The organism is Azonexus sp. (assembly GCF_030824335.1).
Taxonomy (GTDB): Bacteria; Pseudomonadota; Gammaproteobacteria; order Burkholderiales; family Rhodocyclaceae; genus Azonexus.
The window spans coordinates 1-57,396 of sequence record NZ_JAVBXX010000011.1 but is presented as its reverse complement, the minus strand read 5'-3'; the positions used below and the strand labels follow the sequence as shown (position 1 = coordinate 57,396).

47 protein-coding genes (1 of these 47 only partly in view) are annotated in these 57,396 nt (G+C 60.5%); 12 read left to right on the top strand and 35 right to left on the bottom strand.

The window, feature by feature from the left end:
• Positions 1–512: the 3' portion of a biliverdin-producing heme oxygenase gene (locus RCI20_RS07770; protein WP_306604113.1), read on the top strand. It extends 79 nt beyond the left edge of the window; 512 of the gene's 591 nt are visible here — the last part of the coding sequence; its start codon lies off the left edge, out of view; it ends in the stop codon at positions 510–512.
• A 4-nt stretch (positions 513–516) separates the two neighbouring features.
• Here the strand turns inward: RCI20_RS07770 and RCI20_RS07765 are convergent, their stop codons facing one another.
• From RCI20_RS07765 to RCI20_RS07755, 3 genes are read right to left on the bottom strand one after another with little or no spacing between them, the layout of a single operon-like run.
• The gene (locus tag RCI20_RS07765; protein WP_306604112.1) at positions 517–1,959 is read right to left on the bottom strand and encodes an efflux transporter outer membrane subunit; all 1,443 of its coding nucleotides are present in this window, start codon (positions 1,957–1,959) and stop codon (positions 517–519) included.
• Positions 1,956–5,075, bottom strand: a complete 3,120-nt coding sequence (locus RCI20_RS07760) for an efflux RND transporter permease subunit (RefSeq protein ID WP_306604110.1) — start codon at positions 5,073–5,075, stop codon at positions 1,956–1,958. Before RCI20_RS07760 ends, RCI20_RS07765 begins: the two co-directional genes overlap by 4 nt.
• A gap of 9 nt (positions 5,076–5,084) precedes the next feature.
• A complete protein-coding gene (locus RCI20_RS07755; RefSeq protein WP_306604108.1) occupies positions 5,085–6,227 on the bottom strand; it encodes an efflux RND transporter periplasmic adaptor subunit in 1,143 nt (380 codons plus the stop codon).
• Positions 6,228–6,357: 130 nt separating this feature from the next.
• Between RCI20_RS07755 and RCI20_RS07750 the strand changes: the two genes are divergently transcribed.
• On the top strand, positions 6,358–6,972 hold the full coding sequence (locus tag RCI20_RS07750; protein WP_306604107.1) for a TetR family transcriptional regulator: 615 nt from the start codon (positions 6,358–6,360) through the stop codon (positions 6,970–6,972).
• A 25-nt stretch (positions 6,973–6,997) separates the two neighbouring features.
• Here RCI20_RS07750 and rarD read toward each other — a convergent pair whose 3' ends face one another.
• A complete protein-coding gene (rarD, locus tag RCI20_RS07745) occupies positions 6,998–7,876 on the bottom strand; it encodes an EamA family transporter RarD (protein ID WP_306604105.1) in 879 nt (292 codons plus the stop codon).
• Positions 7,877–7,878: 2 nt separating this feature from the next.
• Positions 7,879–8,571, bottom strand: a complete 693-nt coding sequence (locus RCI20_RS07740; protein WP_306604103.1) for a DUF599 domain-containing protein — start codon at positions 8,569–8,571, stop codon at positions 7,879–7,881.
• Between the two features lie 140 nt (positions 8,572–8,711).
• Between RCI20_RS07740 and RCI20_RS07735 the strand changes: the two genes are divergently transcribed.
• Both RCI20_RS07735 and RCI20_RS07730 read left to right on the top strand, forming a co-directional pair.
• The gene (locus RCI20_RS07735; RefSeq protein ID WP_306604101.1) at positions 8,712–11,165 is read left to right on the top strand and encodes an EAL domain-containing protein; all 2,454 of its coding nucleotides are present in this window, start codon (positions 8,712–8,714) and stop codon (positions 11,163–11,165) included.
• 298 nt (positions 11,166–11,463) lie between these two features.
• Positions 11,464–12,765, top strand: coding sequence for a PAS domain-containing protein (locus RCI20_RS07730; RefSeq protein WP_306604099.1), 1,302 nt, complete (start codon positions 11,464–11,466; stop codon positions 12,763–12,765).
• Here RCI20_RS07730 and pbpC read toward each other — a convergent pair whose 3' ends face one another.
• The gene (gene pbpC / locus RCI20_RS07725) at positions 12,766–14,937 is read right to left on the bottom strand and encodes a penicillin-binding protein 1C (protein WP_373691501.1); all 2,172 of its coding nucleotides are present in this window, start codon (positions 14,935–14,937) and stop codon (positions 12,766–12,768) included.
• 17 nt (positions 14,938–14,954) lie between these two features.
• Positions 14,955–15,524, bottom strand: coding sequence for a DUF1415 domain-containing protein (locus RCI20_RS07720; protein WP_306604097.1), 570 nt, complete (start codon positions 15,522–15,524; stop codon positions 14,955–14,957).
• A gap of 171 nt (positions 15,525–15,695) precedes the next feature.
• Here RCI20_RS07720 and RCI20_RS07715 point away from each other — a divergent pair, with 171 nt between their 5' ends.
• The 3 genes from RCI20_RS07715 to RCI20_RS07705 all read left to right on the top strand — a co-directional run bounded on the left by RCI20_RS07715 (position 15,696) and on the right by RCI20_RS07705 (position 17,126).
• Positions 15,696–16,019 carry a thiosulfate sulfurtransferase GlpE gene (locus RCI20_RS07715; protein WP_306604095.1) on the top strand — a complete coding sequence of 108 codons (324 nt, stop codon included), beginning with the start codon at positions 15,696–15,698 and terminating at the stop codon, positions 16,017–16,019.
• The gene (locus tag RCI20_RS07710; protein ID WP_306604094.1) at positions 16,016–16,648 is read left to right on the top strand and encodes a glutathione S-transferase family protein; all 633 of its coding nucleotides are present in this window, start codon (positions 16,016–16,018) and stop codon (positions 16,646–16,648) included. Before RCI20_RS07715 ends, RCI20_RS07710 begins: the two co-directional genes overlap by 4 nt.
• 94 nt (positions 16,649–16,742) lie before the next feature.
• On the top strand, positions 16,743–17,126 hold the full coding sequence (locus tag RCI20_RS07705) for a DUF302 domain-containing protein (protein WP_306604093.1): 384 nt from the start codon (positions 16,743–16,745) through the stop codon (positions 17,124–17,126).
• Between the two features lie 72 nt (positions 17,127–17,198).
• Here RCI20_RS07705 and RCI20_RS07700 read toward each other — a convergent pair whose 3' ends face one another.
• The 8 genes from RCI20_RS07700 to RCI20_RS07665 form a co-directional block, all read right to left on the bottom strand.
• Positions 17,199–18,833, bottom strand: coding sequence for a methyl-accepting chemotaxis protein (locus RCI20_RS07700; RefSeq protein WP_306604092.1), 1,635 nt, complete (start codon positions 18,831–18,833; stop codon positions 17,199–17,201).
• A 159-nt stretch (positions 18,834–18,992) separates the two neighbouring features.
• Positions 18,993–19,643: a response regulator transcription factor gene (locus RCI20_RS07695; RefSeq protein ID WP_306604091.1), complete on the bottom strand. Its 651-nt coding sequence runs from the start codon at positions 19,641–19,643 to the stop codon at positions 18,993–18,995.
• The gene (locus tag RCI20_RS07690; RefSeq protein ID WP_306604090.1) at positions 19,640–21,226 is read right to left on the bottom strand and encodes a PAS domain S-box protein; all 1,587 of its coding nucleotides are present in this window, start codon (positions 21,224–21,226) and stop codon (positions 19,640–19,642) included. The genes RCI20_RS07695 and RCI20_RS07690 overlap by 4 nt, the downstream gene beginning before the upstream one ends.
• 130 nt (positions 21,227–21,356) lie before the next feature.
• Positions 21,357–27,059 (bottom strand): alpha-2-macroglobulin, encoded by a 5,703-nt coding sequence (locus tag RCI20_RS07685; protein WP_306604088.1) that lies wholly within the window; start codon positions 27,057–27,059, stop codon positions 21,357–21,359.
• A gap of 64 nt (positions 27,060–27,123) precedes the next feature.
• Positions 27,124–28,005 carry an HDOD domain-containing protein gene (locus tag RCI20_RS07680; RefSeq protein ID WP_306604086.1) on the bottom strand — a complete coding sequence of 294 codons (882 nt, stop codon included), beginning with the start codon at positions 28,003–28,005 and terminating at the stop codon, positions 27,124–27,126.
• Between the two features lie 25 nt (positions 28,006–28,030).
• A complete protein-coding gene (locus RCI20_RS07675) occupies positions 28,031–28,840 on the bottom strand; it encodes a response regulator (protein ID WP_306604085.1) in 810 nt (269 codons plus the stop codon).
• Positions 28,841–29,072: 232 nt separating this feature from the next.
• Complete coding sequence (locus tag RCI20_RS07670; protein WP_306604083.1) at positions 29,073–29,402, bottom strand: metalloregulator ArsR/SmtB family transcription factor; 330 nt, start codon at positions 29,400–29,402, stop codon at positions 29,073–29,075.
• Positions 29,403–29,567: 165 nt separating this feature from the next.
• On the bottom strand, positions 29,568–30,110 hold the full coding sequence (locus RCI20_RS07665; RefSeq protein WP_306604081.1) for a cysteine hydrolase family protein: 543 nt from the start codon (positions 30,108–30,110) through the stop codon (positions 29,568–29,570).
• Positions 30,111–30,231: 121 nt separating this feature from the next.
• Here RCI20_RS07665 and RCI20_RS07660 point away from each other — a divergent pair, with 121 nt between their 5' ends.
• Both RCI20_RS07660 and RCI20_RS07655 read left to right on the top strand, forming a co-directional pair.
• Positions 30,232–31,191 (top strand): GlxA family transcriptional regulator, encoded by a 960-nt coding sequence (locus RCI20_RS07660; RefSeq protein WP_306604079.1) that lies wholly within the window; start codon positions 30,232–30,234, stop codon positions 31,189–31,191.
• A 211-nt stretch (positions 31,192–31,402) separates the two neighbouring features.
• Complete coding sequence (locus RCI20_RS07655; protein ID WP_306604077.1) at positions 31,403–32,518, top strand: GGDEF domain-containing protein; 1,116 nt, start codon at positions 31,403–31,405, stop codon at positions 32,516–32,518.
• A 78-nt stretch (positions 32,519–32,596) separates the two neighbouring features.
• Here the strand turns inward: RCI20_RS07655 and RCI20_RS07650 are convergent, their stop codons facing one another.
• From RCI20_RS07650 to trmA, 11 genes are all read right to left on the bottom strand, one after another.
• Positions 32,597–33,877, bottom strand: a complete 1,281-nt coding sequence (locus RCI20_RS07650) for a sulfate adenylyltransferase subunit 1 (protein ID WP_306604075.1) — start codon at positions 33,875–33,877, stop codon at positions 32,597–32,599.
• Positions 33,878–34,027: 150 nt separating this feature from the next.
• Positions 34,028–34,966, bottom strand: a complete 939-nt coding sequence (gene cysD / locus RCI20_RS07645; protein WP_306604074.1) for a sulfate adenylyltransferase subunit CysD — start codon at positions 34,964–34,966, stop codon at positions 34,028–34,030.
• A 233-nt stretch (positions 34,967–35,199) separates the two neighbouring features.
• The gene (locus RCI20_RS07640; RefSeq protein ID WP_306604073.1) at positions 35,200–36,855 is read right to left on the bottom strand and encodes a methyl-accepting chemotaxis protein; all 1,656 of its coding nucleotides are present in this window, start codon (positions 36,853–36,855) and stop codon (positions 35,200–35,202) included.
• A 106-nt stretch (positions 36,856–36,961) separates the two neighbouring features.
• Positions 36,962–37,843 carry a universal stress protein gene (locus tag RCI20_RS07635; RefSeq protein WP_306604071.1) on the bottom strand — a complete coding sequence of 294 codons (882 nt, stop codon included), beginning with the start codon at positions 37,841–37,843 and terminating at the stop codon, positions 36,962–36,964.
• A complete protein-coding gene (mnhG, locus tag RCI20_RS07630; RefSeq protein WP_306604069.1) occupies positions 37,840–38,178 on the bottom strand; it encodes a monovalent cation/H(+) antiporter subunit G in 339 nt (112 codons plus the stop codon). Before mnhG ends, RCI20_RS07635 begins: the two co-directional genes overlap by 4 nt.
• Complete coding sequence (locus RCI20_RS07625; RefSeq protein WP_306604067.1) at positions 38,175–38,456, bottom strand: K+/H+ antiporter subunit F; 282 nt, start codon at positions 38,454–38,456, stop codon at positions 38,175–38,177. The genes mnhG and RCI20_RS07625 overlap by 4 nt, the downstream gene beginning before the upstream one ends.
• Complete coding sequence (locus tag RCI20_RS07620; protein ID WP_306604065.1) at positions 38,453–38,938, bottom strand: Na+/H+ antiporter subunit E; 486 nt, start codon at positions 38,936–38,938, stop codon at positions 38,453–38,455. Before RCI20_RS07620 ends, RCI20_RS07625 begins: the two co-directional genes overlap by 4 nt.
• Entirely contained in the window at positions 38,935–40,551 is a 1,617-nt protein-coding gene (locus RCI20_RS07615; protein WP_306604063.1) for a monovalent cation/H+ antiporter subunit D, read from the bottom strand. The genes RCI20_RS07620 and RCI20_RS07615 overlap by 4 nt, the downstream gene beginning before the upstream one ends.
• A complete protein-coding gene (locus RCI20_RS07610; protein ID WP_306604061.1) occupies positions 40,548–40,895 on the bottom strand; it encodes a Na+/H+ antiporter subunit C in 348 nt (115 codons plus the stop codon). The genes RCI20_RS07615 and RCI20_RS07610 overlap by 4 nt, the downstream gene beginning before the upstream one ends.
• On the bottom strand, positions 40,895–43,798 hold the full coding sequence (locus RCI20_RS07605) for a monovalent cation/H+ antiporter subunit A (RefSeq protein ID WP_306604059.1): 2,904 nt from the start codon (positions 43,796–43,798) through the stop codon (positions 40,895–40,897). Before RCI20_RS07605 ends, RCI20_RS07610 begins: the two co-directional genes overlap by 1 nt.
• A gap of 241 nt (positions 43,799–44,039) precedes the next feature.
• Positions 44,040–45,128, bottom strand: coding sequence for a tRNA (uridine(54)-C5)-methyltransferase TrmA (gene trmA / locus RCI20_RS07600; RefSeq protein ID WP_306604057.1), 1,089 nt, complete (start codon positions 45,126–45,128; stop codon positions 44,040–44,042).
• A gap of 179 nt (positions 45,129–45,307) precedes the next feature.
• On the opposite strand from trmA, the gene RCI20_RS07595 reads away from it, so the two are divergent.
• Together RCI20_RS07595 and RCI20_RS07590 are read left to right on the top strand one after the other, a co-directional pair.
• A complete protein-coding gene (locus tag RCI20_RS07595) occupies positions 45,308–47,236 on the top strand; it encodes a sensor histidine kinase (protein WP_306604055.1) in 1,929 nt (642 codons plus the stop codon).
• A complete protein-coding gene (locus tag RCI20_RS07590) occupies positions 47,229–48,026 on the top strand; it encodes a response regulator transcription factor (protein WP_306604053.1) in 798 nt (265 codons plus the stop codon). Before RCI20_RS07595 ends, RCI20_RS07590 begins: the two co-directional genes overlap by 8 nt.
• Positions 48,027–48,048: 22 nt before the next feature.
• Here the strand turns inward: RCI20_RS07590 and RCI20_RS07585 are convergent, their stop codons facing one another.
• The 4 genes from RCI20_RS07585 to RCI20_RS07570 all read right to left on the bottom strand — a co-directional run bounded on the left by RCI20_RS07585 (position 48,049) and on the right by RCI20_RS07570 (position 53,676).
• Positions 48,049–49,863: a DUF1302 domain-containing protein gene (locus RCI20_RS07585; protein ID WP_306604051.1), complete on the bottom strand. Its 1,815-nt coding sequence runs from the start codon at positions 49,861–49,863 to the stop codon at positions 48,049–48,051.
• Positions 49,864–49,872: 9 nt separating this feature from the next.
• On the bottom strand, positions 49,873–50,100 hold the full coding sequence (locus RCI20_RS07580) for a VF530 family protein (RefSeq protein WP_306604049.1): 228 nt from the start codon (positions 50,098–50,100) through the stop codon (positions 49,873–49,875).
• 75 nt (positions 50,101–50,175) lie between these two features.
• A complete protein-coding gene (gene ycaO / locus RCI20_RS07575) occupies positions 50,176–51,918 on the bottom strand; it encodes a 30S ribosomal protein S12 methylthiotransferase accessory factor YcaO (RefSeq protein ID WP_306604046.1) in 1,743 nt (580 codons plus the stop codon).
• A gap of 129 nt (positions 51,919–52,047) precedes the next feature.
• Entirely contained in the window at positions 52,048–53,676 is a 1,629-nt protein-coding gene (locus RCI20_RS07570) for a methyl-accepting chemotaxis protein (protein WP_306604045.1), read from the bottom strand.
• A 160-nt stretch (positions 53,677–53,836) separates the two neighbouring features.
• On the opposite strand from RCI20_RS07570, the gene RCI20_RS07565 reads away from it, so the two are divergent.
• Positions 53,837–54,550 (top strand): transposase, encoded by a 714-nt coding sequence (locus RCI20_RS07565; protein WP_306604044.1) that lies wholly within the window; start codon positions 53,837–53,839, stop codon positions 54,548–54,550.
• Between the two features lie 156 nt (positions 54,551–54,706).
• On the opposite strand, the gene RCI20_RS07560 is transcribed toward RCI20_RS07565, so the two are convergent.
• From RCI20_RS07560 to RCI20_RS07540, 5 genes are all read right to left on the bottom strand, one after another.
• Positions 54,707–55,252: a DUF3916 domain-containing protein gene (locus RCI20_RS07560; RefSeq protein WP_306604042.1), complete on the bottom strand. Its 546-nt coding sequence runs from the start codon at positions 55,250–55,252 to the stop codon at positions 54,707–54,709.
• 111 nt (positions 55,253–55,363) lie between these two features.
• Positions 55,364–55,750, bottom strand: a complete 387-nt coding sequence (locus RCI20_RS07555; protein WP_306604040.1) for a hypothetical protein — start codon at positions 55,748–55,750, stop codon at positions 55,364–55,366.
• Between the two features lie 101 nt (positions 55,751–55,851).
• Positions 55,852–56,292: a hypothetical protein gene (locus tag RCI20_RS07550; RefSeq protein ID WP_306604038.1), complete on the bottom strand. Its 441-nt coding sequence runs from the start codon at positions 56,290–56,292 to the stop codon at positions 55,852–55,854.
• A gap of 112 nt (positions 56,293–56,404) precedes the next feature.
• Positions 56,405–56,899: an FxLYD domain-containing protein gene (locus RCI20_RS07545; RefSeq protein WP_306604036.1), complete on the bottom strand. Its 495-nt coding sequence runs from the start codon at positions 56,897–56,899 to the stop codon at positions 56,405–56,407.
• A gap of 34 nt (positions 56,900–56,933) precedes the next feature.
• Positions 56,934–57,396, bottom strand: a 463-nt coding sequence (locus RCI20_RS07540) for a hypothetical protein (protein ID WP_306604034.1), incomplete at its 5' end; no start/stop codon positions are given.

Here is a 57,396-nt window from a genome sequence, read left to right as displayed (position 1 = left end):
CTTTTTCCCGCTTGATGCAGGATGATATTGGGCCAGATGACATCGCCCGGGCCTTGATTCTCTTCCATGTCTTTTACGATGGACTGGAGCAGGTGCTCTTGCCTCGTCTGGAGAATTCATCACATGCCAGTCTTTATCGGCCGCGACGTGCTCTGCTGGCCGGTGATCTGGCCAGGCTTGGTCATTTGCCACCGGCAGCAATGAGCGTTGATCTGCCGGGGACGGAGGCCGGCCTGCTGGGTGTCATCTATGCGGTCGAAGGATCGGCGCTAGGCGGACAGGTACTTGCTCGCCATCTGATGGCGCGACTGGGCGGCGAATTTGCCGCCAAGCTCACTTATTTCACCGATCTTGCTGCGGGGTGTGGCGCGCATTGGCAGGGGGTGCTGAGTGCCTTACGCCAAGTGCTGGTCGATGAAGACAGTCTCGATGAAGTCAGTGCCGGCGCCAGCTTGGTATTCTCATCATTGATCCATCTGGCCGATCGGGAGCGGCCAGACGGACTCGGCTGAGGTTTCAGGAAGCAGATTGCCAGCCGCCGCCCAATGCCTTGAACAGCTCGACCGCTGCCGTCAGGCGAGCCTGACGGGTGGCGATCATGGCGAGCAGGGCATCGTTGCTGACACGCTGCGCATCGAGGACCTCCAGAAAGCCCGAGTAGCCCGCGTCGTAGCGCAGGCGTGCCAGCTTGAGCGCGTTCCGGGCGTTATCGACCCGTTGTTGCTGGGCGTTTTCGGCAACGCCGTTTTCGCGCAAATTGACCAGTGCATCACGGACTTCCTTGTAGGCCACTTCCAGCGATTTTTGCCAGGCGATCAACGATTGCTCATTCACTGCCTTGGCTTGGTCGACGCGTGCCGAGGTCCGGCCGAAGTCGAGCAGCGGCATGAACAGGCCGAGACCGCCGCTCCAGGTGCTGGCGCCGCTGCTGAACAGGTCGGACAAGGTCTTGCTCTCGCTGCCGATGCCGCCGGTTAGCGAGAACTTCGGGTAGTACGCGGCCTTGGCCACGCCGATGTTGGCGTTGGCGGCAATCAGTCGTTGCTCGGCTTCGCGCACGTCCGGGCGGCCTTCGATCAGGTCGGCCGGCAGGCCCGCCGGTGGCACCGGCGGCAAGGGTAGCTGGCGAAGATCGCCGGCGGCGATCTGCAAGTCCGGTTTGCCGGTGAGCAGCGCCAACTGGTGTGCGGCCAGCGCCCGGGCGCGCCGCAGGTCGGCGCGTTGTGCCTGCAGCGCGGCTAGCGCGCCGTCGGCCTGATATTGGTCGAGTGGCGAGACCAGGCCGGCATCGACTCGGGTTTTCACCAGTCGCGCGCTTTCCTCGCGGCTTTTCAGGGATTCTTCGGTAACCGCCAGTTGTGCGTCGAGGGCGCGCAGGCTCAGGTAGTTCCCGGCGACCAGACCGGCTACCGACAGTTGGATGGCATCGCGCGAATACTGGTTGGCCAGCAGGTTGGCGCGCGCTGCTTCGTTGCTGCGCCGGACGCGGCCCCAGACGTCGAGTTCGTACGACAGGCTCAGACCAGCACTGCGGGCGCGCAGGATTTCCGGCGAATTGACCGTCCAGGTGGCGGTCTTCTCGCTCAGGTGCGTATTGTTGCCGCTGGCCTGGGCATCCACATTGGGAAAGAACGAGGCGCCTGCCTCGCGGGCGGCGGCATCGGCTTGTTCGACGCGGGCCACGGCGGTGCGCAGGTCGGCATTGCCGGTCAGCGCCTGCTCGATCAGGCTGCTTAGTGTTTCATCCTGGAAAAGTGACCACCAGCGGGCGTTGACCGAAGGATTCTCGATTTTGACTTCGGCGGTCGGTGTTTCCTGGAAGGCGTCGGGCAACCAGTTGGCCGGGCGCAGGTAATCCGTGCCAACGGCACAGCCGGATAACAGAATGGCGAAGGCCAGGGGCGTCAGCCGGAAAACCCGACGGGCAACAGGGGAGAAATTCTGGGGGGCGGCGTTCATGCCTTGTCCTCCTCGACGTCGATGTGCGCCGGATTAATTTGTTTGCCGCGCTCCAGCCATTTGAAGAAGAGCGGGATGAAAATGGTGGCGATGAACGTGGCCGCGATCATGCCGCCAAACACGCCGGTACCCATCGACTGGCGGGCGGCGGCGCCAGCGCCGGTCGCCTTGACCAGCGGGAAGACGCCGAGCACGAAAGCCAGCGAGGTCATGATGATCGGGCGCAGGCGCAGGCGTGCCGCTTCGATTGCCGCATCTGCCGCACTCATGCCTTCCGCGTACTTCTGGGCGGCGAATTCGACGATCAGGATGGCGTTTTTCGACGCTAGGCCAATCAGCACAACGAGGCCGATCTGGAAGTAGATGTCGTTCGGCATGCCGCGCAACCATATAGCGGTCAACGCGCCCATCAGGGCAAAAGGCACGGCCATCACGACGGCGACCGGCAGCGACCACTTTTCATACTGGGCGGCGAGGATCAGGAACACCATGATGATGGCGAAGCCGAATGCCTGCAGCGACGAACCGGAACTGCGCTTTTCCTGGTAAGCCTGGCCGGTCCAGTCGATGGCGTAACCATTCGGCAAGGTGGCTGCAGCAACTTCTTCGACGATGCGGATGGCGTCACCGGAACTGATGCCCGGTTTCGAGTCGCCCATGATCTTGGCGGCAATGAAACCATTGAAGCGTTCGACCTGTTCCGGTCCGACCACGTTTTTGATCGTGCTGATCGCCGACAGCGGAATCATCGCCTGGGTTGTGGCACTGCGCACATAGACCTTGCTGATGTCATCCGGTTTCATCCGGTAATTGGCTTCTGCCTGCAACTGAACACGATAAACACGGCCAGCCTTGTTGAAGTCATTGACGTAGAGTGCGCCCATTGTGCTTTGCAGCGTCGAATAGACATCGGTAAGGGGGATGCCCAGCGCCAGCGCCTTGGCTTCATCAACTTCAATGAACAACTGCGGCACAGTCGGACGGAAGAAGGTGGAGACGCGGGTGAATTCCGGATGCTTCTGCAGCGCAGCCATGAACTCTTTGACGACCTCGTTCAGCTTCTTGGCATCGCCATCGATCCGGTTCTGCACGAACACTTCAAAACCACCGGCCGAGCCGAGGCCCATGATGGGCGGCGGGTTGAATACGAGTGCCATGCCGTCCGGCTGCATCATGCCCATACCCATGAATTTTCCGGCCAGATCCTGCGCCTTGGCATCGCGTTCGCTCCAGTCCTTGAGCGGAATGAAGATGGTACCGGCGTTCGGTTTGTTGCCGCCGCCGATCAGATCGAAACCGGAGACGACGAAAACGTGTCGCACGGCGGGGTCGGCGCCGACCATCTGGCGCATGTTGGCGCCGGTTTCCTGGGTCCGCTTCAGCGTGGCACCATCCGGCAGCATCAGGGAGGAGATCAGGTAGCCTTGGTCTTCCGAGGGAACGAAACTGCCGGGGATGAAACGGAAGAATGCTGCGGTCGACCCGATCACCAGCACTAAAACCAGGCCACCGATAATGCCGTGTTTCATTGTGAAACCGACAGTGCGCGTGTAGCTGCTGGTCAGGCGGTCGAACATCCGGTTGAACGGTGCGAACAGCTTGTTTTCCGTGTGCTGGGCCTTGAGCAGCAGGGCGCACAGGGCCGGTGTCAGGGTTAGTGCGACCACACCGGAGAGCACGACAGCGACGGCAACGGTGACGGCAAACTGTTTGTAAAGCTGACCGGCAATGCCGCCGAGGAAAGCGACCGGGATAAAGACGGCACAGAGCACCAGCACGATGGCAACGAGCGCGCTGGAGACTTCATGCATGGCTTTTATTGCAGCCTCCTTGGGCGGCAGTTTTTCTTCCGCCATCAGGCGTTCGACGTTTTCCAGCACGACGATGGCGTCATCGACCACGATACCGATGGCCAGGACCATGGCAAACAGGGTCAGCGTATTGATCGAGAAACCAAACAGCCATAGACCGGCAAATGTACCAATCAGGGAAATCGGCACGGCGACCATCGGAATCAGCGTGGCGCGCCAGCTTTGCAGGAAGATGTAGACGACGGCGAGTACCAGGATCATGGCTTCGACCAGCGTCTTCAGCACTTCATCGATGGAAGCGGAAACGAAGCGCGTGGTATCGAAGGGGATGACGTAATCCATGCCTTCCGGAAACTTCTGTTTCAGTTCGTTCATCTTGCCGCGTACGCGCTCGGCCACTTCCAGCGCATTGGCGCCAGTCTGCAGGAACACGCCCATGCCGATGGTCGGCTGACCATCCAGCGTCACGCTCTGATCGTAACTGTAGGCGCCGAGTTCGATACGGGCGATATCCTTCAGGCGCAAGATGCCTTTCGGGCCGTTTGCCCGGATCACGATGTTGCCGAACTCCTCCGGCGTCAGCAGGCGACCTCTGGCCGTGACCGTGTAAGTCAGCACCTGGTCGGCCGGTGCCGGTTCCTGGCCGACCTTGCCGGCGGCGTTCTGGGCATTTTGTGCCTTGATCGCATTGGCCACATCACTGGTCGTCAGTCCCAGTTGCGCCATCCGGTCCGGCTTCAACCAGATGCGCATGGAGTAGTCCTGGGCGCCGAAAATGGTTACGTCACCCACACCCTTCACCCGTTTCAGTTCATCGACGATGTTCTGGCTGGCGTAGTTGGACAGGAACAAGGTGTTGTACTTGCCCTGATCGGAAGCCAGTGCGATGACCTTGAGAATGTCGTTCGAACGTTTCTGCACGATCACGCCATTGCGCCGGACTTCTTCCGGCAGACGAGGCTCGGCAGCCTTGACGCGGTTGTTCACGTTGACCGCTGCCATGTCGACATTGGTGCCGACTTCGAAGGTTGCCGTAATGGTCACCGAACCGTTGGCCGAGGCGGAAGAGTTGAAATAGGACAGCCCTTCAACGCCGTTCAGTTGTTCCTCGATAGGCGCTGCGACAGTCTTGGCCAGCGTTTCGGCCGAAGCACCCGGATAGGTGGCGGAAATCAGGACGGTAGGCGGGGCGATTTGCGGGTACTGCGCGATGGGCAATACCTGAGCGGCGACCAGGCCGGCGATAACGATGATGATCGAAATCACCGAGGCAAAGATCGGCCGGTTGATGAAAAATTTCGACATGAAAGCTCCTTAGTCCTTCTTCGCCGGGGCGGCGTCGCCCTTGCCGGGGGCAGCGCCCGGCGCAGGTGGCTGCTGGCCGGGGGCATGCGGAGCAATGGGGGCGCCGGGGCGCAGCTTCATCAGATTGTCGATGATCACCTTGTCGCCAGCCTGCAGTCCGCCCAGAATGACCCAGTCCTTGCCATGCCATTCGCCGGTCTTGACCGGTCGCGGGGCAACCTTGTTTTCGGCGCCGGCCAGCATCAGCAGGGGGCCTTGCTCGCTCTGGACGACCGCCGATTGCGGGACCAGGAAAACGCCATCGCGTTCGCCGGTCAACAGCCGGATGCGGACGAACTGGCCGGGCAGCAATTGCTGCTCGGGATTGGCGAACTCGGCACGCAATGCCTGGGTGCCCAGCGTGGTGTCTATGTTGGTGGCAACGAAATTCAGCTTGCCCGTTTGTCCGTAGACTTCGCCGTTGGGCAAAACCAGTTCGACGCCGGTGATCTTTTTCGCATTCAGCTTGCCGCCGGGCAGTTTCGCCAGATCGCTCTCGCCCAGCGAGAAACTGACCCACATCGGATTGGTCTGGTAGATCGAGGTCAGCAGGCTGTCGGCCCCGGTGTTGACCAGATTGCCTTCGGAGCGTGCGGCGCGACCGGTCGTTCCGGAAACCGGTGCGGTGACCGTGGTCCACGACAGGTTCAGTTCGGCCTGGCGCAAGGCGGCTTGGGCCATCGCGTCGGCCGACACAGCGTCGTCGTAATCCTTCTGGCTGATCGCCTTGGCTTCGGCCAGGCCTTTCAGGCGGTTCATTTCACGCGCTGTCTGGTTGGCGCGGGCGCGCGCTTCGGCATGGGCAATCTCGTACGGTGCACGGTCGATCTGGAACAGTGGCTGACCGGCTTTGACCGTTTCGCCTTCCTGATACAGGCGCTTGAGCAGAATGCCGCCAACGCGTGCCCGGACTTCGGTTTCACGGGCACCTTCGGTCTGGGCCATGATTTCGATGCTACTGGCGACTTTCTGGGGCTGCATGTCGAGTACCGTGACCGGCATCGGTCCCATGGCCGGGGCGGCGGGGGGGGCACCATTCGAGCAGCCGGCGAGCAGTGCCGCAGCGAGCAGGGTGGCGAGAAGAGGGCGCCGCATTGAGGAAGGGGTGATCATGGGTATGCTCCAGCAGGAAGTTTTGCGCTATTATATACAATCAAGGATGTATGTAAATAAGCCGGTTTTTTTTGATTCGACTTAACATTTGCATTGGCGCGGCGCATCATGCGCGCCCTGGAGAGAGAAAATGGTCAGAAAAACCAAGGAAGAAGCCGAGCAGACGCGCAAGGATATCCTCAATGCTGCACGCATCGTGTTTCATGAATGTGGTGTCAGTCGTTCTTCGCTGGAAAAAATAGCCAAGGCGGCTGGCGTGACCCGCGGCGCCATTTACTGGCACTTCAAGGACAAGGCCGAGCTGTTCTTCGCCATGCGCGAAGAGGTTTTCGTGCCCATGCTGGGGCGTACGGATGCCATTCTCTACGATCCCAATCACGCCAATCCGCTGGATGCCATCGAAGGCTCGATCGCCGAGTTTTTCCGTGTTCTGGAGGATAGCCTGCAATTTCGCGAGGTTTTCGAGGTCATGATTTCGCGCTGCGAATACGTCGAAGAATTTGCCAGTGTTCAGCAGGAGGTCGGTCGGCCGGCGCAGGATTTTCTCGAGAAAATCCTGCGCATGTACCGGCTGGCCGCGGAAAAAGGCTATTTGCGTGCCGGCATCGCGCCGGAAGCGGCGGCCCGCGATACCTGGGCGTTTACCAGTGGCCTGTTGCACCTGATGCTGGGTTGTCGCAAGGGTACGGGCCTCGAGCAGGAAATCCCCGGCATGATCGCCGCGCACATGGCGATGCGGCGCTGAAGCAGCATTGGTTCGGGCGATATGCCTAGCGATACTTTTGCCAGGCACTCCAGCTGAAGATCAGCAGGCCGAGCCAGATCAGGCCGAACGTGAGCAGCTTGCCCATATGCAGGGGTTCGTTGAAAACGTAAACCGCAGTCAGAAACTGCATCGTCGGGTTGATGTACATCAGCATGCCGACCGTTGCCAGATCAAGTCGCTGGGTGGCTGCGGCAAAGGCAATCAGCGGCAAGGCAGTGAGAATGCCGGCACCGATCAGCCATGTTGCGGTCGACAGGTCGCTGAAGACGAAAACCGCATGCCCGTCCTGCGCCTGCCATAGCGCATAAATCAGGCAAACCGGCAGCATGACCAGCGTTTCCAGCCACAGCCCGGACAGTGCATCGACCGGCACTTGTTTGCGCACCAGCCCGTAAGTACCGAAGGTGGCGGCAAGAAACAGCGATACCCAGGGCAGGCCGCCGAGGGTGATGATTTCGTTGAGTAGTGCCGCGAGGGCCAGGGCGATGGCCAGCCATTCCTTGCCGTTCAGGCGTTCCTTGAGAATCAGCAGGCCGAGCAGGACATTGACCAATGGCGTCAGGAAATAACCGAGGCTGGATTCGACGACCTGATGGTTGCCGACGGCCCACAGGAAAACCAGCCAGTTGCTGCCGACCAGCAGTGCAGCCAGAGACAACATGGCGATTTGGCGCGGTCGACCGAGAATATTGCGAACTTTTCCCCACTGCTGACTCAAGGTCAGCAGCAGACTGACGAACAGGCAGGCCCACAAGGCCCGGTTGGCCAGGATATCCATCGGTGCGATGTGCGAAAGCTGATGGAAGTAGAGCGGGAAAAAGCCCCAGATTCCATAGGCAAGCAGGCCGAAAGCGATACCGGCCAAAGGGTGTTTTGCCGACATCCTTAGTCCTTGTCGTTGAGGACGGTGAGCGCCGCCGAGCGATAGTCGCGTCGGTAAAGAACGATGGTTATGCCCAGCGTGGTCAGGGCAAGCAGGATGGGGTGCAGTAGCCAGGTTGCTGCGGCCAGCCCGAAATAATAGGCGCGGATGCCGCGATTGAAATCATCGCCGGCGAGGTTGTTGGTGCCGGCAATGCGCCGGATGAAGGCGTCGATTTCCGGATTACCGGCAGCGCCGACGGGCGCAGCCCCGATGAGAATCGACAGCAGGTTGAACTGGCGCAGCGACCAGGTAAATTTGAAGTAGGCGAAGACGAAACAGGCAAGGACCAGCATCAGCTTTATTTCCAGCAACTCGCGGTTGCCCGGCCCGGCAAAGGGCAGGTCGGCCGCGATGCCGAGCAACTGGTCGGCGGCACCGAGTGCCGCGACCAGGCCGGCAATGATGTAGATGGTGGTATTGGCGTAAAACGAGACACTGTTGACCAGATTGCCAATCAATGACGAGTCGGAAATCCGTATTTCGCGTTCCATGATGCGTTGAGCCCAGGCCAGACGGTAGTGCTGCGTGCTACGAATCAGGCCGCCGGCACCTTGTGCGCTGTGCTCGGAAAACCAGGCATAACCGGCCCAGCAGGCAAAGAAAATTGCCAGGGAAACCCAGTCGACCGCAGAAAGATGAGGAAAGGCATGCATGGCGGCAGTGTGCCACAAGGCAAGGAATGACTGACACAGGGATTGCCTGGGTCAGTAGAATGATGGTTTTGTTACGCTTGTCACTATCGGCAACACGTAAAACACAGGACGAAAGGCGCAAATGATTGAGGAAAGCTGGCATGCCGGCACTTAGTACGAACCTTTTGTTCGACGAATGGGCTGATATTTTTGCCGGATTGCCCGTGGTTTTTTATCGCTTTACGCCACAGCGCGGCGGTACTTTCTATTCGCCGCAGGTTGAAGCCCTGCTGGGCTATCGGGCCGAGCAACTGCTGGCCGAGCCCATGTACTGGCACGATGCGATTCACCCGGAGGATTTGCCGGCGGTCGATCACGCTATCGCCGCGTTGAGCGAAACGTCGCTTTCCTTCGATCTCGAATACCGTATTCGTCATCGGCAGGGGCACTGGATCTGGCTGCACGATCGTTGTGTGCGGCGAGTCGATGCGCAGGGTGAGCCGAGTCTGGTTGGCATGGTTACCGATATCAGCACGCGCAAGGCCGCCGAAACGTTACGCGAGGGTAGCAAGCAGCAGTTGGCGCAGATCCTGGACAGTCTGGATGTTGCGGTATTGCTCTACGACACCGGTAGCGGCAGCCTGATCCGCGCCAGCAATGCGGCAGCCTGCAAGCTGTTTGGCTACAGCCCGACGCACATCTGCAATTTGAATCTGGAAACGCTGCACCTCGAAACCGCAGCTTTCGAGTCCTTCGATCTGCTGTCCAGGGAAGCCTTGCGTAGCGAAGCGCATTTTTTCACCGAATGGCCCTTGCGTCGTGCCGATAACTCGGTTTTTCCAGCTGAGTTGCGCATCCGGCGATTGAACAGCGATTGCGCCGAGCAATTGTTCATCGCGGTGATTAGCGATCTGACGGAAAAATATGCCTACGAGGAAGACCTCGCGCTGGCGCGACAGGTTTTCGACAATGCGTCCGAAGCCGTGATGATTACCGATGCCGAAAATCGCATCGTCAGCGTCAATACCGCCTTCACCATCATCACCGGCTGGTCGCTGGAGGAGTCGGTCGGGCGCAATCCATCTTTCCTGTCCTCGGGCAAGCAGGGGCCGGATTTTTATCGCGAGATGTGGCAAATCCTGCACGATGCCGGTGTCTGGCAGGGTGAAGTGGTCAATCGCCGGCGCAGCGGCCAGTATTATGCCGAATGGCTGTCGATCTCGACGGTGCGCAATCGGCAGGGCAAGGTCACGCATTACCTGGCGATCTTCTCCGACATCAGCGAACGCAAGCGCGCCGAGGGTTTGATCCACCGTTACTCCTGGTTCGACAGCCTGACCGATCTGCCAAACAAGGCGCTACTGATCGACCGTGTCAATCAGGCCATCATCACAGCGCAGAACGAAGGCCGGCCGTTGTATCTGATTGCGCTGAACCTGAATCGCCTGAAGCAGATCAATGACTCCTTCGGCCATCGTGCCGGGGACGAAGTGCTGAAAGTCGTTGCCCAGCGCCTGGTTGCGGCAACGCGCGAAGGCGATACCGCGTCGCGCATCACCGGCGACGATTTCGTCGTGCTGGCGCCGCGTCTCAGTCAGCATCATCGGGCGCTGGCCTTGAGCCAGCGTTTGCTTGACAGCGTCAATGCGGCCATCTCGATCGAGGGAAACACGATCCACATTTCGGCCAATTGCGGCATTTCGGTTTTCCCGTCCGATGGTCGCGATCCGGAAGGCCTGCTGATGAATGCCGACGCGGCACTGAATCATTCGCGTAACCAGGGGCCGAACAAGGCAGCTTTCTTCGAGCCACACATGAATACCGAGATTCTCGAGAAGATCGGCATGCAAGGCGAGTTGAAGTCGGCACTCGACCAGGGCGAATTCCTGCTGCATTTCCAGCCGCAAATCAATTTGACGACCGGCAAGCTGGCCGGGGTCGAAGCCCTGATTCGCTGGATACACCCGGAGCGGGGCGTGGTTTCGCCGGCGCAGTTCATCCCGATGGCGGAAGACCTGGGCCTGATCATTCCCATCGGCGAATGGGTGATCGACGAAGCCTGTCGCTGCCTGGCTCGCTGGCGTCAGGCCGGACATCGGGATTTGCTGGTTGCGGTCAATCTGTCGGCGCACCAGTTCACCCATGCCAACCTGATTCCGGTGGTCAAAGCCGCCATCAAGCGCCACGCCATTCCGCCAGCCTGTCTGGAAATGGAAATCACCGAGGGGGTGGCGATGCACGATGCCGATGAAGTGCTGACCCGCCTGCAGGAATTGAAGAATATCGGCGTCAAGATCTCGATTGACGATTTCGGTACCGGCTATTCCTCGCTGGCCTACTTGCGCCGTTTCCCGGTAGACAAGCTGAAGATCGACCAGTCCTTCATCCGTGACATGCTGGAAAGCAGCGAAGCTACGTCTATCGTGCGTGCCGTCGTCGCACTGGCTCACGGTCTTTCCCTGTGCGTCATCGCCGAAGGCGTCGAGACCACAGCGCAGCGGGACATCCTGCTGGAGCTTGGTTGTGACGAGATTCAGGGTTATCTGCTGTCGCGGCCGATTTCGTTTGAAGACATGACATCCTGGCTGGCAAGGGAGCCGGCAGCATCCCTTTGAGTCGCAGAACCGGGGCCATCTCCCGGTTCCATGTCTCGCGTCGCTTCATCTTCCCGCAAAAATAGCCGGAAAACCCCCGTAGACCGCAGGATTCATGCCCATAACGGGCATGAATGGCAATCCGGCAACTCGCTTCTGTGGCCTGATGCCGCTGGCTTCATCACGCCTTTTTCCAAGTAGCAAGCACTGTTTGTATATTGTTGATTTTGTCAGAAATGTATCGAAATTATCAATTAATGCTGTTGTTTTGGTGTTTTCGTTGATATAGTTGCCATTTTTGTCGTTCTTTGGGAACGTAATGCGACTTGTCAAAAAAGATGAATCTCAGGTTTGGCCGAGCGAAAGCCCGGAATTGCTCGATGCCCTGATCCAGGGGAGCCCGGTTGCCACTTTCGTGATCGACCATGCGCATCGCATTACGCACTGGAACAAGGCTTGCGAATTGGTGACCGGGGTTGCTGCCCGCGACGTGATCGGGACCTGTGAGCATTGGCGCGGGTTCTATCCGGCGCCGCGACCTATCCTTGCCGACTATATTGTTGCCGGTGAAATCGAGCAGGCAATGGCATCGTACGAAGCAGGTAATTGCCGGGCTTCCAGAATTATTACCGGCGCCTATGAAGCCGAAGGTTTTTTCCCCAGCTTGGGAGAAAAAGGCTGCTGGCTGTATTTCACTGCCGCCCCACTGCTCGGTCGGAACGGCGAGTTGCTGGGGGCGATCGAAACCTTGCAGAATATTACGGCGCGCAAACTGGCCGAACAGCAGTTGCAGGCCAATAACGACGCGCTAGAGCAACAGGTGGAAGCGCGAACGCAGGAACTTCAGCAACGGAACGCCGAATTGGTTGAAATGCTGCGCGAGCGTTGCGAACTGGAAAATCGTGCCGGCATGGCCAGCAACACGGCTTTCGCTGCCATGAGCAGCATGGGCGAGATGGGCGTTTTGCTGCAGGTGCTGCAAAGTTTCAACGCCTGTAGCAAGGCGAGCGAGGTTGGCGAGGCCGCACTGAATGCGCTGAGCCAGTATGGCCTGCAAGGTGCCGTACAGGTCCGGATGCCGGGTCAGGCGATCAAAACGCTGCCCGAAGGCGGACGGCTGGAAGCGGCAACTTTCGATAACTTGATCGATATGGGGCGCGTCGTCAATTTCTACAGTCGCACATTGGTCAACTACCCTTATTTGTCGCTTTTGGTCAGCAACATGCCCAAGGACGATGAAGAACGTGCCGGGCGAATCCGGGACAACATCGCCATTCTGGCCGAGGCGGCCGATGCGCGCTTGCATGCGCTGGAGAGCGAGGCGGGCAATCACCGGCGGCAGGATGCCATCGTTGGTAGCCTGGATGGCATCCGCACTTTGCTGGCATCCATCGAGTCAAGACAGCAGCAGTCGCTGGCAGCCAGTCGCCTGGCAATTCACGGGCTGGCCGAAACCCTGGAAAAGCTCTTCGTCCACCTCGGCTTGACCGAGAGTCAGGAAGAGCGCTTGCTCGAAACTGTTCGTTCCAGCCTGGACAGCATCCTGGATGCCCAGGATGGACAAGGGGATTTCCGGATTGAGTTGTCGGGCATCATCAAGCGCCTGTCCGAATTTTCCTGATCAAGGTGTCTTGCCGCGCATTGCCCGGACTTCGATATCGACGCCATCCAGTAGATTGCCGCGAGCGTCGTGCAGGCTCAGGCGATGCCGGCCCGGTTGGGGCAACCAGCGTGCTTTGGCTTCTGCCTTGAGCAGCGGTTTGCCGTTGATCCGCCAGTGCCAGCCATGTTCTGCCGCCCCGGATAAACGTAGCGGGATGCGCTGGCGCTCGGGCGGGATGTCCGGGTCGAGCGCGATGATGCTGCCGCTCGTCGGGTAGGCGATGCGGCTCAGTGCTTTGGCGCTGGCCGCGTGAATGACGGACATTTCCGTCCCGTGCAGAAACCATTCGCTTCGTGCCGGTTCGCTGGCCGGCACAAAACGGATGGCGCGTTGGCTCAGGCCGGCTGGTGCGGTCGGTGGCCGGCTATCGACAATCGCTCGCCCCTTGCCCGGATCGCCACGCTGCAGCCAGTCCATGACTTCGCGCCAGGCCGGCGCAGCACCGGAGATGCCGGATACGTCGTGCATCGGGCTACCGCTGGCATTGCCGACCCAGACGGCGACGGTATAGCGGCGCGAGAAGCCGACGCACCAGTTGTCGCGCATATCCTTGCTGGTGCCGGTCTTGACTGCCGACCAGTACGGCGTACTTAGCCAGGATTCGAGCCCGAAGGTATCGGCGCGGGCGTTACGGTCGGCCAGAATGTCGGCGATCAAAAAGGCCGTTGCCGGCGCGTTGACCGTACGCGGCGGGCCTGTGAAGACGCCATTGCAGCCGCCTTGGCTGCAGGGCGGAGAAGCCACTGTTCGACCCGGTAGCGTCCGCAACGGCGACCAGCGCCCGCCGTTGGCCAGGCTGCGGTAAGCATTGGCCAGCATCAGCAACGACACGTCGGCCGAGCCGAGTGCCAGGCTGTAGCCGTACCATTCGCCATCTTCCTTCAGGCTGGCAAAGCCGTGTGCCTTGAGCCGGGCATGAAAGGCATCGGTGCCGACGCGGAGCAGCGTCTTGACGGCGGGTACGTTGAGGGAGCCAGCCAGCGCACGCCGTGCCGATACCCAGCCGCGATAATCCGGCTCGTAATTCTGCGGTGTGTACAAGCCATTGCCGGTATCCAGCGACAAGGGCGCATCCTCGATCAGCGAAGCGGGCGTCAGCATGCGCCGCTCGAAGGCCTGGGCGTAAAGGAAGGGTTTCAGCGTCGAGCCGGCCTGGCGCAGGGCCGTGGTGCCATCGACTTCAGGCGCTGCGGAAAGCTCGCCGCTGGAGCCGACCCAGGCGAGAATTTCGCCGCTGGCATTGTCGATGACCAGCACGGCTCCATCCGCGACGTGGTGCAAGTGCAGCGCCGACAATTGGCGGCGTAGTGCGCTGGTGGCGAAGGCTTGCAGATCGGCGTCGAGGCTGCTCCGTTGGTTGCCGCCGGCCTGGGGCAGCAGTTTGTGGGCAAGATGCGGGGCAATTTGCGGCGCATCCTGTTTGCTTTCGCGCAGCTTGCCGTTCAGCGACAGTGCTGCAAAGGCTTCCAGGCCACGGCACTCGTCGGCTTGTTGTAGTTCGCCGAGCAGCGTGCACGCGCGTTGGGCGACGACGCCCGGTGCGCTGTTCGGGGCGCGCAGCAGTGCGGCAGCCAGGGCTGACTCACGGTAGTCGAGGCCATGCGGCCATTTGCCGAACAGTGCCCGGCTCATCGCACCGACACCTTGCAGTTCGCCGCGAAAGGCGACCAGGTTCAGGTAAGCCTCGATGATTTGCCCTTTGCTCCAGGTGCGTTCGAGGCGTAATGCTGCGGTCGACTGGGTGATTTTGCCGAAAAAGCTGCGTCGACCGCGTTTTTGTTCGTTTTCATCGATCAAGCCGGCAAGTTGCATGCTCAGCGTGCTGGCGCCCCGCGTCCGGTTGCCGCGCAGATTGTTCCAGGCGGCATGGCCGGCCGCCAGCCAGTCGACGCCGGCGTGCGTCATGAAGCGCTGGTCTTCGGAGGCGATGACCGCGTGCAGCAGGGCCGGGGAGATGTCCTTGAGTGGCGTCCAGGCCAGGCGTCGCACGCTGTGATCGACGCGCAGGCTGTGCAGTGGCCGACCGTCACGGGCGAACAGCACGGCATCCGAGGGACGGTAAGCGCTTCGGACTTCGTCAAATGTGGGCAGTGCGAAGGCGGGCAGCGCTGCCAGCAGCAGGCAGCACAGCCCGATAAAGCGCCGGCTCAGGGGCGCCAGAGCTTGCCCCAGCCTTCATGACCGAGGTTTTCCATGGTCGCGATATTGCGCTCGAAAATGTCTTTCGCGTCGGGAAAGGCGGCTACGGCCCGGTCGATGCTGCTTTCGCGCAGCAGGTGCAGGGTCGGGTAGGGCGAGCGGTTGGTGAAATTGGCGATATCGTCCGGTTCGCTGCCGGCAAATTCGTATTGCGGATGCAGGCTGGCAATCTGGTAGACCCCATCGAAGCCCAGGTTGCGGATCAACGCGACGGCTTCGGCAACAAAGAAGTGGTAATCGAGAAAATCGGTCATGGCCCGTGGATGGATCAGCAGCGTGGTATCGAGCTGATCGGCCGGCGTTGTGCTCAGCAGGTTCAACTCGTTTTCCACCTCGGCGAGCAAGTCATCGGCCGTGCTTGCTGCGGTCAACGCGTAACGCACCTGCTTTTTGACCACGACGCTTTTGGCGAATGGGCAGAGATTGAGGCCAATGACTGCGCGTTCCAGCCAGGTCTGCGTATCGGCAATGATCTGGCTGGCGTCGGCATCGGTATAGGGATGAAGCAGCGGGGGCATGCGCGGTTCCGGTAGCAGGGGAAGTCTGCATTCTAGCGCCGTGGCTGGCGGATGTCGTACATGCAACACCGGAGCGTACAGAGAAATTCAAGCCAGCCGGGGCTTGCCGGGCAGTTGGTGGCTGGCACCGCTCTTGCGTCACCAAGGCATCAAGGTACGACAGTAAAGATCATGAACGCTAACGACAGAATTCCCTTTCAGTGCATTTCCCCCGCCCAGGCTGCCGATTTGATCCGGCAGGAAAGCCAGCTTGCGGTGTTCGACGTGCGCGATCTCAGCGCCTACCGTCTGGGCCATGTCGCGAATGCCGCGCAGTTGTCGGAGGAGCGCGTGCTGGCCTGGATCAAGCGCTTGCCGAAAGATCAGCCAGTCCTCATCTACTGCTATCACGGCAATGCCAGCCAGACCTACGCGCAGATGTTCAGCGACTTCCGTTTCCAGCGCGTGTTCAGCGTGGACGGTGGCTACGAGAAACTGATGGCGGCGCTGGCATGAGCAAGAAGTTCTACATGACGCCCGGTTCGTGCTCGACCGGCATCCACATCCTGCTTGAAGAGTGTGGTCTGGTGTTCGAGGCTTACATCGTCAATCTGCTGGCTGGCGACCAGTACAAGAAGGATTACCAGGCGATCAATCCCAAGGGCACGATCCCGGCGCTGGTGCTCGACGACGGCACGGCGCTGACCGAATTTTCCGCGATTGCCTGGTGGCTGGCCCGCAGCTACCCGAAACGCCAGTTGCTGCCGGCTGACCTGGCCGGCGAGGTACGTGTGCTCAGCTGGCTCAATTACATCGTCCATACGCTGCATACGCAGGGTTTTGCCCGCATTTTCACGACCGAGCGTTTCGCGCCGAGTTCTTGCGACCATGCATCGGTCAAGGCGCAGGGGCGCCAGATCATTGACCAGGGCTTTGCCCTGATCAACCGTGAACTTGCCGGCCGTGACTGGCTCGCCGACAATTTCGGCATCGCCGACGCGGCGTTGTTCTACGTCGAATTCTGGGCGGTACGCATCGACATCCCGCTGCCCGAACATTGTGCCGCCCACTATCGGCGCATGCTGACACGACCCGCGGTGCGTCAGGTGCTGGCCGAGGAAGGCTATGCGTCGGCCTTGCGTTGATCGGTGCGCTTGATTGAAGGATGGTCGCTGAACAGTTGGCGCAGACGGCAGCAATCCGTTAAATTCCGTGGCGATCCCCTGCAAGGAAGTGCCCGTGTTTTACATCGTCGAAAGCAGCAAATCGTTTTATGAAGCCACCTTTGACCTGGCGCCAGTCGTTCAGCGACTCGGTTTTGCCGTTCTGAAGATTCACGATCTTGGTGAGGCACAACATGGCAAGGCCATCGAACTGGATGACGAGTGCCAGGTGTTTGAAGTCAGCAATGACCGGTTGACCGGAAAGTTGTTGGCCATCGACATGCGCTTGAGTCTGGGTCTGCCCTGGCGCATTTCGGTATTTACCGAAAATGGCGCTACCAAGATCGGCTTGCTCCGGCCGGGCTGCTTGCTTGCCGGCTTCGCCCAGACGGCCGAACTGGCCAGATTGACACTGGAAATTGAAGAAAAGCTGGTGCAGATCGTCGACGAAGCGCGCTGAAAAACGCCCGCTGATCTTTGTGCCCGGCCGGTCGCTTGTCAGGCGCCCGGCTGGGAACGTGCAAAGCGGTTTCTAGACCGTGTACTGCGTCACCGATTTCTGCATGCGTTCGACCATGCTGTTCAGGTGGGTGACCATGGTGGTCGTCTGATTGACCACCGCCATGTTCTGCTCGGTCATCGCGGCCACACGCTCGACACTCTGAGCCATCTGGGTCATCGCCTGCTCCTGCTCATGTGAGGAGTGGGTGATGTCGTTGACCATGGTCATGGTGTTGTCCATCTGGGCATTGATTGCACGTAGCGCCTGCTGGGCGCTTTGGACCAGCGTGACACCGCTTTCCACTTGCTGGGCACCGGAACGCATGCCGGTGACTGCCTTGCCGGTTTCGTTCTGCACCGAGTCGATCATGGTCCGGATTTCTTCGGTGGCCTTGGTGGTGCGCTCGGCCAGTTTACGCACTTCATCGGCGACGACGGCAAAGCCTCTGCCGGCTTCTCCTGCCCGCGCCGCCTCGATGGCCGCATTGAGCGCCAGCAGATTGGTCTGGTCGGCAATATCCTTGATCACTCCGGTAATGCGGGAAATTTCTTCAGATTGCTGACCCAGCCGCTCCACTTGTGCCGCCGAGGTCTTGACCGTATCAGCCAGCGAGAGAATGGTGCTGCATGCTTCTTCCGAGAGCTTTTCGCCATTGTTCGATGCATCTGCTGCCATCTGTGCCGAACTGCGGGTGGCGGCAGCATGCGCTGCAACTTCGCCAATGGATACGGTGATTTCTTCAATACCAGCGGCAGCGGAGGCGGTGGCATCGCTTTGCACACGGGCCGACTGATTGACATTGGCGACGCCCTGGCCGACCTCGTTGGATACCAGTTGCACTTGGGCTGCGGTGTCTGCCATGCCCTGGATGGTGGCCTGGACCGACGAGACAAAGCGATCAATCTTGCGGACGACAATGCCGAGCTCATCCTGTCGTGTCAGATCAAAGCGCAGCTTCAGATTGCCGCTGAGCAGCAGGTTTTCCAGGTATTCGGAAGCGCTGCCGAGGTCGCCGCGCAGCTTGGGAACAAAAAAGAACAGGAAGTAAAGACTCCACAACAGGCCGACCGCACCCAGTATTTGCAGAACGGGGTAGAGCTGTTCCATTTTGAACAGGGTGGTGCCCACGATGGCAATGCTCAGCAATACGGTAAAGATACCGAACAGCATTGGTTGTACGCCCAGGCCAGCAAAGTGGCTGAGTACGGATTTGCGCGCCGGGACTGCCCGTCCGTGGAAAATCCTGATCGATTTGTCGCCCCGTTTGAGCCGTTGGTAAACCGCTTCGGTCGCCTGGATTTCTTCACGTGACGGACAGGTACGTACCGATTGGTAGCCGATGATCTGGCCGCGTTCGCGGACCGGGGAAGCGTTGGCAACCACCCAGTAAAAGCCGCCATCCTGTCGCCGGTTTTTGACAATGCCGCGCCAGGGCCGTCCCTGCTTCAGGTCGCGCCACATGTCCTCGAAGGCTTCGGTCGGCATATCCGGATGGCGTACCATGTTATGCGGCTGGCCCAGCATGTCTTCGCGCCGATAGCCGCTGATCTTGGCAAAGGCTTCGTTGGCTTCGGTGATGGTGCCTTTCAGGTCAGTCCGGGAATAGATGAACTGTCCTTCCGGTAACAGGGTTTCTATATTGGTGACAGGCTGGTTATTACGCATGGGTATCCGGATTGTTGTAGATCGTTTTCGTCGGGATGCCTGGATACCCGAATAACCGGGTCAGCAAGGCAAAGATGTCTCTTCGCCCCATGCTACGCATTGAATCAAGCTGAAACAATTGGTGAAACCGGATAGAAATCTACCGGTAAACGGGTAGTTTCAGGCAGGAAGCAGTTTGTGCCGGATGGCGTAACGCGTCAGTTCGGCCACCGTGCGCAAGCCCAGTTTGCGTTTGATATTGCGTCGGTGGACATCCACCGTCCCCGGCTGTATCGCCATTTCTTCGGCGATTTGCTCCGAGCGCAAGCCGCGGGCAAGCAGGCACAAGACAGCCCGTTCGCGCTTGCCCAATATACCGGGTGCTGCTTCGCGGGAGGCTGCCGGGAGGCCGCTGGGCGTTGCATCCAGCATGGCGGCGGTAATTTCCGGGGAGAGGAAGACATGACCGGCCATGACGGCATGGATGGCGAGAATCAGTTCATGTGTGCCGGCTGATTTGACGACATAGCCTTTGGCACCAGCCTTGAGCATTTCATCGACGAAAATTTTGTCCGCGTAGCCCGACAGGGCGATGATGCGCAGATTCGGCAAGATTGTCAGTGCTTGATGGGCGACTTCGATACCGCTCATATCCGGCAAGCCGACATCCAGCAGGAGCAGGTCAGGTGCGGCTGGTCTGAGTAAGTCGAGCGCTTCGCGACCATGGCCGGCCTGGGCGACGACGGAGAATCCCGGCTCAGCGGTCAGTGGGATGGCCAGCGTTTCGCGCAATAGACGATGGTCGTCGACCAGCATGATGCGGGTGCTCATCGTGCCTCCGGGATATTGATCAGCGAGTTGAGCGGCAGGTTGATGATCACATACAGGCCCTGGTTCGGCGCAGCGTTGATTTTTGTATTGCCGCCAATATAGGCGATCCGTTCCCGGAGACTGGCCAGGCCGAAACCATCGGTTTGTTCCAGACTCTCGTTCAGCTTGTCGGTGCCGATGCCGTTGTCGAGTACGCTGAGCCAGAGTTGATTCTCGTAGTGAACAAATTTGAGGCTTGCCCAGCGGGTGCCGGCATGTCTGGCGACATTGATCAGCAATTCGCGAGCGGCACGGAAGAGGATTTCGGCAATGACGGGATTTACTGCCGGTATATCTTCATCGTGTTCGAAATCAACCTGCAATCCATATTGGTTCGTCATTTCGTCGCACAGCCAGTGCAATGCAGCGGTCAGCCCCAGTTTTCTCAATACCGGCGGGCTCAGTTGTGTCGTCAGCGAACGTACTTGGCGACTGCCGTCGGTCAGCAGGGTCTGCAATTCGGCAATGCCTGCCTGGGCCGTGGGTGAAAGGCTGGTTTCCAGCGCATCCACCTTGAGTCTGATGACATGCAGCAATTGTCCAAGGCCGTCGTGTAAATCCCGCGCCAGCGCTTGACGTTCGCGTTCTTCCGCCAGCGTGCTATCGACGACCAGGCGGCGCAACTGGCTGGTTCGTTCAACGACTCGCTGTTCGAGTTTTTCGTGTGCTTCGTGCAATGCGGCCTCAGCCTTCTTGCGCTTGCAGACATCGCGCCCGACGGATTGTATTTCAACCAGTTGGCCTTGCTCGTCAAAGAATCCCCGATTGACGAACTGCATCCAGTGCACCTCGCCTGAGGTGGAATAAACACGGTTTTCGATCGTGACCAGCGGATTCTCCGGGCTGAGCGTCTGCAACTGTATCTCGACATATTCAAGGTCTGCAGCATGACAGGCCGGCATCCACTGTTGCCCGATCAAATCTTCCGGTGTCTTGCCGAAGAAGCGGCAATAGACATCGTTGACGAAAAGAAAGGTGCCATCCCGTTTAAAGCGGGAAATCAACTCAGTCTGGTCGTCTACAACAGCCCGGTAGCGCTCTTCGCTGTGCCGCAGGCGAGTTTCCGCTTCCTTGATGGCACTGATGTCGGTGACCAGAACAAAAAAACCGCAGACTTCATCGTGTTCAAAGTCGGGAATGTAACTGGCTAAGGCGTGCCTGACCCGAGATCCATCGGGGGTTGGAATGGCGCGTTCGAACTCCTGTCGCTCACCACGCAAAGCCGCCTCGATAAAGGGCAGATTGAGCCGGTAGCGCTCTTCGCCGATGATCTCCTGGATGTGCTTGTCCTTCATGTTTGCCGGGTCGATGCCAAACCATTCGATATAGGCCCGATTGCCGAACTGGTTGCGCTGTTCTTTATCCCAATAGCCCACCATGGCCGGCATCTGGTCAAGAATCGCGCGCAGGCTGCGTTCCTGCTCAGGCCGGGAGCTCTCCGATCTGTGCCGCGCCAGGCTTTGTCGCAGCATGTCATTCTCTGCTTCGAGCTGGCGAATACGCACAGAGGCGGTGGAGTCAGAGGCGGCAGGCTGGGATGGCATGGGGAACGGATTTCCTTCTGCATGACCGGACAAACGTCAGGTCGAAATGCCGAAGCAGTATAGCAGAGGCTTGTTTTCCTCCTGATGTACCCAAAAGATGGGTAGATCGGGAGGGGCGGTGTTCGGCAGTTCAGTCCTGGACGTTGACTCGTGCGTTCGGCAATTCGCCGTAGACATCCGGCGCGTACATCGCCTCGACCCGCGTCGGCGGCAGGGCGAAGTCGCCGGCGTTGTTCAGGCGCACGGTGTAGGCGATCTGCGTACGGCCGCGCGGCAGTACTTCGTAGTAGGCCCGCCAGGCGCTGAAACTGCGCTCGATGAAACTCGGCCAGTGGCCTTCGCGGGCCTCGCTTTCGCCGCTCGTGGCGATGGCCGAGTCGCGGCCGTCGCCGTCGCCGTCGCCGAGGATGCGCGCGCCAGCCGGCACCGGGTCGCTGATCGCCACCCAGCTCATGTCGTGGTCGGCGTCGATGCTCAGCGTCACGCGCCAGAGGTCGCCACGGCTGAACTTGCCCGGCGTCTTCTGCTGTAGCGGTGTCAGTTGCCGGTTGATGCGGTAACCGGCGTAACGCGGTGGGCCGTCGGGGATCGCCGCCAGCACCTGGATGTTGGCCCAGGGCTTGCCACTGCCGGCGTGGCTGAGCGCCAGCGCGTCGTCCTTGCCCGGCTTGGCCGGCCAGGGCAGGGCGAGCGGCTTGCCGTCACTGCTCTTCCAGTCGAATTCGGCGCTGGCCGGGGCAAGCGTCGCCCGGGTGACGCCGGTCACGGCCTCGCGCTCGAACTTCTGCGCGAAGCGGTCGAGCGTCACTCGCGCCCAGGCGTTGGCCGTGGTCGTCAGCCAGCGGCCGCGCTGCTGGCGTTCGAGCGCGCCCTGCAGCAGGCGCGGCAGGTCGGTCTGCCAGTCGGCGTCGTCGAGCATCGCCTCGATCAGGCGGAAGGCGTTGGCATCGGCGCTGGCCATCATCCACCAGCCGTAGTCGGCGCGCTCGTTGGCGAAGACCAGCCGGCTGCCGGCGTAGCCGAGGCGGTTGCGCAGTTCCTGGCGGGCGGCGGCGTATTTTGCGTCGCGTTGCGGCAGTTCGGGCAGCGCCTTGAGCACCAGCGTCCAGTCGATCAGCGCGGCGGTCGGCAGCAACAGCGGGTCGATGTCGAGCGCCGCTGCCGTGCGTTGCGGCTTCTCGCCCTGGCGGACCAGCGCCTGTAAAGCGTTGAGGCGGCGGTGCAGGCGCACGTCGCCGGCAAAGCCGGGCGCCCATTCGTCGCGTTTCAGGCGGCCGTCGACGAAGGCATTCAGGCCTTGCAGCATGCGCCGGCGGCTGTCTTCCGGCAGCGTGAAGCCGGCCAGCGTGACCACGTCGAGCAGGTAGGCGGTCAGCGTCGGGCTGCCGCTCAGGCCGGGGAAGTAGGCGGCCAGGCCGTGGTCGTCGAGGTAGCCGGGCAGGGTATCGGCGATCTGCTGCCAGCGCGCCGGGTCGTGCAGGCCGACCGCGACCGAGGTCTTCTGTTCCAGGCAGGCGTAGGGGTAATCGGCGAAGAAGCGCAGCAGGCCGGGTGGCGGTGTCGCCAGCTTGGGCGACAGCGCGACCTCGAGGCCGCCCTTGCCGGGCAGCGCGCCGGTCGGTTGCGTTACCGGCAGGCGGGTGTCGCCGTCGACGCGCAGGAAGCTGGCGTGCTGGACGGTGACCGGCACGGCAGGCGCCACCTGCTGGGTGATGCGCAGGCTGTCGCTGGCCTTGCCGCCATCTTCGCGGGCGGTGAATTCCCAGGTCTCCGCCGTAATGCCTTCGCCGGCCTGCATCGGCCAGCGCAGTTCGCCGGCGCTTTCCGGTGCCAGCGTCAGTTTCTGCGCAGCCAGCGTTTTTGCCCCGTTTTTGCCGTCGACCGTGAGATTCATTGGCCGGGCGGTGCCGTTGCGCAGCGTCAGCATCGCCGTGTAGCGGTCACCTTCGCGGACCAGCGGCGGCAGGCCGGAGATGATCTGCAGGTCCTGTTTGGTCCTGATCGTCGCGCTGCCGGTGCCGAACAATGCGCTGCCGGCGCTGGCGACGGCGACCAGCTTGAACTCGCTGAGCGAGTCGTTGATCGGTACGCGGATGGTCGCGTTGCCGCCGGCATCGAGCACCACTTTGGGCTGCCACAGCAGCAGCGTGTCGAACAGTTCGCGCGCCGGTGCCTTGCCACCGCCGCCGCCCGGCGGCAGCGCCTTCTTGCCGAAGTGGCGCTTGCCGATGACCATGCCTTGCGCGGTCGCGGTTTCGACCGCGTAGCCGCGTGTCGGCAGCATCGCTTCGAGCAGGTTCCAGGTGTCGTTCGGGCGCAGTTCGAGCAGCGCCTGGTCGACGGCGGCGAAGGCGACCTCGCTGCCGGCCGGCAGCGGCTTGCCGTCGGGCGTGCTGACGCGGATTTTCACCGTTGCCTGTTCGCGCGACTTGTAGTCGGCCTTGTCGCTGCTGACATCAACCTTGAGCTGGAAGGCTTCAGTGCCGACGGCGATCTCGGCCAGACCGATGCGGTATGCGGGCTTAGCCAGGTCGACCATGGCCGTCGGCTGGTCCGGGTTCCACCAGGCGCGGAACCAGGCCAGCGGTTCGCGCCAGCCCCACTGGAACAGGCTGTACCACTTCAGCGGCTCGACCCGGCCACGGACGACCAGCACCGAGATGAAGGCATTCGGCCCCCATTCGCCGCGCACCGGCACTTCCACCGTCGGCTTGAAGCGCGACAACGGCTGGACGAAGCTTTCGAGGATGCCGCCGGCTTCGACCGAGATCAGCGCGGTCGCCTCGCGGAACGGCGTGCGCACCTGGAAGCGGGCGGTTTCGCCTGCGGCCCAGGCCTTTTTCTCCGGGATCACGTCGATGCGGTCCTGGTTGCCGGCGGCGAACCACAGGTCGCCACCGCCGGAAACCCAGTAGCTGGTGCCGGCGCGGGCGACGTTGCCCTTGACGTCGCGGGTCTCGGCGAGCAGGTAGATAGCGCCGGGATCGGCGATGCTGAGCTCGCACAGCAGCAGACCACGGCTGTCGGTCTGGCCGGAGCAGACCTCGCCGAGGTCGCGGTATTCCTGAGTGTTCTCGTAGGCGTAGAAGCCGCCGACGATGCGCCGCCGGTGGCTGCTGTCGATGCGGCGCTTGGCGATGACCTTGACCGCCTGGCCGGCGACCGGTTTGCCGGCGGTGTCGAGGACGACGGCCTGGAGCCGGTTGCCGTTGCCGCCGCTGGCCCAGTCGGCGAGCTTGACGCCGATTTCCAGCGCCGCCGGGCGCAGGTCGACCAGGCCGCGGATGGTCTGGATTTCCCCGTTCGGGTCGGCGAAGCTCATTTCGGCGTAAAGCTCGGCCGGGCTACCGGGTTGGGCCGGCAGCGGCACTTCCAGGCTAGCGGCGCCGCTGGCGTCGAGCTTGAGCTGCTGCTTGTCGAGGACCAGCGTTTCCTCATGCATTTCGCCGTCGACCGCAAAAGCCGCGCGCGCTTCGTCGTCGAAGCCGACATTGAAGCGGTAATCGCCGTAGCGCGGGTGGTGCACCCAGCGCGGGCGCAGCGTGGCCGAAACTTCGACTTCGGCGTGCTTGGCGGCGCCGCCGTTGAGGAAGGACAGGCCGAGCGCCAGCGGCACCTTGGTGGGGGCGATCTGGCGCGCCGGCACGCCCTGGACGCTGCCGGTGAATACCGGCAGGCGGAAGTCGGCGACGCGGAATTCGCTGCTGTAGATTTCGCCGTCGGCGCCGCCCTGGAGGACGATCTGCCAGGTACCGAGCTTGGCCGATTCCGGCACTTTCCAGGCGTTGACCGCACTCGCCTGGGCGTCCCAGGTGATCGGCTGGGTGAATTCGGTGCCACTCTCGTTGTGGCGCAGGACCAGTTTGTTCGGCAATTTCTCCACCGCCGGCAGCGAAAAGCCCCCACTGTCGCGGCTGCGCGCCAGGTGCTTGACCGACAGCGTCTGGCCGGGGCGGAACAGGCTGCGGTCGAGGATGCCGTGGATGCGCAGCGGACTGTTGTCGCCCCAGCTATAGACGCCGAAACGCCATGGCTCGATGCCTTCGTTCCAGTCCGAGCGGACGAAGCTGAAATCGCCGCCGCTGCGGGCGCTGGCGAACAGGAAGCGGTCGCCGTCGCAGTACGGGTTGTCGAGCGCCTGATCGATCTTCGCCCGGCCGAGCGCGTCGGTCTTGCCCTGCCACAGTTGTTTGCCCTCGCAGGTCGACACGCGGACCTCGGCGTCGGCCACCGGCTTGCCGGTGTCGAGCGCGGTGACCCAGACCAGCGCGTTGTCCTGGCCGACTTTCAGATGCACGGCGAGGTTGGTGACCAACGCCGCGCTGCGCACGTACATCGGCTTGGGCGTTGCCAGCAGCGCGTTGCCGAGCAGTCGGCTCTCGATTTCGACGATGTGGTAGCCGGGTTTGCCGAGCGGAATGCCGATTACCTCGAATTCGGCACTGCCGCCAGGCTTGGGCAGTTCCTGGCGGGTGACGCCGGGGCGTTTGGCGAGGAAGGACAGTTCGCGGGCGTAGTAGGGGTCGTAGCGTTCCTCGGGTTTGCCGTCGACGATGACCTTGTATTTGTTGCTCTGCTGTTCGAATTTTGCCAGCGCGCGCATCGCGGCGATCACGTCGGCGTCGTCGGTCAGCCGCTGGTCGCTGAAGCGGTGGCTGCCGGGCAGCGCCAGGCCGGCGGTCTTCAGGCTGGCTTCGACGTTGCGCAGCGTCACCGGCAACAGCCCGCCTTCCTTCAGTTCGACGATGCCGAAGTCGCCGGGGAACTTGGCCAGCGGCGGCAGCGCGCCGGTGCGGAAGGCAAGCGGGAACTTGTTGCCGTTGCTCAACGTGCGGCCGGCTTCGTCCTTCAGTCCGGCCGGCAGTTCCAGTTTCAGTTCGGCGTGTTGCGGCAGCGGGCCGGGGAAGCTGATGCTGTCGAACACCGCCTGCGGATTCTCGCGGTCCAGCGGCTGCGGCGGGCGTGCGCCTGCTGCGGTCGACAGGCGGATTTTGTCGAAAAACTTCACGTCGACCGCAGCACTGAAGTTCAGCCGGATTGCCGACAGCGGCGAGCACGGCGCGCCGGCCTTTTCGCGTTCGCACGACAGGCTGGCGGTGAACGGCTCACGCACCTTGTAGACGAAGGCCTGTTCCTTGTCGGCCGGCGTGCCGTTGCCGGCCTTGATGCCTTTGCCCCAGACCAGTTTCATCTTGCGCCCGGCCGGCAGGTTTTCGCTGCAGGCGACGACGATGGCATGGCCAGGCATGTCGGTCTGACCGATGACTTCCTGGCGCACCGCAGCGGCCACCGGCCGTGCCGGGATGCGCTGGCCGACGCCGTCGGCTTCGCACCAAAGGTGGTTCGCCAGCGACGCCGGGTCGAGCGGGCCGCCGCCGTCGATGACGAAGGCCTGGTCTTCCTCGATCAGCGCGCCGGCACTCGGCCGGATGCGCCAGGGGCGCGGTGCGGCGCCGGTGAATTCGAAACGCTGCTTGCCGCTGATGGCTTCGCCGTTTTTTGCGGTCAACCCGCCGTTGACCGTAAAAATGCAGCGCTCGCCCGGTTGCAGCGAGCGGCTGGGGCGCCAGGTCCAGGTTTGCGTGTCCTGCCAGCGACCTTCGCCGCTGATGCCGGCGCAGTCGATGGCAAACGGTGCCCGCGCGTCGGCGGCGCCGAGCGCGACGATGTCGCTGCTGAAACGTGCACTGACCTGGGACAGGCTGCCGACCGGGCCTTGCGGCTGGAACTGGCGGACGCTGGCGGCGTGGGCGCCGGTGACGAAGGACTGGGTGACGAAGAGCAGGGCGGCGACGAGCAGCGGGGCAAGGGATGGCTGGCAGCGTGTTTTCATGGCGGGGGTTCGTCCTGGTATTCAGGTATTGGCTGACTGACTCCCGTCATTGGGCGGTCAACCCCTAGATCAGTGGATTATCGCTGGCGGCTTCGGATTCCCGTGCTACCTGAATCATTTCTTCGGGCGCTCCGATACGTTCGAGCAGGTGGCTATGGTCGATAAAGAGAAAACTCTCGACAGCCTTGAAGTCATCCGGCAGCGCAGCATCATCCCAGCCGTTGGCGCTGTGCCGGGACAGGTCGACCGCCAGGCTGACATACTTCACGTTGGTCGAGTCGTCATCGGTCGGGTTGAGCAGGGCCAGCAGCAGTTGCGGCAAGCCCCATAGTTCAACCAGCTCGCTCATGATTTCGTTCAGCGGGGCGCCGAATACTTCTTCTTGCACCTGCTGCGTGCGCAGCGTGTGGTCCGCATTGAGCCGTTCGCGGGCGCGCGTGGCCAGCGTCGGGGCAAAGCAGTACATCAGGATTTCGACAAAGTCATGGAGCAAGGCGGCGAGGGATATTTCTTCGAAACGGGTGTTCTGGCGCAGCAATGCCCAGTCGCGCGACCAGCTTGAAGCATGTCTTGAGCGGGCGATCACCTTGAGCAGGCCCAGCATGGCCTTCGGGTGTCCCTTGAGTTGCTGTTCTATGGTCGGCAGCTCCTGGCAGCTCTCGAAGAAATTCTGCATGCCGATCATCACCAGCGATCGTTCGATGGTGGTGATTTCCATGGTCTGGCTTTTGCCGCGGTGCAACTTCATGTAGCGCAGGATGCGCAAGGTCATCAGCGGGTCGTGCAGGACGATATTGGCCAAGGCGCGGGTGTTGATCGTTTCGGCGTTGTCACGCAGTTCGGCCAGTTTTTGCGTGGTGTGGCGCAGTACCGGCAGTTCGATTTCCTTGAAATGTTCGGCCCAGGCCTGGGCGCCCGGGAAGGGAAAATCGATCATCAGGGTCATGGCTTCATTTCTCCACTGCGTCTGCTTACTTATTGAACAGCTTTTTCAGAAAATTCTCGACGTAGGCCGGCCGCACCGGCTTGACGATGTAGCCGCGTGCGCCGAGACCTGCTGCCTGCTGGACCAGTTCGCGCGAGGTATCGCCGGTCACCATGACCACGGCAGTATCCGGGCTGACATCGCGGATCTGCGGCAATGCATCGAGCCCCGATAGTACTGGCATATTGACATCGAGGAACAGGACACTTGGCTGGTGCGTCTTGGCGGCACGGATGGCTTCCTCGCCATTGGCTGCCTGGGCAACGATCTGCAAGCCCAGTTCGGAGAGTACGCCTTTGATCAGTAAACGGATGGAACTATTGTCATCAACGATGATAGCGGTTGGGCGACCCACTTTCGGTTTGCTGGCGGGCCGCTGCGCACTTGCCGTACCGCTCGGCCCTGTCTCGGGCTGGTTGGCGCGTGATGCTTGCTGGCGGATTTCGCACACCAGGTGCAACTCGTCGAGCACCTGTTTCTGGCCAAACGGTTTGCGCAGGAAGCCGGACGCACCTGCATCGGCGGCGCGTTTCCCGATGTTGCTGTCTTCCGATCCGGTCATGAACAGCACATCGATTTCCGGGTGCGTCGCGTTGATGTCCTTGAGAATTTCCAGTCCGTCGCGGCCGGGTAATTGGTAATCCAGGCAGACGATTTGTGGTTTCTGCTGTTCGATCGTCGGCATGATATTGCTGCCATCCTGAAGCGAGCCAACAACTTCATGACCTTGGCTGCCCAGCAACGCGCTCAGCAGTGTGCGCATCGAGGCGTTGTCATCAACGATTAGAACTCTCATGTTGAACCTCTTGTTATTTATTATTTGGGTTGTTTCTGCATCTGTATACAGGGGCTACAGTCGCCATGTTAGCTGCGAAAAGCTCACGGCGGGGGGCGCAAAATCGCGCCAGAAAAGGGAGTTTGTGGGTACGCTGAAATTTATTGCTGACGGCATGTTGATTGATTTGTTTAATCAACGGCTTGTTCGATCAGCATGATTTTTGCTGTCGCCCAGCAACGGGGTAAATCCTTCAGGGGCAGTAAATGCCACGCAGCATGCTGATGATGCTGATCAGTCTTTCGTCGGCAATCCGGTAGTAAATCCGATTGGCGTCCTTGCGCGACTTCAGTAATTTCCGGTTGCTCAGCAGACTCAGGTGTTGGGAAATATTTGGCTGCGAACTTCCGATTTCCTGGCTGATATCGCCAACCGAGCGTTCGCCTTCACCGAGCAGGCAGACGATGCTGAGCCGCAAGGGATGGGCGATGGCTTTCAGCAATTCGCCGATCCGTTCGATTTCGACGTCGCTCCAGTCAATCTGGGGCGGCTTGTAAGGCGCGGAATAGGGCCAGTTGGCCATCAGGATTGTCCGGTCGAATGATTTAAGACCGTGAGTTTAGGGGCAAGCTTCACAAGCAAAAAGATGTATTGCTTTGATGCTTATAAACTTTTGTTCTAAGTGTTTTCCCCCTGCTGACATGCTGCGAACCCGTTCGGTCTTTCCGGATGACCCATTGGCCGCTGTTCAGGCGCCTGGGTTGCTGAATATTTCCGTCGACGTGAGGATGCCAATCCGGGCGCTGAGGGCATTCAGCGCGATCAGGTGAAGCATCTGGCTGACCGTCGTGCAGCAGTCACCCAGAACCTTGACCGCGTACTTGTCGGCGGCACGGGAAATGGCCGTATGGGTCACGCAGTTCTGCGTCATCATGCCGCAGATCAACAATTCTTCTACGCCCAGTTGTGTCAGTGTGGCTTCCAGTTGGGTATGCAAAAAAGCATCGGCGGCCGTCTTGATGATTACTGGCGCATCCGGTGCGGCAGCCAGGATGGCTGGATGTACGGCGACGCCAGGCGTGCCTGCATTGAAGAAAGGTGCCGGTCCCTTGGTGCCGTCGGCAACATGCTGCACGATGATGATGGGGATGTCCCGAGCGCGTGCGCTGGCGATGGCCGCTTCGGTAGTGGCCAGAACGGTGGCGGTATTCCACAAGGGAAACCGGCCCTCGGGGAAATAGTCGTTTTGCACATCGATGACAATGAGTGCCTGGCGCTTGCTTTGGGTCATGATTTTTCCCGGTTTGTTGAAAGTAGCTGCATTTTTTCTCAAAGGGCTGGCCGGATCGAGTGGCCGGATTGACATTATTCGGTAATATCTAGCCATTCGGCCAAAGCCAGCGGAGGGAACAATGTCCCGTCAGTCGATTGCCGTGCTTGCCTTCGATCGCATCAGTGCATTTCACCTGGCCGTACCCTGTGCTGTGTTCGGCGAACGGCATCCCGGCGTTCCCGAGTGCACATTCACCGTGTGTGCCGAGCGGCCCGGTTTGCTGACGACGAATTCGGGATTCCGGATCGAAGTCGCCGACGATTTACGCGTACTGGAGAGTGCGGACACGGTCATCGTGCCGAGTTGGCGCGATCCGGCAGAACGGCCGCCGCAAGCGATACTGGATGCCTTGTCGGCGGCCCGGCAGCGGGGAGCGCAACTGGTCGGCTTGTGTCTGGGGGCCTATGTACTGGCAGAGGCCGGATTGCTCGATGGGCGCAGAGCGACCACACATTGGGCGTGCGCCCAGGATTTCGCCCGGCGTTATCCGGCGGTGCGGGTCGATGCCGCCGTGCTCTATGTTGAAGATGACGGACTGGTGACTTCAGCCGGCACCGCTGCCGGTCTTGACTGCTGTCTACACCTGGTCCGTCGCTGGCATGGTGCCGAGGTAGCCAATAGCATTGCCAGACGCTTGGTCGTGCCGCCGCATCGCTCGGGCGGGCAGGCCCAATTCATTGAACATCCGATACCGGCGACCGCTCAGGATTCGCGCTTGTCCGAATTGCTCGACTGGGTACGCGCCAACCTGTACGCGCCGCATTCGCTGGACAGTCTGGCCGGCAAGGCCTTGATGAGTCGCCGGACCTTTTCCCGGCATTTTCGCCAGTTGACCGGAACAACGCCGGGGGTATGGCTGCAGGGTGAGCGTCTGGCGCAGGTGCAACGTCTGCTGGAATCCACTGAGCAGTCTGTCGAACACATTGCACGGCTGGCCGGTTTCGGTTCGCCGGAGTCCTTGCGTTTGCATTTTCGCCGGGCATTCGGCGTGTCGCCGCTGGTCTGGCGGCAGACATTTCGTGGTCGGGATGGCACTTGAATGAGCGGATGTTGAGCTTGCTGTCGGCCAGCCTGAAAGGGGGGCGCTGCTGATTGCTGGCTGAATTGCCTGCGGGGAAGGTGCGCTATCAAGCCATGAGGCTGTCTTGGCGAGTATCATCTTGTCTCATCGGTCATCAGCTTATCCCGGAGACTTCAAACAGGTGCATAGCCCAACGCTTCTCATATTGCTGGCAATCCTATTGGGAATCATGGCCTTGACCCAGCTTGCCTCCTGGTATTTCGGGCGTCGGGTCAGTGCGCAGCTGTTCTGGGCCGGGGCTTATCTGGCAGCCTTTCTGTCGGCCATCAATTTCCTGTTGCGTTCTTACCAACCGGAAATAGCGATGATCCTGGGGGCTCAGGTCACCCAGTTCTTTACGGCTTATCTCATGCTGATGGGCGTAAGGAGTTACCTCGGTTTGAAACCGTGGCCTTTCCTTTATGCTGTTTTGGCGGGCACAGTGATGGTCGTCATGGCCACATTCTTCACGCTGGTTGAGCCGAATCCTGCATTGCGTATTGTGATTTCGAGCCTGGTGACCGGGATACTGTTCGGACTCAGCGTCATGACCATTACCAGGGGGAGCATTCGCCAGTTTCCTGCACGTTATTTCTTTGCCTTGCCGTGCAGTGTGCACGCCATTTTTGTTTTTGCCCGGGTTGGCAATGCCTATCAGGCCGAGGGGGGCATCAATCTGGTTCAGGGGGCGACGATTCCTCCCGTATTCATTCTCGAAGCGATCATTTCTCTGGTCATGATGGCGTTTGCCACTTTGATGCTGGTCAGCGAATCGATTACCAGTGAACTGCGCCGGCTTGCCGAGGTCGATTCTCTGACCAATACGTTCAACAGGCGCTCGTTCCTGACCTTGCTGGAAAAGGCCGTCAGTGCGTCGAGTCGCCAGCAGACTGCGTTGTCGGTGTTACTGATCGACCTCGATCATTTCAAGCAGATCAACGATACCTACGGGCACGGAACAGGTGACGATGTGCTGTGTCATTTCGTCAGTGTCGCCTCGTCGTGCCTGCGCACCGAGGATGTTCTGGGCCGGATCGGCGGCGAAGAGTTTGCCGCATTCCTGCCGAATGCCGGCATGACTGACGCGCAATTGATCGCTGAGCGACTGCGTAGCCGGGTAGCCGAGCAATCCCTGGCGGGGGTACGGGGAGATATCCGGCTGACGATCAGCATCGGCATCGCCCAGTGTTTGCCTGGCGAGCCTGCCGAACTTGCGCTGCATCGTGCCGATGAAGCGATGTATCGCGCCAAGGAGCATGGCCGGAACCGGATCGAGTCGTGGCAGTTGAGCGATGCTGTTGTGTAGCAAGACGATTGCGTGAAATTGAAAACGCCTCCATTGCGGAGGCGTTTTTACTGGTTTTGCGTCGTGGACCGCAGTATTTCAGAGAATCATCCCCGCACCGACCGTGTTGTTGTTGCTTTCATCGATGATGATGAAAGCCCCGGTGCCACGGTTCTCCAGGTAGGGGTCGGCGAATAGCGGTTGGGCCAGCTTGAAGGTCACTTGTGCGATGTCGTTCATCGCCAGCTTCTCGGCCGGGACTTTTTCCAGCGTGTTGACGTCCAGACGATGGTCGATGGCGGCCAGCTTGGCTTTCGAGTCGCGTGTCGTGTGGCGGATCAGGTAGGTGCGGGCGCGGTCCATCGGTGCTTCGGCCATCCAGCAGACGGTGGCTTCGATCTGTTTGACGGCGGCCGGCACTTCGCTGGATTTGACGATCATGTCGCCCCGTGAGGTGTCGATTTCGTCGGCCAGCAGAATGGTCACGGATTGTTCGGTGACGGCTTCCTGGATATCGACGCCACCGATCTGGATGGCTTTTACGGTCGACGTCAGGCCGTTGGGCAAAACGGTCACGGCGTCGCCAACCTTCAGGCTGCCAGCTTCGACGCGGCCCATGAAACCACGGTAGTCGTGCAGTGCCGGATTGGCGGAATCCTGCGGTCGACAGACGTATTGCACCGGAAAGCGGAATTTCTCCGTGTGTTCGGTGTGGGCGCCCGGCGTTTCTTCGAGGATTTCGAGCAGGGTCGGGCCGTCGTACCAGTTCAGGCTGTCGCCACGGTCGACGATCATGTCGCCATTCAGCGCCGACAGCGGAATGAAGCGCACATCTTCAATACCCAGCTTGGCGGCGAATTCGAGGTAGTCGGCCTTGATCTTCTCGTAGGTTTCCTGCGAGTAATCGACCAGGTCCATCTTGTTGATCGCCACCAGCAGGTGCGGGATGCCGACCAGCGAAGCGAGTTTCGAGTGACGCCGGGTCTGGGTCAGGATGCCTTTGCGCGCATCGATCAGGATGATCGCCAGGTTGGCGGTGGATGCGGCGGTGACCATGTTGCGCGTGTACTGCTCGTGGCCCGGTGCGTCGGCGATGATGTACTTGCGCGTGCCGGTCGAGAAGTAGCGGTAGGCGACGTCGATGGTGATGCCTTGTTCGCGCTCGGCTTGCAGGCCGTCGGTGAGCAGCGACAGGTCGACGGCGCCGAGGCCGCGCTTTTCCGAGGTCTTGGCGATGGCCGACAGGGTGTCGGCGAGGATGGTCTTGGTGTCGAACAGCAGGCGGCCGATCAGCGTGCTCTTGCCGTCGTCGACGCTGCCGCAGGTCAGGAAGCGGAGCAGGCCGTGATCTTCGTAAACTCGTTCGATTTGTTTGGTCATGTTTGGGTAATCCTTGATTTTCGTGTGGCGCAGGCCGCCGGTCGGGATATTCACTCTGCCGGCTGCGGAACTCGCTCCCTTTGGTCGCTCAGACAGTCCTCGCCGGCGCCGCGAACATCCTGCCCGGCGGCTGGACAGTCCGTGGCGGCTTTAGAAGTAGCCTTCCTTCTTGCGTTGTTCCATCGAGGCTTCGCTGGTCTGGTCGTCCAGACGGGTAGCGCCGCGCTCGGTGATGGTGGTGGTGGCGGTTTCCAGCACGATTTTTTCGACCGTGTCGGCATCGGATTCGACCGGTGCGGTGCAGGAAATATCGCCCACCGTGCGGAAACGCACCTGCAGGTTGATGATTTCTTCACCCGGCTTGACAGTATTGGTCAGTTCGCCGGAGACCAGCGGCACATTGACCGGCACGATGGCGCCCTGGCGCATGACCACCGGGCGGGTGTGGGCGAAGTAGATCGACGGCAGTTCGAGTTTTTCACGCTCGATGTATTGCCAGACGTCCATTTCCGTCCAGTTCGAGATCGGGAAGGCACGGATGTTCTCGCCTTTGTGGCTGCGGGCGTTGTACAGGCTCCACAGTTCCGGGCGCTGGTTCTTCGGGTCCCACTGGCCGAATTCGTCGCGGAAACTGAAGATGCGTTCCTTGGCGCGGGCCTTTTCCTCGTCGCGACGTGCGCCGCCGATGCAGGCGTCGAAGCCGAATTCCTCGATGGCTTCGAGCAGCGTCACCGACTGGTGCTTGTTGCGCGATTCGCCTTCGTGCTTGAGCACGACGGTGCCGCGCTGCATCGAGTCTTCCACCGAGCGGACGATCAGGCGCTCACCCAGTTCAGCGGCACGCTTGTCGCGGAAGGCGACGACTTCCTTGTAGTTGTGGCCGGTGTCGATGTGCATCAGCGGGAAGGGGAACTTGCCCGGGCGGAAGGCTTTTTCGGCCAGGCGCAGCATGCAGATCGAGTCTTTGCCGCCGGAGAAAAGCAGCACTGGATTGGAACACTGGCCGGCCACTTCGCGCATGATGTGGATGGCTTCGGCTTCCAGCCAGTCGAGGTGGGAGAGTGTGCTGTGGGTGGTACGTTGATTCATTGCTGGGGAATCCACAAGGAAGGGCGAAAGTTTCGAATAGGCGGCATTGTAGCAAGGGCTTAATATTCAATTAAGAACATGTATGCATCTTGTTATGCGTTTTTTGCATAAATGAGGTGCGGGCGCAGCATGTCGGGCTGGCGTGATGTGGCGATGCGTTCGGCGCATGATCACGGGCTGTGCCCGGATCATGCTGGCCCTCGGGGTGGCCGGCCGCAGGCGATGGGTCTGTGTCAGGCGACCCGGAAGCCGGCAACAAGTCCGCTCAGGCGTTCCGACAGCCGGTGCAGATCGCCAGTCGACTGGCGGATGCTCTGCGTCGAAGCATTATTTTCCTCGACCATGTTCGAGATACGCTCCATGCTCTGGGCGATTTCGGTCGATGCGATCTTTTGTTCGGCGACCGAATCGGTGATTTCATTGACGCCACTGCGCGAGCGTTCGACAACCTGGCTGGAGCCCAGGAGGACCTCCTCGACTTCGCCGGCCAGCGCATTGCTTGCCCGGATTGATGCCTCACCGGCGGCGATTGCCGATTGTACGGCCGACGACTGCTCCATGATTGCTCGCGTACGCTGATCGATCTCGACGGCAGATTTGCCCGATTTTTCGGCCAGCTTGCGCACCTCGTCGGCGACAACGGCAAATCCCCGTCCAGCTTCGCCAGCCCGGGCCGCCTCGATTGCTGCATTGAGGGCCAGCAGGTTGGTCTGGTCGGCAATGTCTCTGACCTCGCGGGTCATGTCGGTGATCGCCTGGGTGCTGTGCACAAAATCGGCAACGGTACGGGCGATCTCGTCGATGTTGCCCTGGATGCGGTGAATTTCGCCGACCAGGTGTGATACTTTTTGCGTTCCCAGCGCCGTTTGAGCGACGCTTTCCTCTGACTGTTCATTGACGTCGCGGGCGGTTTCGGAAACAGAACTGATGGCCACCGTCAGTTCCTCGACCGCAGCAGCGCTGCCGCTGATGGCGTTGGCCTGGTGTTCTGAAACCTCGGCCAGCGCTCCCGATGTTTGTGCCAGTTGTTCGGAAGCCGTGGCAACTTCGGCGCTGGCTGTGTTGATTTCGCGGATCAACTGCTGCAGGCGTTCCATCATTGTGTTGAAGGCCTGCGACATGCATCCGATTTCGTCCTGGTGCACGATGGTGGCGCGCTGGGTCAGGTCGCCGCTGGTCGCAATATGGCTCATCGTTGCTTCCAGGCTGGCCAGTGGGCCGATGATCGAACGGATGAAGACCAAGGCCAAGGTAAGCAACACGATCAGCGCGGCGATTGCGAAGACGCTCAAGCCGACCTTGACCGAGGCATAGACCTCGACCGAGCGCTGACGGTCGCTGGCCTGCTGTTCCCCGGATATTTTCTGCATTTCGCTGACCAGATCGTCAATGACCTGGGTCGGCGCCCGGTCGATGCCGCGCACCAGCTTGTCTACGGTTGCGGCGGGTTCGGCGGCGTTGCGGTCGAACTGGCGGATGGCTTCGTGATAACGGGGGGCGAGTTGGTCGAAGGTGGCGGTCACCTGAGTTAGCTTCAAGCGCTCACTGACGTTACCGCCAAGTCGGGCGGCGGTCTGGCCGACCCGGGTGAGTTGCTCGCGTACCTTGCCGGCTTCATCGTCGAAGCTCTTCAGGTGCTTGGCGTAGGCTTCCGGGTCTTTGCCGCGGAGCAGCGTGTTCTTCCATTCCTGCACCATGATCTTGAAACTGACCTGCGCGCTGCGTGCGCCGTCGATCGCTTCGATCATCGTCGAACTGCGGGTGAGCGATTGTTCGAGCTCTTCGTGCAGCTTGGCTGCCTGAATTAGCGAGAAAACTCCGATGCCGATGAGTGCCAATACTGCGATGGCGACGAGAAGCAAGAGCTTGTGCTTGATTTGAAGGCGCATCGTAGTACTCCGTGCAAGGGGCTAGTTAGTGAATTTTTACAATAATGTTACTTTAGTAATAGATATTGAATAGGTAAATTTTTGCCCAAAATGGCGGTCGACCGCACTATTCGCCGACCGCTATCAGCACGTCGCCCTGGGCTTCCATCAGCACATGCAGGGTGGTGCTTCCGAGCAGCAGTTCTTCGACGAAATGGAGGCCACGCTTGCCGACGACGATCAGGTCGCAATCCTGCTCCTGTTCCTGTTCGGTGATCAGGCGCGGGGCATCGCCGTGTAGCGCCAGCAGTTGCGTGTCGGCATCGGTCAAGGCTTCGCGGCGAGCCAGTTCGCGCAGTTTCTGCATGCCGTCGAGTTGGGCCTGGATTCGGTATTGCTGGATGATCGCCGGATCGACGTTGGCGTACTGCATCTTGCCTTCGAACGGGATCTCGACTGCGTGCAGCAGAACCAGCGTTGCAGTCGGGGCCAGTTGGCGGACCAGGCGCAGCGCGGCCAGCGAAGCCGGCGAGAAATCGATGGTGACTAGCGCCCGCCGGTAGGTTTCATGCGGTGGCTGCTTGACGACCAGCACCGGATGGCAGGTCTTGCGCAGCAGACGCGATGCCGTCGAGCCGAGCGTCAACTGGCGCAGGAAGCCTTCGCCGCGGGCACCGAGCACCAGCAGGCCAGCGTCGGTTTCATCGGCGTGACGCGTGATCGCATCGATCGGCCGGCCGGAGAGGACGGCGCAGTCGGCATTGACACCGTGCGTGTGGCGCGGGTCGCTGTTCAGTGCGCTCAGTCGCGCCTGTACGTCGGCGATCAGCGATTGGTCGAGCGACGGGGCATCGCTGCCGAGCAGCGCCTGCAAGCCGTCAAACATGCCGGGTGCGACCGCGTGGGCCAGCGTCAGCCGACAGCCGAGTTCGGCAGCCAGCCGGTAAGCGCGGTCTACTGCGTGGCGCGAGGGCGCGGAGAGGTCGGTGGCGGCGAGCAGGTATTTCATGGCGTATCTCCTTGGCGGTCGCGGCCGCTTTCGTTGCGGAACACGGCGGCGCGCATCAGCAGCATCGTCGTCACCGGCGAGGTCAGCAACAGGAAGACGGTGATCAAAAGTTCGTGGATCACCGGTCGTCCGGCGAGCGCGGACGAGGTCAGCATCGAGGCGAGCAGCACGCAGCCGGCGCCCAGCGTGTTGCCCATGGTCGGTGCGTGGATGCGGGCGTAGAAGTGATTCAGGCGCAGCAGGCCGAGCGAACCAACCAGTGCCAGCAGGCCACCGGCAACCAGCAGCGCGGCCGCGGGCAGGGCGATCCAGGGTGAGAGTTCGGCGCCGTTCATGGTTCGATGACCTCGCCGCGCAACAGGAATTTGGCCATCGCCGCCGAACCGACGAAGCCGAACAACGCGACCAGCAGCGCGATGTCGAAATAGATCGCCGAGCCGAGCTTGATACCGAGCGTCAGGATGGTCAGCATGCCGTTGATGTACAGCGTGTCGAGCGCCAGGATGCGATCCTGCGCCGATGGCCCGCGCAGCAGTCGGATCATGGCGCAGAGCATCGCGCTGGCGAAGCAGGCGAGGGCGAAATGTAGCGCCCAGTCGAGCATGGCGTTCATTCGAAGATCTCCATCAGAGGGCGTTCGTAGCGTTGCTTGATGGTATGCAGCCAGGCGGCTTCGTCCTGCAGATCGAGCACGTGCAGCGTCAGCACGTTGTTTGCCGGATCGTGGCCGGCCCAGACGGTGCCGGGTGTTGCAGTGATGATCACTGATAGCGCGGCGAGGCCATGCGGGTCGCGCAGCTCAAGCGGAATTTTCATGAAGCCGATCTTCGGCTGCTGATGCAGTGTGCCGAGGATGATCCGGCCGACCGCCAGATTCGAGCGGACAACATCGCACAGGACGTGCCAGGATAGCTGTAGCGCGACCAGCAACCGGCGCGGATGGGCGATTTTCGGGCGCAGCGCGCGCATCAGCGCAGCGATACCGAGCGCGAAGGCGATGCCGAGCAGCCAGTGATGCAGCGCCAGCGACTCATTGACGATCAGCCACATGGCCAGCAGCAGGCCTTCGAGCAGTGGGCGGTGGGTGAGCGTCATGGCGTGACCTCCGGCGGCAGCGGCACGACAGAGTGGATGTAGGCGCTGATGTCATAGAGTGACTGCGATGCAGCAGCACAATAGGCCATCGCCGCTTCCGGCAGTAGCGCCAGCCACAGGCAGACAACGAGCAGCGCGGCGACCGGGCCGGCTTCCAGCCACTGCAGGTGCGGCGACTGGCGCTGCATGTCCCAGAACACCCGGATGCCCAGGCGCGACAGCGCGATCAAACCGGCCAACCCGGACAGCAGCAGGCCGACGATGAACAGCCCGACATGCAGCAGTGGCGCATGCGGCAGCGAGGCGAGCGAGGCACCGAGCAGGGCGAACTTGCCGACGAAGCCGGAGAAGGGCGGCAGGCCGGTGAGCAGCAGCACGCAGGAAACGAAGGACAGGCCGAGGAAGGCCATCGCCGCGGGAATCGCGACGCCGACCATTTCGTCGGGGTGCTCGGAATCGTGGCGCTGTTCCATGCCGAAGGCCTCGAAGCTGATCGCCAGCAGGTCGGCGCCTTGCTGGCGGTTGCGTTCGGCCATCTCGACCAGCATGAAGAAGGCGCCGCTGCCGAGCACCGAGCTGATCAGGTAGTAGATCGCCGGGCCGGTGAGCAGCGTGCCGGTGAAGCCGAAGGCGGTGAGTAGCGTGCCCGAGGAGACGACGACAAGGAAGGCAGCCAGGCGGTCGAGCTTCTGCGCGCCGAGCACGCCGAGGGTGCCGATGGCCATCGTGATCAACCCACAGTAGAACAGCCAGGTGCCGCCGAAGGGCGCCGGGGCGACGCCGCTTTCCTGGAGCAGCACACCGATGCGCAGCAGTGCATAGACGCCGACTTTGGTCAGGATCGCGAAGATCGCACCGACCGGCGGCACGGTGTTGCCGTAGGCGGCGGGCAGCCAGAAGTTGAGCGGCCAGGCGCCGGCCTTGACCAGGAAGACGACGCCGAGGATCGCCGCGGCGACGTCGAACAACTGGCGGTCGCCGATGTTCAGCGCGGCGACGCGCTGCGGCAGTTCGGCCAGGTTGAGGGTGCCGGTGACACCGTAGATCAGCGCCGCAGCGATCAGGAAAAACAGCGAGGCGAGCAGGTTGACCGCAACATAATGCAGCCCGGCGCGTACCCGCGGCCCGCCCGAGCCGTGCAGCGCCAGCCCGTAGGAAGCGGCGAGCATGACCTCGAAGAAGACGAAGAGGTTGAACAGGTCACCGGTCAGGAAGGTGCCGTTGAGCCCCATCAGCAGGAACTGGAAAAGCGGCAGGTAATGGACGCCGGCCTTCTCCCAGCGGGCAATCGAATAGACCAGCGCAGCCAGGCCGAGGGTCGCCGTCAGCAGCAGCATCGCTGCCGCCAGCCGGTCGACGACGAGGACGATGCCGAACGGCGCCGCCCAGCCGCCCAGCGCGTAGACGCCAATCGAGGTCGGCCACGGGCTGCTTAGCAGGCCGTCAGCCTGGGCCAGCAGCGCCAGCGCGACGGCCAGCTGAAGCAGTACGGCGAACAGCGACAGCGCGATGCGCGGCGCGTGCCGGCTGTCGCTCGACAGCAGCAGCAAGGTGCCGGTCAACATCGGCAGCAGGATAGGTAGCAGGGTGAGGTGGTGCAGCCAGTCGCTCATTCGTCTTCAGGCTCCCGGCCGTCGACGTGGTCGGTACCGTTGAGGCCGCGCGAGGCGAGCAGGACGACCAGAAAGAGCGCCGTCGTCGCGAAGCCGATGACGATGGCCGTCAGCACCAGCGCCTGTGGCAGCGGATCCGTGTACAGCGCCGGGTCGCTGCCGAGCCGCGGGTCGATCACCGGCGGCGCGCCGTGGCGCAGGCGGCCCATGGCGAAGATGAAGAGGTTGACGGCGTAGGCCAGCAGCGACAGCCCGATGATGACCTGGAAAGTGCGTGGCCGCAGGATCAGGTAGATACCGGCAGCCGCCATGATGCCGACGGCGAGCGAGAAAATCAGTTCCATCAGTGGCCTCCGTCGGGTGTGGTTTTGCGCGGCTGGCTGCGCAGCGACTGGTGGGCGATGGCGACCAGCATCAGCACCGTGGCGCCGACGACCAGCAGGTAAACGCCGATGTCGAAGAGCAGCACCGTCGACAGGTGGATCTCGCCAATCAGTGGCAGGCTGCCGTGCCAGGCCTGGCTGGCGAGGAAAGGTTCGCCGGCCGGAAACGGGGCAAACACGGCCATGATGCCGGCTACCGCCGCACAAAGCAGACCGATGGCGATCCAGTAAAGCGGGTGGATGCGCAGCCGCGATTCGACCCACTGCGTGCCGCCGACGATGTACTGGAGGATGATCGCGGTGGCGAAGACGAGGCCGCCGACGAAGCCGCCGCCGGGCGCGTTGTGGCCGCGTAGCAGGAAAAACAGCGAGATCAGCATGGCCATCGGCAGCAGCAGGCGGACGAGCACCGCCGGCAGCATCAGGTAACCGGCCGGCAGCGACGCCTCGGGATCGGTGCGGGCTTCGGCGCCATTTTCCTCAAGTGCCTGCTCAAGCTGCTGGGCGGGCAGGGCGACGCTTTCCGGTGCCGGCCGGAAGCGGCGCAGCAGCGCGAACACGGTGAGCGCGACGATGGCCAGCACGGTGATCTCGCCGAAGGTGTCGAAGCCGCGGAAATCGACCAGGATGACATTGACCACGTTGAGGCCGCCGCCCTGCGGTAGCGACTGCTCGACGAAGAAGGGGGCAATCCCGTCGACCGGTGGCCGGGTCAGGATCGCGTAGGTCAGTGCGGCGATGCCGCCGCCGCCGGCGATGGCGATGATCAGGTCGCGCAGGCGGCGCAGATGGCTGCGCGTCGATTCCCGCTTGCCTTCGCTGTAGCGCTTGTCGCGCCGGGGCAGCCAGCGCAGGCCGAGCAGGATCAGTACGGCGGTGACGACCTCGACGGCAAGCTGGGTCAGCGCCAGGTCGGGCGCCGAGAACCAGACGAAGGTCAGACTCGTCGCCAGGCCGGCGCCACCGGCCAGGATCAGCGCCGCCAGCCGGTGCAGCTTGGCCTGCCAGGCGGCGGCTACGGCGCAGGTGGCGCCGACCGTCCAGAGTAGCGCGAAGGCCGGATCGATCTCGGCGGGTAGACGTTCGCCCAGGCGCAGCGGGCCGTCGACGAAGGGCAGCAGGGCGCCGCCGAGGACGACCAGGAAAAGCATCAACATCTGCATCTGCAGGCGGGGCGAGGTAAAGAAGCCGAGGGCACGGCTGGAAAGATTGGTACTTGCGGTCAACAGCCAGTTGAAGGCATTTTTGCCGTCGATTTTCTCAAGTAGTGGAATGGTGCCACCGCGCCGGCCGATGCACGGCAGATAGAGCATGATGCCGCCGAACAGCGCGATCAGGCTCATGACCAGCGGCAGGTTGAGGCCGTGCCAGAGTGCCAGGCTGTAGATCGGCGCGTGCGGACCGAGCAGCGCGTCGGTGGCAGTGCGCAGGTAAGGGCCGACGGTCTGTGCCGGGAAAATGCCGACGAGCAGGCAAGCGGCAACCAACAGGGCGCTCGGTAGCAGCATCCAGCGCGTCGGTTCGTGCGGCTGATGCGGCAGGTCGCTCGCCGGGGGGCCGAAGAAGACGCGATGGACGAAGCGCAGCGAGTAGGCGACGCTGAGCATGCCGGCCAGCGTTGCGGCCACCGGCAGCAGCAGGCGCTGCCATTCGGGACGGTCGAGGAAGACGGTCTCGGCGAAGAACATTTCCTTCGACAGGAAACCGTTGAGCAGCGGCACGCCGGCCATCGCCGCGGCAGCGACCATGGCCAGCGTGGCGGTGATCGGCATCGCCCGGTAGAGGCCGGAGAGGCGGTTGATGTCGCGCGTGCCGGTTTCGTGGTCGACAATGCCGGCGGCCATGAACAGCGAAGCTTTGAAGGTGGCGTGGTTGACCATGTGGAAGACCGCGGCGACCAGCGCCAGCTCGCTGTTCATGCCGAGCAGTAGGGTGATCAGGCCGAGGTGGCTGATTGTTGAGTAGGCGAGCACGCCCTTCAGGTCGCTCTGGAATAGCGCCAGGTAGCCGCCGATCAGCAGCGTGCACAGGCCGGCACCGCCGATCAGCCAGAACCACAGGTCGCTGCCGGCGAGCACCGGCCACAGCCGGGCGAGCAGGAATACGCCGGCTTTGACCATGGTCGCCGAATGCAGGTAGGCGGAAACCGGCGTCGGCGCCGCCATCGCATGCGGCAGCCAGAAATGGAAAGGGAACTGGGCGCTTTTCGACAGCGCGCCGATGGCGATCAGGCCGACGATTGCCGGATACCAGGCGTGCGCCTTGATCGTTTCGGCGGCGGCGAGCACCGCGTCGAGGTCGTAGCTGCCGACGATGTGGCCGATCAGCAGGACGCCGCCGAGCATCGCCAGGCCGCCGGCGCCGGTTACCGTCAGCGCCATCCGGGCGCCGGTACGGGCGTCGCTGCGGTGGTGCCAGTAGGCGATCAGCATGAACGAGGCGAGGCTGGTCAGTTCCCAGAACATCGCCATCTGCAGCAGGTTGCCGGAGAGCACGACGCCCATCATCGTGCCCATGAAGGCGAGGAAGAACGAGAAGAAGCGCGGTACCGGGTCGGCCGGCGACATGTAGTAGCGGGCGTAGATGACGACCAGCGTGCCGATCAGCGAAATCAGCATGGCGAATAGCCAGGCGAAGCCATCCATGCGCAGTTGGAAATCGATGCTGAGTGTGGCCGACCACGGGATCGTCAGGCGCAGGACGCCGTCGGCGACCAGTTGCGGGTACTGGGCGGCGGTCAGGAGGGTGACCGTCAGCGCGACGATTCCGGCGAGCCAGGCCTCGGCGTTACGGGCGTTGGTCGGGAGGAATGCTGCGCACAGACTGCCGATGAAGGGAAGCAAAACGATCAGGAGCAGGGCCATGCGCCTGAGTTTAACCGACGGTATCGAGAAATATTCAGGATAAACCGAGAATTGTTAACTGCTTTTATGGGTTGATCAGCTAGCCTCTACAACAAGAAAACGAGCAAGGTTTTCTGAAGCGCATTGTCATGCAGCGCCAAGTGCGGGCATCTCCCTGTTGCGGTCGACGCCCGGATTTGAACAATTTTGCCGCCGTCAGGAAAGCTGTTCCGGGCGTCGGGTTCGCTGCGTTTTTGCCGGGTTAGCGGCGCTGCAGCAGCAGGCCGCACTCCAGATGATGCGTATAGGGAAACTGGTCGAACACCGCCGAGGCTTCGATGCGGTGCGTGGCCTGCAGTGCGGCGACATTTTCCTGCAAAGTCTGCGGATTGCATGAGATGTACAGGATGTGCTCGAAACCGGCGGCCAACTCCAGCGTCGCCGGGTCCAGCCCGCTGCGCGGCGGGTCGAGGAAAATGGTCGAGAAATGATGTGCTGCCAGGTCGATTTCCTGCATGCGCTGGAAAAGCTCGCGCCCAGCCAGTGCCGCGCTGATTTCTTCACTCGACATGCGCACGATGGCGGCGTTGGCGATGTGGTTGGCTTCCAGATTGTACAGCGCGGCCTTGACCGAGGTTTTGCTCACCTCGGTCGCCAGTACCTTGTCGAACAGCGGGGCCAGCGCAATGGTGAAATTGCCGTTGCCGCAATACAGCTCCAGCAGGTCGCCACCGATGCGTTCAGCCTGGGCGCAGGCCCAGCCGAGCATCTTTTTGTTCACATTGCCGTTGGGCTGGCTGAAGCTGCCTTCCAGTTGCTGATAGCGCAGTTGCCGGCCGTTCAGCTCAAAGGCTTCGAGCACCCAGTCGCGGGCGAGGACGATTTTCTGACCCCGGCTGCGGCCGATGATGCCGATCTGCAGTTCGTCGGCCAGTTGGCGGGCGGCGGCCTCCCAGGCTTCATCCAGCTTGCGGTGATAAATCAGCGTGACCAGCATTTCACCGCTCAGGGTGGCGAGAAAGTCGATGGTGAACAGTCGCTGGCTCAGTGTCGGATGGGCGATCAGATAATTGCGCAGGCGCGGCATCAGTTCGCAGATTGCGCTGCAAGCCACCGGGAAATCGTGCATCAGCACCGGCTGTTTCGGATTCTCCGGATCGAACATCGCGTAATCGAGAACATCGCCATGGTGCCAGATGCGGAATTCGGCACGCAGCCGGTAATGGCTGGGTTCCGACGTGAACACCGCCGGTTCGGGCAGTGAAAATTCAGCAAATGCCGTCTTGAACTGGGTCAGCTTGTCGCTGAGTTGGGCGTCGTAACGGGCGGGATCAATGGCGGGCAGGGGCATGGTGAGGACTTGAAATCGGGCAGGTTTTGTTTTGCCGGTATCCGGAAAACGCAAGGGGCGGAATATACCCCGGTTCCTGTTTTCTGGCGTGCGTCGTCACAACTCCCGGAGGTATAACAACGAAGCAGATCAGGGGTGAAGTGATACCCTTCGTATTCAAGTTTTTTTGCGCCTGCGCCATGCCTTTTCATTATTACTTCTGGATGTTCCTGAGGCGGCTCGCCATCACCATCGGGATGCTGTTGGTGTGTCTTACTGCGCCAGCCGTCTTTTCTGCCGAAACCGTGCATTTGCAGGTGCTGGTAGATCCGGCAGGGACATTGACGATTGACGAGGTCAGTTCGGCGGCCAGGGCGAGTGAGTTCCGGGATGTGTCCGGGAGCTTTGCCGGTGGTTACTCGCGGAAAGTTCATTGGTTTCGCATGACCTTGGATGCGCCGCATCGTGGTGGTGTATTTGATGCGGGGCCGCGTTTATTGCTGGAGGCACAACCGCCTTACCTTGACGATGTCCGGCTTTTTCTGCCACAGCCGGGTCGACCGGGATATTTTGTGCAAAAGACGGCAGGCGATATCCACCCATATTCTGATCGGGAGGTGCCTGGCCGGAATTTCGTGTTTAGTGTGGATTTTCCGGATGATCGGCCTCAGACGCTTTACCTGCGTCTGGAAACCACCAGCAGTTCGCTGCTCTTTGTGCGGGCCTGGCAGAACGCCGAGTTCGTTGCCGCTCAGACGCGCGAATACCTCGTGCTTGGTTTGTATTACGGTCTTTTGCTTGCCGTGTTGCTGCTGAATCTCTGGCATGGTCAGTGGCGCGAGGAAGCGGCGTATCGCAATTTCATGGCCTACCTGACTTCGGTGATTTTGCTGATGCTGGGGGTCAACGGTCTGGTCAGTGAGTATTTGTTGGCTGACTTTCCTTTGCTGGCACATCACTGGGTTTCTGTTTTCGTCTTTGTTTCGCTGGCGCTTGCCGCCAGGTTTCATCGCAGTATTCTCGAGATCGACAAACGCCAGCCACTCCTCAACGCCTACTTTTTGTCGCTGGCCTGGCTGCCCGTGCTGCTGGCGCCGGCGGCGTTGCTTGGCTATTTCCCGGAGTGCGCCAGTCTGTTGATGACCTGCGGCATGATCTCCCCGGTTTTGGGCATTATCCGCAGCTTGGCATTGTGGCGTCAGAAACGGGCCGGTAGCCAATTCCTGATTCTGGCCAATGCAGCCAGTCTCTCCGGATATACCTATTCCATGTTTGGGCTTCTTGGGATTACAGGAAGTGCCTTGACGCAACTTTATGGCATACAACTGAGTTCGCTGATCTCCCTGCTGGCTTTCAATTTCGTCCTGATGAGCCAGTTACGCCATTTGCAACGCGAACGCACGCTGGCCCAGAAGGCGGCCGAGCAGGCCCAGTCCGCTCATCTGGCAGTCAATCTGGTGCGGCAGCGACAAGGCGCTTTGCTCAGTATGCTGATTCATGAATTGAAGACACCGCTCGGGGTGATCCGTCTGGCTCTGGATCGCCTGGGTGGGGACGAACTGGCCTTGCGCCACGCCAACACGGCGGTCAGCGATATCAGTGCCGTGGTTGATCGCTGCATGAAAGCGGACAAGCTGGATCAGGGGATTATTACGGTCAAGCCATCCCCTTGTGACATGGTGATGCTGCTGCGCGATATCCGGACCAAGGCCACAGAACCCATCCGTATCGAACTTGAGGCACCTTTGCCTTTGCCATCCTTGCGCTGTGATCCCCTGTTGTTGCGAACCATCGTGGCCAACCTGATCGATAACGCCCTCAAATACAGTCCAGCCGGTAGTCGGGTGACGCTGCGTGTCGTCCCGCTGGCCCATGCCGAGGAAGGGAGTGCCGGCATCCAATTGACCATTGAAAATCAGAAAGGCAGCACCGGTTTGCCGGATCCCGGCCGTCTTTTCGAGCGCTATTACCGGAGTCCGGGAGCACATGCCAAAACAGGTTCCGGCCTCGGTTTGTTCATCGCACGACAATTGGCTAATCGGCTTGGTGGTTCCTTGAGTTATATTCTGCCGATGCCCGATGGCAAAATCCGTTTCTCACTCTGGCTCCCCTTGCTTACCCATGAATAAACCGCTCCACGTCGCCGTTGTTGAAGATCATGATGCCCTGCGCGAGATGACCGTTGCTGCGCTTGATATATCCGGGCATTTGGTCAAAGGCTACGAGAGCGCCGAAGCGCTGCTTGAGCAGTCGGACCCCATGTCTGTCGATATTGCCGTGCTCGATGTCAATCTCCCCGGTGCCTGCGGTTTTACGCTGGCGCAGCGCTTGCGCAGTGAAAACCCAAGTATTGGCATACTCATGTTGACCGTGCGCAACGCAGTCAATGACAAGGTGCGTGGTTACGACAGCGGGGCCGATATCTACTTGCCCAAGCCGGTAGAGCGTCAGGAACTGCTTGCCGCTGTTTCGGCCTTGAGTCGGCGAGTCCATCCGGATTCAGCGATCAATACGGCGGTTTCTGCGTTGAGTCAGGGTAAAGCCCAGCTTCTGCACACTTTTGCGCTGGATATTCTGGGCAAGCTGGAAAATATGCAGGTGCACGAATCGGCGGGGAAAGTAGCCGCTCCGGAAGCCTCGAGCTGGCGACTGTCGCCCGATGCCTGGTCCTTTGTCGATGCGGCAGGCAATTCGATGCAGTTGACGGCGCAGGAGCGCATTTTCCTAAAATCCCTGGTCGACAATGCCTGCCAGGCTGTTTCACGCGAGGATCTGGTCGTGGCGTTTGGCGAAAATCCCTACGAGTACGACTACCATCGTCTCGATGCGCTGGTCAGCCGCTTGCGCAAGAAAGCGACAGACCAAGGCGTGGAGCTTCCGGTGCGTGCCGTGCGCGGGGTGGGCTATCTGATTACCTGATGATGGCCTTGGTTGCGGGCTGCTAGAAACGTGTGCCTACAGCCAGTACCAGGTTGTCACGATCAGTCTGCAGGTTGTAGTCGCCGCCGCTAATTCGGGTGTAGAGAATATTCAGGAAGTACTGCTTGTGCCAATCGGCATGCAGGCCGGCTTGCAGGATTTTTCGTCCTTGCGAGAAAGTCCCGTCATGAGAATAGCCGCTGACGTCGTGGGCAGCGGTGAGCGACGGCGTCAGCGCAGCGCCGAACAATGCACCGGGAAAATTCGCGCTCAAGCGCAGTCGGTAACCCCAGGCATTGCTGGTGACGAACCCGTCGTGGGCGCAGGATTTTCCGGCCGCGCTTGTTTCGACGCAGGCTAGCCCGTCAATCGCTGCAACACCATAAGTGTCGGCCCGGCCGTAGCGCAGTCGTCCCGGATCGGGCAGGCCGGCGACGTGACTCCAGCCGATTTCGCCCGCGATCTGCACGCTGCTGGCACCGATGGCCTGGGCGGCCAGTTTGCTGCTCTTGTTGAAACCCAGGCTGGCTACGGTGACCGGGAAGCTGTCATAGCCGTCAAAGGTGCCGCCTGGTGGAATCGCGTTGATATTTCTCGACAGATTCAGCGCCGATGTCGGTGAACGGAGGAAAAAAGCGGCGACCAGATCGGCTGCGTTCAGGTTGATCGGCTGCTTGGGGCGATAGGCGATTTCCCCGAAAAAGCGTAGCGAGGTGTCCGGCTGGGTGGCGAAGCTGGCACCGTAGAGCTGAATGTCTTCAACGTAGCGCAATTCGTAGCGCAGGCCATTCGGGTCGGTCAGGCGGTTCATGGTGGCCAGTGAGCCGTAGCCGCCGGCGATATTCGGGTTGATGACCCGGATGCTGGCGCCCCGGTTATGGTAATTCATCGCATACAGCCGGAATTCGGTGTTGTCGGATGTCGGCCGGAAATTGACTGACAGGCCGTATTGCCCGCCGTCTCGCGCCAGTACATCGGAATTGCGTTTGGGGTAAAGGGACGAGGCCAGCGCGTTGGCATCGCTGAGCAAGGTCGGTGGGCCACCCAGCAGGGAAACGTAGTCGCAGCCCGGCTGGGCGTAATTGCTGGCACCAAAGAAGGTGCCGCAACCGGGCTGTACATGGTGCCGGAACTCGTATTGCACAAAACCATCCATGCCCCAGTCGCGCCCGGTTGCCAAATTGGCGTAGAGCATCCCGATGGGCAGCGCGCCTTCATGGGGCAGGGCGCCGGGCCGGCTTGGTGCAACGTAATCCCGTGGATTGATGGCATTGATGCCGCTGGAGAAGAACTGGGAAGTTCCCCAGTTCACCACCTGCCGTCCCAGTCGCAGGTCGAGGATGGCATCGTCGGTGAAATTGAAGCGTCCGAAAGCATACGTATCAGCGAATTGCGCATTGCTGAATCTGGCGCCGGGTTCGAAGCCCTTATCGCTTAAGGGCGCATTTTGCTGAAAACCATTTGGCACATTGCCGTAAGCCCGCTTGCCGTTTTCCAGCTCGAAATCGTGCCAGGCTTTAGCCCGCACAAAGAGCCCGAGGTTGTGGCGCCTGAGCTCAAGATCGAGCACCGCCTTGACTACACTGGAAACCGCCTGGCCTTGCTTGAAATTCAGATCGTTGCCGCCCGCTGTTCCGCTCAGTTGTCCGGTGGCATGGCCGACGCTGCGGGCTGATGTCGTACCGAGAACGGCGGGATCGATTCCCTCGGTCCGGATCATGGTGCCAGCCGTCAGGGTGCCATTGAGCTTGCCGGCGACGCCTTTGCCCAGTGAAAAATCGGCTGCCATTGCCGGTCCGGCAAGCAAGAAAACGAGATAGCTACGGAATCCGGGCATGGTGATCAATCAGCCCTGTCGGCGCAACATGTAAACGTACAACGACTCTACCCGCTCACGTGCCCAGGGTGTGCGACGGAGGAATTTCAGGCTGGAGGCAATGCTCGGGTCGTGTGTGAAGCAGCGGATATCGATTTGCTGCCCCAGTTCGGCCCAGCCGTAGTGAGCGACGAGTTGCTGGAGGATGGCCTCTAACGTGATGCCGTGCAGGGGATTTTTGGGTTGTTCGTTGGACATGCGTCGTTCAGATGTTGATCAGACAAAACTGGCCGCCAGACTGGCGATGATGAAAGCGGCCAATTTTGCCCGATTTCAGGCGTTGACCGCAGGAATTGATGCATGAACCTTGGCGTATTCACCGAGCAGACGCTGGTGCAACTCGCAGCCTTGCAGCGTCAGGCCCGGTGACTGCAGGCCGAAGAAGCGCACTTCGCCATCGATCAGGTCGGTGGCAAGGTCCAGCGTCTCGTCGCCGTACAAGGTGGCCAGCGCCTCCTCGTAGAGATTCGGGTCTTCCATCTCGAGCAAGGTCGCGATGCAGCGGTAGGTCTGGCGGCGGTCGGCGTCGATCTGGCCGAACTGGCGTATCCATTCGCAACCTTCGCGCACCGCATCCATGTCGCCAGCGGCTAGCGCCAGCAGGGTCTTCAGTTCGCCGACGCGCAGGTCGGACCAGATCGAGCCGGCATCCGGGGCCAGACCGATCAATGCAGCGACCGGGCGTTCATCCACGATGTCCATGTCGTTCAGCGCGTCGAGCAACTGGCCGGCTTCATCGTCGTCCAGTTCGGCCAGGTTCAGGATGGCTGGACGCAGCACGGCGCCGTTGCTGTTGTTTTCCCATTCCAGATCGTCGACCGGGTAAATTTCGGACATGCCGGGGACCAGGATGCGACAGGCGTAGACGCCAAGGTGGTCGAAGTCGGCAACGTAGATTTCGTGGCCATCGGCCTGGATACGCTCGCACAGCCAGCGGTAATCGTCGGCGGTGCTGCCGTTTTCCAGATCGTTGAAATTCCAGTCGACGAATTCGAAATTGGCCGTTTCATTGAGGAAGTTCCAATGCACGATGCCGCTCGAATCGACGAAATGGATTTCCAGATTCGGTGCACTGGCCACTTCTTCCTGATCCAGCCCCGGTGGCGGGAAGCCATCGAGTGCGTCCAGGGCGCGGCCCTGCAATAGTTCGGTCAACGCCCGTTCCAGGGCAATTTCGAAACGCGGATGGGCGCCAAAGCTGGCAAAAACGCCTTGGTCACGCGGGTTGAGCATGGTCACGCACATCACCGGGTACTGGCCGCCCAGCGAGGCATCCTTGACCAGAATGCCGAAACCGGCGGCGCGCAGGCCGGCAATGCCGGCAGCGATGGCGGGGTAGCGGGCGATGACTGCTTCCGGCACATCGGGCAAGCACAGACCTTCGGCGATCACCTTGAACTTGACGTGACGCTCGATGATTTCAGCCAGCGCCTGGGCGCGGGCTTCGTTCTGCGTATTGCCGGCCGACATGCCATTGCTGACATACAGGTTGCTGATGATGTTGACCGGGAAAAACACTTCGGTCTTGTCGCTCTGCCGGATGTAGGGAATGGCGCAGATGCCGCGCTCGAAATTCCCGGTATTCATGTCGACCAGCGCGCCGGCGGGAATGCTGGTTTCCGGGTTGTAGAAAGCTTGCAGTTCGGGCGTCAGCAATTCGACGGGCCAGGCATCGTCGACCGCAGGAAACCAGCGTTCGCGCGGGTAGTGGGCGAAGCTGGCGTTAGCCACGGTTTCGCCGAGGTAATAGTGATTCCAGAAGTAATTGCACGACAGGCGCTCGAAAAACTCGCCCAATGCGCTGGCCAGGGCGGCGAGCTGGGTAGCGCCCTTGCCGTTGGTGAACATCAGGTGGCAGGCGCGGTTGCGCAAATGGACCGACCACACGTTGTCGACCGGGTTCAGCCAGGTGCATTCCTCGACATCGAAGCCTTGCGCCAACAGCTTGGCCTGCATGGCAGCGATGGAATGTTCGAGCGAGGCATCCTTGCCCGGTATGAAGTGTTCTTTTTGCATCGGGCATCCTGCCAGAGAGAGGGAAGAAATAGAGCTTGGGCGCGCAGTGTACGCCACACTTCAACCGGTCGGATGCAAAACTTCCCCGAGGTGAATTTCAGGGAAGTTTCCGGGTTGACCGCAACAGGCTCAAATCTTGAAGCGGCCGACGATTTCCTGCATGCGATGTGCCGTCTGGTCCATGCTGCTGGCCGCTTGCGAGGTTTCATGGGCAATCGCGCTGGCTTCTTCCGACTGGGTCGCGATCTGCTCGATCTTCACCGCGACATCGGTGGATGCGGTCGACTGCTCGCGCAGGCCATTGTCGACCTCGCGCACTACATCGGCCACTTGCTGCGCCATCTGGCGCAATTGGGCAATCGATTCGCCGGCCTGCTGCGCCAATTCGACGCTGCTGTCCGCCAGTTCCACGCCCTGGGCTACGCCATCGACCACTTGTCCGGTCGATTGCTGGATAGCCTTCACCATGCTGCTGATCTCGCCGGTCGAGACTGCCGTCCGTTCGGCCAGCTTGCGCACTTCGTCGGCCACCACCGCGAAACCGCGTCCCGTATCGCCAGCCCGCGCGGCTTCGATGGCGGCATTCAAGGCCAGCAGGTTGGTCTGATCGGCAATGTCGCGAATCACCGCGACAATGCTCGAAATCTTCTCGGATTCCTGTTTGAGTTCCTGGATCTGGTTTGCCGCATTGCGCACAACGCCAGCCACCTGGTTGATCTGGTCGATCAATGCGCTGATCGACTGATTGCCCCGTTCGGCTTGCGCATCCGAGGCATTGGCCAGGCGCGATGCTTCATTGGTGTTGTCGGATACATGGTTGATCGAAACGGTCAGTTCCTCGACATTCGCGGCAATCGCCGAGGCCGCGCTGCTCTGGACCGAGGCCGACTGGTCGATCAGATTGACGGCGTGGTTCAGCGAATTCGATGCCTCGAGAATCTGCTTCGCACTGCTCAGGGTTTCGCCCATCGCACCGCGCAGCGATTGTTGCATCTCGCCTACCGCCCCCAGCAATTTGCCAACTTCATCACGACTGACCGCCGGCAACTCGCCACGCAAATCCCCGGTGGCGATGCGTCGGGCGGCAACGACCGCCGTATCCAGTTGATTGCCCATCCTGCGGGCGATCAGGTAAGACACCAGCAGTGCCAGGACGATGCCCGCTACCAGGGCCGAAATCCCGCCGATGAAAGCGGTTTTTACCTGCGTTTCGGCACTGAGCGCCGCTTTGTCGGCACCATCGTCGTTCAGCTTCGCCAGTTCGTCGGTCTTGTCCCGCATGTGATTGGCGGTAGTCACCCATTCGGTTCGGCGCAGTTTCTGCGCCCCTTCCTCGTCGCCGGTACTGGCCAGCGCAACTGCCTTCTCGACGCTTGCCTTGTAAGCCGCTGCAGCCTTCACCGTTTCCTGATAGACCTGCCTTTCCTGCTCGGAACTGATCAGCTTCTCGTATTTGCCCAGCGCCTGCTGCAACGACTCATCAAGCTTGCCGAGACTGCTGGCAATCTTGGCCTTTTCCTCTGCGTTGCCCGGCAACATATATTCCAGGCTGCGCACCCGGTAACGCAGGCGCAACTGGCTGATTTCCCCGACAACCTGCACCGAAGGCAGCCAGTTTTGAGCGATCTGCTCGGTATCCTTGCCAACCGAGTTGATCTGGAAAACACAAAAAATCACCGCAACGATCAACACGCCACCGCTGGCAAGAAAATTGATCAATAGCTTGTAGCGCAACGAAAGATTGTCAAACCAGCTCATGATTGCCCCCCCAGGTCACATAGCCGATGGATAGTCCAAAAATGATAATCCAAAAGGTTTTCTCAATTAGTAATTAATTTCTTGCTTGAAGTCCATTGGTGGAAATCAGTGTGCGTGGAGCAACAGAAGGGGGCAATGTTGCTCGGCAGTCCTCTACGAAATGATTGCGGTCGACCAGTTCAAAGCCATGAAAAAGCAAAATGACGCGGATGAAGCCTGCGCCATTACTCGGTCGGAGTCGGGTTGGAAAAGGGAAACTGCAGCCTCCAGCCAGCATGCTAAGCCGTGTTGGAGGGGGGGCGGCGAGATCAAATCTAGGCCCAAGAACTTTGTGCCAGGCATGGGGTTGAACGTTATAGGTGGTGCGGCAGTTTTCTGCCAAATGACCGTTGACACAAAAATTCTTACACGCCACATCCTCAGCAGTGCCGGCGGGCAAGTCCGTTTCCGCTACCGCGACAGCCAGAGCAGGAAGATGCAGGAGCGTAGCCTGAGCGGTGCCGACTTCCTGCGCCTGATCCTGCAACACGTTCTGCCCAAAGGTTTCCGGCGGGCGCGCTTACGGCTTTCTGCATCCGAACAAGAAGCGCTTGATTGCCTTGCTGCACATCGTGCTACGAGTCAAACCGCGCACCCCGCTGGTCGAAGCCAAGCCCCGCCCGAAATTTCTCTGCGCCTGCTGCGGCGCGCCGATGAGGGTCAAGCGGCGGCGGCTACCGCCTGCCACGGTCGACCGACGACGAAGTGCCGATTTGCCGCCGGAGCCGGCGGTGTAAACCAGCGCACTCAAGAAACCGCTGCGCCTTGCCGCGCCACGGCCGCGCTCGCCCTGAAAATGGCTCGAATTCTGCGGTTGACCGTAGAAATGGCCTGATCGACGGCCCTTGGCAAGCGTGCAGGCCATCAAGAAAAATGCCGGGACAGCCGCCCGGCATACATTACAAATAAAACCAAAAAGCTATTTACAGGGAACCGGGCCTGTTCAACAACCGGTTCAGATCGCGGCTCGCTTCGCGATCACGATCTAACCTTAATCGTTAGCCGGTAAGACTTCGCCAAAAAACCAAATCTCGCCGACTACAAACCAATCATCTTCTTCGCTCTTGTAATCTACATAAACGCCAAGTTCGTGGACCCCTGCAGGCAGTATCAGCCCCCACTCTTGCGCGAGACTTCTCCTCGTTATCAGTTTTGTGGTGCCATATTCATTTCCCCCCTCAGAAGCATGCTCCAAAAATGCCTTCTCTTCGAGGTAAATACATACTCGACTATCGAACATCAAGGGTAGAGATATCTTGGATGTAACTCTGAAACTGCTGGCCACTAACGGCTTTGCTGCTATCAGGTAACCGCAAACGTCAATAAGCCTCTGAGCGCACTCAACCTGAACAGTTCGTTTGGCATGTTTTCCTTCGACAAGATTGGATAAAACAGGAATTTTCCAACTGCAATATTTTTCATTTCGGTCAAGTTCCTCGGGGAACCACCCAATAAAACTTTCTGACCACCTTTTAAGCGATCGCAGTCTTCGCGGAATTCCCCGAACTTTTTTGTCAGTGAGCGAGATTCTTCTCATAACGGCTAACGTTGTAGGTAAAGGGTGCTGCGCGAGGCTTTATCGCGCAGCGTCCAGCGACCGGAGGGAGCGACTTTGACCGGAATGTTAGCAGGCATCGGTTGCATATTTTTATGAGCCCCCGGCGGAGAATTTGGGCCATAGAGCTTGGTGCTGTTCAAACAGAAGCGCGGCAAGATCGCTGGGTAGATTGAGTCCTGCTGCGTTTGAGTTTGAGAGCAAAATTTCCATTTCAGTCAATGTGTCAAAACCGGTTGTGACAGCATGAATAACCAAGAGATTGCAAGTAACAAACACTCGCTCATGGCCCTCTGTAACGCTCACTACCCCAAGTCTGATGAGCGAATAAAGCTCATGATCGGCAGCAAGGAATCTGGCTTTTCGCTCAAAAATCAACTCGCGCAGTGCCTGGAAGTACTGTTCTTGCTTTTGGCCATAGTCTAGCCCGGCAATAAACCAGAGTTCCTCATCGGTGACGGTTTCGATCAGCGGATGCATGTGGCTGCTAACGTAGAGCTAACCGGCGCTGCGCAGCTTTATCGCGCAGCGTCCAGCGTCCAGCGACCGAAGGGAGCGAGGTTGAGCGCCATGTTGGGGGGCTAGAGGCTGATACCGAGCGCATTAAGTAGGGCCGCGATGAGCAAAATGGCAATGAGGGCACCGGCCACCATGAGACTGAACTGGAACAAGATAGCGCCTGCCCCAAGTGTTGCAGCGACGCCCGCAAAACGCCAAGGCTCACGAGCAACAAAGGAAATGGCGGCGAGAACAATCGCCAGCGCACCAAGGGTGACGGCCGCCGCTGAAATAACGCCATACCAATCGGGTTTTCTTTCGGCCTCTTTGTACTCGACGCCCTTTGCTTTTGCGACCACCCGCACTTTGATTTTCTGAGCGGTGTCGACCACAACCTTATCCACTGGCGCGGGCGGCATAACGATGGGCAGGACCCAAGTGGGAAGAACTGCGGCCAGAATCGCGAGGCACCCGAAAAAGGTGCCAATCATTCCGAGCCAGTGAACCTTAGTAGCAGTAGTCATATTGGAGACCCCCAACGTTGTAGGTAAGGGGCGCTGCGCGGCGCTTTATCGCGCAGCGTCCAGCGACCGGAGGGAGCGGCCTTGACCGATATGTTAGGAGTGCAGATAGTCACTAGCCGCCCCTCGCGTAAATCTTGAAGGTTGCCGACCTATCAGCTACTGGCCTAGGGAGCCCATGACAGCCAATGAGAAAGTTTTGTTTTTCACCACTTTTAAGCGGTTCTTGAATCTGGGTTGAGCATTGGTAAATGAACACGCCGTCTTTATCGAAGAGATCGGCATAGATGTTCAAGTAACGATCACTGTCTGGGCCTTTGTTCTCTACCGTACCAGTAAACTGTTTTTCGTAAATCATACGAAAGTTGCCACATTCTGAGCTTGTAGATGTGCCCGATGTGTCGGCAACTTCTTTAGCATTAGTTATCACCAGCTGATCGCTGGTCGGGCGCTCCTGTTTGACTATGTGGCTATCGCTTACATCAACGGAGCGACCGGGAAAAGTAAATGAGCCAAAGCTCATTAGCACTGCCATAACGAGCAGCAAAAAACCAAGGCCAAATGCAGCGCCGTGAAGGACGGCGAAGCAGAGCTTTTTAAAGGCTGACATTACATCTCCCAATGAAGGCTCCTAAGGTTGTAAATCACCGGGCTGCGCGGCTTTTCGCGCAGGTCCGGTGGATTGGAATGTTAGAACGCCGTCGTAAAAACCAAACGGACAGCAAGAAAAACAGAAGTGCGAATTGCAACCATGCTGAAATGAGGAAAAGCAAAATAGCTGCCGGGCCACCACCATCGTTGACCGCCCAATACCAAAATGCATCTGGGATGACATACTCAAGAATGCTTGCCAGTGGGGCACCGGATAGGATGGCCACGTTAATCAGACTGCTTGCACCAGACAGAAAAACTATCGCAAGCACCACTGCAGCCAGAACTGAGCTGAAGAGAACCGCGCTAACTATTTGAATTGGCCGCATGACGAGTTCTAACGAAGCTGTAGAAAAATAGTGTTCATCCCGGCATCGTGCCGTGAACCATATGGAATAACAAGGTTCAAACCTGAAGACGAGTTCAGGGGGCGGCAATGGCACGCTACAAAGCAAT

What these genes read in the sequence shown, in the direction of transcription:
- RCI20_RS07650 (WP_306604075.1), bottom strand. Translation starts at nt 33,877, where the DNA reads ATGACCAAACAAATCGAACGAGTTTACGAAGATCACGGCCTGCTCCGC.
- RCI20_RS07670 (WP_306604083.1), bottom strand. Translation starts at nt 29,402, where the DNA reads ATGGCCAACTGGCCCTATTCCGCGCCTTACAAGCCGCCCCAGATTGAC.
- RCI20_RS07740 (WP_306604103.1), bottom strand. Translation starts at nt 8,571, where the DNA reads ATGCATGCCTTTCCTCATCTTTCTGCGGTCGACTGGGTTTCCCTGGCA.
- RCI20_RS07620 (WP_306604065.1), bottom strand. Translation starts at nt 38,938, where the DNA reads ATGACGCTCACCCACCGCCCACTGCTCGAAGGCCTGCTGCTGGCCATG.
- RCI20_RS07715 (WP_306604095.1), top strand. Translation starts at nt 15,696, where the DNA reads ATGAACGCTAACGACAGAATTCCCTTTCAGTGCATTTCCCCCGCCCAG.
- RCI20_RS07665 (WP_306604081.1), bottom strand. Translation starts at nt 30,110, where the DNA reads ATGACCCAAAGCAAGCGCCAGGCACTCATTGTCATCGATGTGCAAAAC.
- RCI20_RS07610 (WP_306604061.1), bottom strand. Translation starts at nt 40,895, where the DNA reads ATGGAACTGATTTTCTCGCTCGCCGTCGGCATCATGGCGGCTGCCGGT.
- RCI20_RS07755 (WP_306604108.1), bottom strand. Translation starts at nt 6,227, where the DNA reads ATGATCACCCCTTCCTCAATGCGGCGCCCTCTTCTCGCCACCCTGCTC.
- RCI20_RS07585 (WP_306604051.1), bottom strand. Translation starts at nt 49,863, where the DNA reads ATGCCCGGATTCCGTAGCTATCTCGTTTTCTTGCTTGCCGGACCGGCA.
- RCI20_RS07750 (WP_306604107.1), top strand. Translation starts at nt 6,358, where the DNA reads ATGGTCAGAAAAACCAAGGAAGAAGCCGAGCAGACGCGCAAGGATATC.
- RCI20_RS07580 (WP_306604049.1), bottom strand. Translation starts at nt 50,100, where the DNA reads ATGTCCAACGAACAACCCAAAAATCCCCTGCACGGCATCACGTTAGAG.
- trmA (WP_306604057.1), bottom strand. Translation starts at nt 45,128, where the DNA reads ATGCCCCTGCCCGCCATTGATCCCGCCCGTTACGACGCCCAACTCAGC.
- RCI20_RS07765 (WP_306604112.1), bottom strand. Translation starts at nt 1,959, where the DNA reads ATGAACGCCGCCCCCCAGAATTTCTCCCCTGTTGCCCGTCGGGTTTTC.
- RCI20_RS07735 (WP_306604101.1), top strand. Translation starts at nt 8,712, where the DNA reads ATGCCGGCACTTAGTACGAACCTTTTGTTCGACGAATGGGCTGATATT.
- ycaO (WP_306604046.1), bottom strand. Translation starts at nt 51,918, where the DNA reads ATGCAAAAAGAACACTTCATACCGGGCAAGGATGCCTCGCTCGAACAT.
- RCI20_RS07555 (WP_306604040.1), bottom strand. Translation starts at nt 55,750, where the DNA reads ATGCATCCGCTGATCGAAACCGTCACCGATGAGGAACTCTGGTTTATT.
- RCI20_RS07685 (WP_306604088.1), bottom strand. Translation starts at nt 27,059, where the DNA reads ATGAAAACACGCTGCCAGCCATCCCTTGCCCCGCTGCTCGTCGCCGCC.
- RCI20_RS07595 (WP_306604055.1), top strand. Translation starts at nt 45,308, where the DNA reads ATGCCTTTTCATTATTACTTCTGGATGTTCCTGAGGCGGCTCGCCATC.
- RCI20_RS07635 (WP_306604071.1), bottom strand. Translation starts at nt 37,843, where the DNA reads ATGAAATACCTGCTCGCCGCCACCGACCTCTCCGCGCCCTCGCGCCAC.
- RCI20_RS07565 (WP_306604044.1), top strand. Translation starts at nt 53,837, where the DNA reads ATGATTGCGGTCGACCAGTTCAAAGCCATGAAAAAGCAAAATGACGCG.
- RCI20_RS07760 (WP_306604110.1), bottom strand. Translation starts at nt 5,075, where the DNA reads ATGTCGAAATTTTTCATCAACCGGCCGATCTTTGCCTCGGTGATTTCG.
- RCI20_RS07625 (WP_306604067.1), bottom strand. Translation starts at nt 38,456, where the DNA reads ATGAACGCCATGCTCGACTGGGCGCTACATTTCGCCCTCGCCTGCTTC.
- RCI20_RS07615 (WP_306604063.1), bottom strand. Translation starts at nt 40,551, where the DNA reads ATGAGCGACTGGCTGCACCACCTCACCCTGCTACCTATCCTGCTGCCG.
- RCI20_RS07720 (WP_306604097.1), bottom strand. Translation starts at nt 15,524, where the DNA reads ATGCCCCCGCTGCTTCATCCCTATACCGATGCCGACGCCAGCCAGATC.
- RCI20_RS07710 (WP_306604094.1), top strand. Translation starts at nt 16,016, where the DNA reads ATGAGCAAGAAGTTCTACATGACGCCCGGTTCGTGCTCGACCGGCATC.
- RCI20_RS07680 (WP_306604086.1), bottom strand. Translation starts at nt 28,005, where the DNA reads ATGACCCTGATGATCGATTTTCCCTTCCCGGGCGCCCAGGCCTGGGCC.
- RCI20_RS07675 (WP_306604085.1), bottom strand. Translation starts at nt 28,840, where the DNA reads ATGAGAGTTCTAATCGTTGATGACAACGCCTCGATGCGCACACTGCTG.
- RCI20_RS07660 (WP_306604079.1), top strand. Translation starts at nt 30,232, where the DNA reads ATGTCCCGTCAGTCGATTGCCGTGCTTGCCTTCGATCGCATCAGTGCA.
- cysD (WP_306604074.1), bottom strand. Translation starts at nt 34,966, where the DNA reads ATGAATCAACGTACCACCCACAGCACACTCTCCCACCTCGACTGGCTG.
- RCI20_RS07690 (WP_306604090.1), bottom strand. Translation starts at nt 21,226, where the DNA reads ATGCCATCCCAGCCTGCCGCCTCTGACTCCACCGCCTCTGTGCGTATT.
- RCI20_RS07700 (WP_306604092.1), bottom strand. Translation starts at nt 18,833, where the DNA reads ATGCGTAATAACCAGCCTGTCACCAATATAGAAACCCTGTTACCGGAA.
- RCI20_RS07570 (WP_306604045.1), bottom strand. Translation starts at nt 53,676, where the DNA reads ATGAGCTGGTTTGACAATCTTTCGTTGCGCTACAAGCTATTGATCAAT.
- RCI20_RS07560 (WP_306604042.1), bottom strand. Translation starts at nt 55,252, where the DNA reads ATGAGAAGAATCTCGCTCACTGACAAAAAAGTTCGGGGAATTCCGCGA.
- RCI20_RS07605 (WP_306604059.1), bottom strand. Translation starts at nt 43,798, where the DNA reads ATGGCCCTGCTCCTGATCGTTTTGCTTCCCTTCATCGGCAGTCTGTGC.
- RCI20_RS07590 (WP_306604053.1), top strand. Translation starts at nt 47,229, where the DNA reads ATGAATAAACCGCTCCACGTCGCCGTTGTTGAAGATCATGATGCCCTG.
- RCI20_RS07640 (WP_306604073.1), bottom strand. Translation starts at nt 36,855, where the DNA reads ATGCGCCTTCAAATCAAGCACAAGCTCTTGCTTCTCGTCGCCATCGCA.
- RCI20_RS07550 (WP_306604038.1), bottom strand. Translation starts at nt 56,292, where the DNA reads ATGACTACTGCTACTAAGGTTCACTGGCTCGGAATGATTGGCACCTTT.
- RCI20_RS07695 (WP_306604091.1), bottom strand. Translation starts at nt 19,643, where the DNA reads ATGAGCACCCGCATCATGCTGGTCGACGACCATCGTCTATTGCGCGAA.
- rarD (WP_306604105.1), bottom strand. Translation starts at nt 7,876, where the DNA reads ATGTCGGCAAAACACCCTTTGGCCGGTATCGCTTTCGGCCTGCTTGCC.
- RCI20_RS07545 (WP_306604036.1), bottom strand. Translation starts at nt 56,899, where the DNA reads ATGTCAGCCTTTAAAAAGCTCTGCTTCGCCGTCCTTCACGGCGCTGCA.
- RCI20_RS07730 (WP_306604099.1), top strand. Translation starts at nt 11,464, where the DNA reads ATGCGACTTGTCAAAAAAGATGAATCTCAGGTTTGGCCGAGCGAAAGC.
- mnhG (WP_306604069.1), bottom strand. Translation starts at nt 38,178, where the DNA reads ATGAACGGCGCCGAACTCTCACCCTGGATCGCCCTGCCCGCGGCCGCG.
- RCI20_RS07655 (WP_306604077.1), top strand. Translation starts at nt 31,403, where the DNA reads ATGGCCTTGACCCAGCTTGCCTCCTGGTATTTCGGGCGTCGGGTCAGT.